Source organism: Sphingomonas adhaesiva, from assembly GCF_036946305.1.
Classification (GTDB): domain Bacteria; phylum Pseudomonadota; class Alphaproteobacteria; order Sphingomonadales; family Sphingomonadaceae; genus Sphingomonas; species Sphingomonas adhaesiva_B.
The window spans coordinates 115,343-155,721 of record NZ_JAQIJJ010000010.1; the positions used below are offsets into that span (position 1 = coordinate 115,343).

44 protein-coding genes and 3 pseudogenes (1 of these 47 cut by a window edge) are annotated in these 40,379 nt (G+C 69.6%); 25 read left to right on the forward strand and 22 right to left on the reverse strand.

Translation table 11 applies throughout. The annotated features are described in order from the left end of the window. Together PGN14_RS15800 and PGN14_RS15805 are read right to left on the reverse strand one after the other, a co-directional pair. Positions 1-224 carry the beginning of a group I truncated hemoglobin gene (locus PGN14_RS15800; protein WP_335300539.1) on the reverse strand. The gene continues 247 nt to the left of window position 1, outside the view, so 224 of the gene's 471 nt are visible here — the first part of the coding sequence; it begins with the start codon at positions 222-224; the stop codon falls past the left edge of the window. Further along, positions 224-1,090: a DUF3034 family protein gene (locus PGN14_RS15805; protein ID WP_335300540.1), complete on the reverse strand. Its 867-nt coding sequence runs from the start codon at positions 1,088-1,090 to the stop codon at positions 224-226. The genes PGN14_RS15800 and PGN14_RS15805 overlap by 1 nt, the downstream gene beginning before the upstream one ends. An 85-nt stretch (positions 1,091-1,175) precedes the next feature. Here PGN14_RS15805 and PGN14_RS15810 point away from each other — a divergent pair, with 85 nt between their 5' ends. Beyond that, positions 1,176-1,766 (forward strand): methylamine utilization protein, encoded by a 591-nt coding sequence (locus PGN14_RS15810; RefSeq protein WP_335300541.1) that lies wholly within the window; start codon positions 1,176-1,178, stop codon positions 1,764-1,766. Positions 1,767-1,774: 8 nt separating this feature from the next. Then, positions 1,775-4,171 (forward strand): putative bifunctional diguanylate cyclase/phosphodiesterase, encoded by a 2,397-nt coding sequence (locus tag PGN14_RS15815; protein WP_335300542.1) that lies wholly within the window; start codon positions 1,775-1,777, stop codon positions 4,169-4,171. 144 nt (positions 4,172-4,315) lie between these two features. Here PGN14_RS15815 and PGN14_RS16885 read toward each other — a convergent pair whose 3' ends face one another. The 4 genes and pseudogenes from PGN14_RS16885 to PGN14_RS15830 all read right to left on the reverse strand — a co-directional run bounded on the left by PGN14_RS16885 (position 4,316) and on the right by PGN14_RS15830 (position 7,425). Then, positions 4,316-4,855: an NAD(P)/FAD-dependent oxidoreductase gene (locus PGN14_RS16885; protein ID WP_443019540.1), complete on the reverse strand. Its 540-nt coding sequence runs from the start codon at positions 4,853-4,855 to the stop codon at positions 4,316-4,318. Beyond that, positions 4,794-5,480, reverse strand: a pseudogene (locus PGN14_RS16890) (aminoacetone oxidase family FAD-binding enzyme); the annotation flags it as partial. The pseudogene PGN14_RS16890 and the gene PGN14_RS16885, both read right to left, overlap by 62 nt. Before the next feature lie 74 nt (positions 5,481-5,554). Next, positions 5,555-5,926, reverse strand: coding sequence for a winged helix-turn-helix domain-containing protein (locus PGN14_RS15825; RefSeq protein WP_335300543.1), 372 nt, complete (start codon positions 5,924-5,926; stop codon positions 5,555-5,557). 38 nt (positions 5,927-5,964) lie between these two features. Further along, entirely contained in the window at positions 5,965-7,425 is a 1,461-nt protein-coding gene (locus PGN14_RS15830) for a flavin-containing monooxygenase (RefSeq protein WP_335300544.1), read from the reverse strand. A 238-nt stretch (positions 7,426-7,663) separates the two neighbouring features. Between PGN14_RS15830 and PGN14_RS15835 the strand changes: the two genes are divergently transcribed. The 4 genes from PGN14_RS15835 (at position 7,664) to PGN14_RS15850 (ending at position 10,307) form a co-directional block, all read left to right on the forward strand. Next, positions 7,664-7,861, forward strand: coding sequence for a hypothetical protein (locus PGN14_RS15835; protein WP_335300545.1), 198 nt, complete (start codon positions 7,664-7,666; stop codon positions 7,859-7,861). Positions 7,862-7,893: 32 nt separating this feature from the next. Continuing rightward, complete coding sequence (locus PGN14_RS15840; RefSeq protein WP_335300546.1) at positions 7,894-8,229, forward strand: phosphoribosyl-ATP diphosphatase; 336 nt, start codon at positions 7,894-7,896, stop codon at positions 8,227-8,229. A gap of 10 nt (positions 8,230-8,239) precedes the next feature. Then, positions 8,240-8,632 carry an HIT domain-containing protein gene (locus tag PGN14_RS15845; protein WP_335300547.1) on the forward strand — a complete coding sequence of 131 codons (393 nt, stop codon included), beginning with the start codon at positions 8,240-8,242 and terminating at the stop codon, positions 8,630-8,632. 109 nt (positions 8,633-8,741) lie between these two features. Continuing rightward, positions 8,742-10,307 carry an amino acid permease gene (locus PGN14_RS15850; protein ID WP_335300548.1) on the forward strand — a complete coding sequence of 522 codons (1,566 nt, stop codon included), beginning with the start codon at positions 8,742-8,744 and terminating at the stop codon, positions 10,305-10,307. Between the two features lie 115 nt (positions 10,308-10,422). Here the strand turns inward: PGN14_RS15850 and PGN14_RS15855 are convergent, their stop codons facing one another. Continuing rightward, positions 10,423-11,382: an IS481 family transposase gene (locus tag PGN14_RS15855; RefSeq protein WP_335300380.1), complete on the reverse strand. Its 960-nt coding sequence runs from the start codon at positions 11,380-11,382 to the stop codon at positions 10,423-10,425. 65 nt (positions 11,383-11,447) lie between these two features. Continuing rightward, on the reverse strand, positions 11,448-11,903 hold the full coding sequence (gene mscL / locus PGN14_RS15860) for a large conductance mechanosensitive channel protein MscL (RefSeq protein ID WP_335300583.1): 456 nt from the start codon (positions 11,901-11,903) through the stop codon (positions 11,448-11,450). A 110-nt stretch (positions 11,904-12,013) separates the two neighbouring features. Here mscL and PGN14_RS15865 point away from each other — a divergent pair, with 110 nt between their 5' ends. The 7 genes from PGN14_RS15865 to PGN14_RS15895 all read left to right on the forward strand — a co-directional run bounded on the left by PGN14_RS15865 (position 12,014) and on the right by PGN14_RS15895 (position 17,017). Further along, positions 12,014-12,589 (forward strand): LemA family protein, encoded by a 576-nt coding sequence (locus tag PGN14_RS15865; RefSeq protein WP_335300549.1) that lies wholly within the window; start codon positions 12,014-12,016, stop codon positions 12,587-12,589. Positions 12,590-12,907: 318 nt separating this feature from the next. Further along, a complete protein-coding gene (locus tag PGN14_RS15870; protein WP_335300584.1) occupies positions 12,908-13,393 on the forward strand; it encodes a TPM domain-containing protein in 486 nt (161 codons plus the stop codon). After that, complete coding sequence (locus PGN14_RS15875) at positions 13,390-14,181, forward strand: TPM domain-containing protein (RefSeq protein ID WP_335300550.1); 792 nt, start codon at positions 13,390-13,392, stop codon at positions 14,179-14,181. The genes PGN14_RS15870 and PGN14_RS15875 overlap by 4 nt, the downstream gene beginning before the upstream one ends. Continuing rightward, complete coding sequence (locus PGN14_RS15880; RefSeq protein ID WP_335300551.1) at positions 14,182-14,847, forward strand: TPM domain-containing protein; 666 nt, start codon at positions 14,182-14,184, stop codon at positions 14,845-14,847. Further along, positions 14,844-15,377: an NUDIX hydrolase gene (locus tag PGN14_RS15885; protein WP_335300552.1), complete on the forward strand. Its 534-nt coding sequence runs from the start codon at positions 14,844-14,846 to the stop codon at positions 15,375-15,377. Before PGN14_RS15880 ends, PGN14_RS15885 begins: the two co-directional genes overlap by 4 nt. A 114-nt stretch (positions 15,378-15,491) precedes the next feature. Further along, entirely contained in the window at positions 15,492-16,289 is a 798-nt protein-coding gene (locus PGN14_RS15890; protein WP_335300553.1) for an NUDIX hydrolase, read from the forward strand. After that, positions 16,289-17,017 (forward strand): extensin-like domain-containing protein, encoded by a 729-nt coding sequence (locus tag PGN14_RS15895; protein WP_443019543.1) that lies wholly within the window; start codon positions 16,289-16,291, stop codon positions 17,015-17,017. The genes PGN14_RS15890 and PGN14_RS15895 overlap by 1 nt, the downstream gene beginning before the upstream one ends. A gap of 15 nt (positions 17,018-17,032) precedes the next feature. On the opposite strand, the gene PGN14_RS15900 is transcribed toward PGN14_RS15895, so the two are convergent. The 4 genes from PGN14_RS15900 to PGN14_RS15915 all read right to left on the reverse strand — a co-directional run bounded on the left by PGN14_RS15900 (position 17,033) and on the right by PGN14_RS15915 (position 19,766). Continuing rightward, positions 17,033-17,584, reverse strand: coding sequence for a hypothetical protein (locus PGN14_RS15900; protein WP_335300554.1), 552 nt, complete (start codon positions 17,582-17,584; stop codon positions 17,033-17,035). Positions 17,585-17,775: 191 nt separating this feature from the next. Further along, complete coding sequence (locus PGN14_RS15905; protein WP_335300555.1) at positions 17,776-18,009, reverse strand: hypothetical protein; 234 nt, start codon at positions 18,007-18,009, stop codon at positions 17,776-17,778. 33 nt (positions 18,010-18,042) lie between these two features. Continuing rightward, a complete protein-coding gene (locus tag PGN14_RS15910; protein ID WP_335300556.1) occupies positions 18,043-18,852 on the reverse strand; it encodes a transglutaminase-like domain-containing protein in 810 nt (269 codons plus the stop codon). A 173-nt stretch (positions 18,853-19,025) separates the two neighbouring features. Next, positions 19,026-19,766 (reverse strand): Bax inhibitor-1/YccA family protein, encoded by a 741-nt coding sequence (locus PGN14_RS15915; RefSeq protein ID WP_335300557.1) that lies wholly within the window; start codon positions 19,764-19,766, stop codon positions 19,026-19,028. 138 nt (positions 19,767-19,904) lie between these two features. Here PGN14_RS15915 and thpR point away from each other — a divergent pair, with 138 nt between their 5' ends. Beyond that, a complete protein-coding gene (gene thpR / locus PGN14_RS15920; protein WP_335300558.1) occupies positions 19,905-20,447 on the forward strand; it encodes an RNA 2',3'-cyclic phosphodiesterase in 543 nt (180 codons plus the stop codon). A 111-nt stretch (positions 20,448-20,558) separates the two neighbouring features. Here thpR and PGN14_RS16895 read toward each other — a convergent pair. Next, positions 20,559-21,439, reverse strand: a pseudogene (locus PGN14_RS16895) (IS30 family transposase). Between the two features lie 140 nt (positions 21,440-21,579). On the opposite strand from PGN14_RS16895, the gene PGN14_RS15930 reads away from it, so the two are divergent. Together PGN14_RS15930 and PGN14_RS15935 are read left to right on the forward strand one after the other, a co-directional pair. Then, positions 21,580-21,918, forward strand: coding sequence for a hypothetical protein (locus PGN14_RS15930; RefSeq protein WP_335300560.1), 339 nt, complete (start codon positions 21,580-21,582; stop codon positions 21,916-21,918). A gap of 59 nt (positions 21,919-21,977) precedes the next feature. Further along, positions 21,978-23,528 carry a spinster family MFS transporter gene (locus PGN14_RS15935; RefSeq protein WP_335300561.1) on the forward strand — a complete coding sequence of 517 codons (1,551 nt, stop codon included), beginning with the start codon at positions 21,978-21,980 and terminating at the stop codon, positions 23,526-23,528. A gap of 123 nt (positions 23,529-23,651) precedes the next feature. On the opposite strand, the gene PGN14_RS15940 is transcribed toward PGN14_RS15935, so the two are convergent. The 3 genes from PGN14_RS15940 to PGN14_RS15950 form a co-directional block, all read right to left on the reverse strand. Further along, positions 23,652-24,191, reverse strand: a complete 540-nt coding sequence (locus tag PGN14_RS15940) for a superoxide dismutase family protein (RefSeq protein WP_335300562.1) — start codon at positions 24,189-24,191, stop codon at positions 23,652-23,654. A 74-nt stretch (positions 24,192-24,265) separates the two neighbouring features. Continuing rightward, positions 24,266-24,721 carry a MaoC family dehydratase gene (locus tag PGN14_RS15945; RefSeq protein ID WP_335300563.1) on the reverse strand — a complete coding sequence of 152 codons (456 nt, stop codon included), beginning with the start codon at positions 24,719-24,721 and terminating at the stop codon, positions 24,266-24,268. Positions 24,722-24,724: 3 nt separating this feature from the next. Beyond that, the gene (locus PGN14_RS15950; RefSeq protein ID WP_335300564.1) at positions 24,725-25,534 is read right to left on the reverse strand and encodes a CDP-alcohol phosphatidyltransferase family protein; all 810 of its coding nucleotides are present in this window, start codon (positions 25,532-25,534) and stop codon (positions 24,725-24,727) included. Between the two features lie 197 nt (positions 25,535-25,731). On the opposite strand from PGN14_RS15950, the gene PGN14_RS15955 reads away from it, so the two are divergent. From PGN14_RS15955 to PGN14_RS15980, 6 genes are all read left to right on the forward strand, one after another. Beyond that, entirely contained in the window at positions 25,732-26,838 is a 1,107-nt protein-coding gene (locus tag PGN14_RS15955) for an inositol-3-phosphate synthase (RefSeq protein ID WP_335300565.1), read from the forward strand. Between the two features lie 6 nt (positions 26,839-26,844). Next, positions 26,845-27,576, forward strand: a complete 732-nt coding sequence (locus PGN14_RS15960; protein WP_335300566.1) for a phosphocholine cytidylyltransferase family protein — start codon at positions 26,845-26,847, stop codon at positions 27,574-27,576. Between the two features lie 91 nt (positions 27,577-27,667). Beyond that, entirely contained in the window at positions 27,668-27,871 is a 204-nt protein-coding gene (locus PGN14_RS15965; RefSeq protein WP_335300567.1) for a hypothetical protein, read from the forward strand. A gap of 266 nt (positions 27,872-28,137) precedes the next feature. Continuing rightward, positions 28,138-29,334 carry an acetyl-CoA C-acyltransferase gene (locus PGN14_RS15970; protein ID WP_335300568.1) on the forward strand — a complete coding sequence of 399 codons (1,197 nt, stop codon included), beginning with the start codon at positions 28,138-28,140 and terminating at the stop codon, positions 29,332-29,334. 35 nt (positions 29,335-29,369) lie between these two features. Beyond that, on the forward strand, positions 29,370-29,699 hold the full coding sequence (locus PGN14_RS15975) for a hypothetical protein (RefSeq protein ID WP_335300569.1): 330 nt from the start codon (positions 29,370-29,372) through the stop codon (positions 29,697-29,699). 60 nt (positions 29,700-29,759) lie between these two features. Beyond that, a complete protein-coding gene (locus PGN14_RS15980) occupies positions 29,760-29,903 on the forward strand; it encodes a lmo0937 family membrane protein (RefSeq protein WP_335300570.1) in 144 nt (47 codons plus the stop codon). Positions 29,904-29,947: 44 nt separating this feature from the next. Here the strand turns inward: PGN14_RS15980 and PGN14_RS15985 are convergent, their stop codons facing one another. The 4 genes from PGN14_RS15985 to PGN14_RS16000 all read right to left on the reverse strand — a co-directional run bounded on the left by PGN14_RS15985 (position 29,948) and on the right by PGN14_RS16000 (position 34,544). After that, entirely contained in the window at positions 29,948-30,760 is an 813-nt protein-coding gene (locus tag PGN14_RS15985) for a SpoIIE family protein phosphatase (RefSeq protein ID WP_335300571.1), read from the reverse strand. A gap of 22 nt (positions 30,761-30,782) precedes the next feature. After that, positions 30,783-32,075 carry a dihydrolipoamide acetyltransferase family protein gene (locus PGN14_RS15990; protein WP_335300572.1) on the reverse strand — a complete coding sequence of 431 codons (1,293 nt, stop codon included), beginning with the start codon at positions 32,073-32,075 and terminating at the stop codon, positions 30,783-30,785. Positions 32,076-32,080: 5 nt separating this feature from the next. Further along, complete coding sequence (locus PGN14_RS15995; protein WP_335300586.1) at positions 32,081-33,085, reverse strand: alpha-ketoacid dehydrogenase subunit beta; 1,005 nt, start codon at positions 33,083-33,085, stop codon at positions 32,081-32,083. A 169-nt stretch (positions 33,086-33,254) separates the two neighbouring features. Then, a complete protein-coding gene (locus PGN14_RS16000) occupies positions 33,255-34,544 on the reverse strand; it encodes a 3-methyl-2-oxobutanoate dehydrogenase (2-methylpropanoyl-transferring) subunit alpha (protein WP_335300573.1) in 1,290 nt (429 codons plus the stop codon). Between the two features lie 439 nt (positions 34,545-34,983). Here PGN14_RS16000 and PGN14_RS16005 point away from each other — a divergent pair, with 439 nt between their 5' ends. Together PGN14_RS16005 and PGN14_RS16010 are read left to right on the forward strand one after the other, a co-directional pair. Further along, on the forward strand, positions 34,984-35,736 hold the full coding sequence (locus PGN14_RS16005) for an ImuA family protein (RefSeq protein ID WP_335300574.1): 753 nt from the start codon (positions 34,984-34,986) through the stop codon (positions 35,734-35,736). Next, entirely contained in the window at positions 35,648-37,702 is a 2,055-nt protein-coding gene (locus tag PGN14_RS16010) for a DNA polymerase Y family protein (protein WP_335300575.1), read from the forward strand. Before PGN14_RS16005 ends, PGN14_RS16010 begins: the two co-directional genes overlap by 89 nt. A 4-nt stretch (positions 37,703-37,706) precedes the next feature. Here the strand turns inward: PGN14_RS16010 and PGN14_RS16015 are convergent, their stop codons facing one another. After that, positions 37,707-38,120, reverse strand: a complete 414-nt coding sequence (locus PGN14_RS16015) for a type II toxin-antitoxin system VapC family toxin (RefSeq protein ID WP_335300576.1) — start codon at positions 38,118-38,120, stop codon at positions 37,707-37,709. Next, positions 38,117-38,425, reverse strand: a complete 309-nt coding sequence (locus PGN14_RS16020) for a type II toxin-antitoxin system Phd/YefM family antitoxin (protein ID WP_335300577.1) — start codon at positions 38,423-38,425, stop codon at positions 38,117-38,119. Before PGN14_RS16020 ends, PGN14_RS16015 begins: the two co-directional genes overlap by 4 nt. A gap of 30 nt (positions 38,426-38,455) precedes the next feature. Between PGN14_RS16020 and PGN14_RS16025 the strand changes: the two are divergent. Beyond that, positions 38,456-40,379, forward strand: a pseudogene (locus tag PGN14_RS16025) (PHP domain-containing protein); the annotation flags it as partial.

Sequence of the window (40,379 nt, forward strand, 5' to 3'; positions counted from 1 at the left end):
CCCTTGAAGATGTCGCTGATGCGCGGATCGGCGACGTTGCGTGCGACCAGCCCCTCGACGATCCGGTCCACCCCCGCGCGCCCGTGGAACGCGCGCCACAGCGCGTCGCCCGCGACCGGCGTCGCGCCGGCATTGGCGTCCTGCTGGACATAGGGCGCCACCGGCTCCTCGCCCGCCGGCACCGCCGCCTGGAGGAGCAGCGCCGCGATCACGATCATCGCCATCAGAATCCTCCCTGCACCTGGACGAACAGCCCGCGCTGTCCGCGCACCGTCGCGATCGACCCCAGGTCGACATAGGCCGCGGTCAGCGTCAGGTTGCGTTGCACCGCCCAGGCCGCGAACACGTCGAACGTATCGTCCTCCCGCGCGAAGCCCAGCCGGTCGGGCTTGCTGCGATATTCCGCCCCCACCACCAGCCGCGGCGACAACAGCTTGCCGACCGATCCCTCGAACTGCGCGCCATAGGCGTTGCCGCGATCCCCGCCATGCCCCAGCAGTCCGAACTGGTTCGCGCGCGTCATCCGCAGCGTCGCGTCCAGCAGCAGTCCCTGCGACAGGATCAGCTTCGTCGCGGAGACATAGACGTCCGTCCCCGCGCTCGCGCGACCGCCGACCGCGGCGATCACCGCGCGCTGGTCCGCGCGCTTGTGCTGCACGCCGATCGCGATCTGCGGCAGCACGCGGTCCTGCGCCCAGACCGCGTCGCCCGCGACGCGCAGCTTCGCGCCGAACACGTCCTGTTTGAAGGTGAAATTGCGCCCCAGCCCCAGTGTCGCGCCGGCCGCGCGCGTGTCGAACGCCTGATGCGCATAGGAGATCTCGACCCGGTCGTAGAAGCCGAGCGATCCGCCCACCGTCTTCAGCGTGAAATCGGGCAGCGCCACCAGCGTCGCCGCCGCGGTGCCGCCGACGCCGCGATCGGTCTCGTTCCCGGCGATCACCGCCCAGGTGGCGAGCCCGCCGCCCGCGCTGCCCTCCACCGTGCCGACGCCATCGGTCAGCACCAGCTTGCCGCCGGAGCGCCCGTCATTGGCCATGGCCGGAGCCGCACCCGCCAGCGCGGCGGCGAAGAGAAACCATCGGATCATCGCCGCCTCCATGCCCGCGGATTCGTTCATTCCGGGTAAAACGGAAATTTACATCTGTGTAAGGAGCTTCGGCTAAGCAGCTGGCATGAAACGCCTCCTCGCGACCGCCGCGGCCTGCTGCCTGTCCGCCACCGCCGCCGCGGCAGCCCCGGTGGCGGTCGACGTGCGCGGGCCGGACGGCCGCCCGCTGGCAGGTGCGGTGGTGACGGTGGAGATGCCCGGCGTCGCCGCCCCCGCCCCGCGCGGCGATTATGCGGTGGAGCAGAAGGACATCCAGTTCCAGCCGCACGTCCTGATCGTGCCCGTCGGCGCGACCGTCGCCTTCCCCAATCGCGACCGCGTGCGCCACCACGTCTATTCCTTCTCCAAGCCGCGCAAGTTCGACCTGAAGCTGTACGGGCGCGAGGAAGCGCGCAGCGTCACCTTCGACAAGCCGGGCGCGGTCACCCTGGGGTGCAACATCCACGATACGATGAACGGCGTCGTCTTCGTCACCGCCACGCCGTTCGCGGCGCAGACCGACGCCGCGGGCCGCGTCTCCTTCGCCGGCGTGCCCGCGGGGCAGGCGACGGTGCGCGTCTGGCATCCCTCGATCCGCGCCGCGGGCAACACGCTGGCGCAACCGCTGGCGGTGACCGCGGCGGGCGCGACCTCGCACCTCGTCATCCGGCGCTGACGCGCACCATGCGGCTCGCTCCGCCACGCTGGCGCTTCGACAGCCTGCGCAGCAGGTGGCGCTTCGACAGCCTGCGTAGCAGGTGGCGCTTCCGCAGCCTGCGCAGCCGGTTGTCGGTGCTGTACGCCGGGCTGTTCGCGGGCGCGCTGATCCTAGTCGCGCTGACCACGCAATGGATCGTGGAGCGCACCGCGCGCGCCTCGGTGGTGGCGGACCTGTCGGCCAGCGCGGCGGTGTACGACCGGCTGTGGCGGCTGCGCGAACAGGCGCTGGCGGACAGCGGCGCGGTGCTGGCGCGCGACTTCGGCTTCCGCAGCGCGGTGGCGTCGAACGACCGCGCGACGATCGCCTCCGCGCTCGACACGCTGCGCGACCGTGCACGGGTGACGCGCGCGATGGTGGTGACGGTCGACGGCACGGTGATCGGTGCCGACGGCGCGCTCGCCGCCAGCGTCGCGCACCTGCCGGAGCCGGGCGCGGGCGCGGTGCGCGACGGCGTGATGCAGGTCGGCGACACCACCTGGCGCGCCGTCGTCGTGCCGATCCTGGCGCCCGACGAGATCGGCTGGCTGGTGTTCGTGATGCGGCTCGACGCGACCGAGATGCGCGCGCTGGCGACGTTGTCGTCGATCCCGCTGGTCGCGACCATCCTACACCGCACGCCCGACCATGGCTGGACCAGCGCGGATGGCGGCCTGACGCTGGGTGCCCCGGTCGAGGCGATGCTGGCGAAGGAGCGCGGGCACGGCCTGACCACGCTGTCGCTGCCGCAGGGCACCGCCTTTGCCACCGTCAAGCCGCTGGCCGGCATGTCGGGCGGGGTCGCGGCGGTGCTGCTGCTGACCTATCCCTACGACCTCGCCTTCGCGCCGTTCCGCCCGCTGCAATGGGGCATCGCGCTGGCGGGCGTGCTGGCGCTGGTGGTGGTGATCGTCGCGACCGGGCGGCTGACGCGGCGCATCGTCCGCCCGATCGCCGCGCTGGACGCCGCCGCCCGCGCGCTGGAGGCGGGCGACCGCACCGAGGTGGCGATCGAGAGCGAGGACGAGATCGGCCGCCTCGCCGACAGCTTCAACCGCATGTCGAGCGGGATCGTCGAGCGCGAGAACCGCATCGCGCACCTCGCCTTCCACGACTCGCTGACCGGGCTGCCCAACCGCGTCTCGCTGCGCCAGATGCTGGAGCAGAAGGTGGAGCGCGCCGCGCGCACCGGCACGCAGGTGGGGGTGATGTGCCTCGACCTCGACGGGTTCAAGGGCGTCAACGACACGCTGGGGCATCCGGTCGGCGATGCGGTGCTGGTCTCCTTCGCGCAGCTGCTGCTGGCGACCGCGTCGGACGCCTTTGTCGCACGGCTGGGCGGGGACGAATTCGCGATCGTCTTCCTCGACGCGCAGGCGGGGGAGCGCGCGCGGTCGTGGTCGCGCGCGCTGATGGAGCGGATGGCGGAGCCGTTCGACGCCGGCGATCATCAGCTGGCGATCGGCACCAGCATCGGCATCGCGCTCTATCCCGGCGACGGCGGCGATGCGGAACAGCTGCTCAAGAACGCCGACCTCGCGCTGTATCGCGCCAAGCAGGAAGGGCGCAGCAACTTCCGCTTCTTCGAACCCGCGCTGGACGAGGCCGCGCGCAAACGCCACGAAATGGAGCTGGACCTGCGCACCGCGCTGAAGACGCGGCAGTTCCGCCTCGTTTTCCAGCCGATCGTCGATCTCAAGAGCGGGCGCGTCGGCTGTTTCGAATCGCTGCTGCGGTGGCATCATCCCGTGCGCGGGCTCGTCTCGCCGGCCGATTTCGTGCCGATCGCCGAGGAAACCGGGCTGATCGTCGCGATCGGCGAATGGGTGATGCACGAGGCCTGCCGCGTCGCCGCGGCGTGGCCCGATCATGTCCGCGTCGCGGTCAACGTCTCGCCGTTGCAGTTCCGCAATCCCGGCTTCCAGGCGATCGTGCTTCAGGCGCTGGCGCGCAGCGGGCTGGCGCCGAAGCGGCTGGAGGTGGAGATCACCGAATCGATCTTCATCGACGGGGAGGAGAATGTGACGTCGGTGCTCCACCGGCTGCGCGCGATGGGCGTGCGCGTCGCGCTCGACGATTTCGGCACCGGCTATTCCTCGCTCAGCTACCTGCGCAGCTTCCCGTTCGACAAGATCAAGATCGACCGTTCGTTCGTGACCGGCATCGCAGGCGACCGCGGCGCGACCGCGATCGTGCGCGCGATCGTCGACCTCGCCAACGCGCTCGACATGGAAACCACCGCGGAAGGGGTGGAGGACGACGCCCAGCTCGCCAGCCTGCGCCGGCAGGGGTGCAGCAGCATCCAGGGCTTCCTCTTCAGCCGCCCGCTGGAGGAAGACGACGCCGCCGCCTACGTCCGCGCCGCCATCGTCCACGCGGCGTGATCGCGCGCCAAGAAAAGCCCCTCCCCTTCAGGGGAGGGGTTGGGGTGGGGCAGTCACAGGCGTCACTCTCTGCGAGGCTCCCCCCACCCCCAACCCCTCCCCTGAAGAGGCGGGGCTTGATCTACTTTATACTACCATCGCTCATCACACCGCCTGCCCCGCGGCCCATCCGCTCGCCCACGCCCACTGGAAATTATACCCGCCCAGCCAGCCGGTGACGTCCACCGCCTCGCCGATCGCATACAGTCCCGGCACCTGCCGCGCCGCCATCGTCTGCGACGACAGCCCTGCGGTCGCGATCCCGCCCACCGTCACCTCCGCCTTGGCGAAGCCCTCGGTGCCGTCGGGGTGGAAGCGCCAGTCGGCCAGCCGCCGCTCCGCCTCCGCCAGCGTGCGGTCGGTCGCGGCGCCCAGCTCGCCCACCCCGATCCGCTCCGCCAGCGCCTCCGCCAGCCGCCCCGGCAGCCCCAGCGCCGCGGCCAGCGTGGCGCGCGGCTTCGCGCGCTTCACCGCCACCAGCCAGCCGGGCGCCGCATCGGGGCGAAAGTCGATCGCCACCGCCTCGCCATGCCGCCAATAGCTCGACGCCTGCAGGATCGCCGGCCCCGACAGCCCGCGATGCGTGAACAGCGCGGCCTCCGCAAACGCCGCCTTCCCCGCGCGCGCCACCACCGGGGTCGCCACCCCCCGACAGCGCGCGGAACAGCGCCTCGTCGACGGGCAGCGTCAGCGGCACCAGCGCGGGGCGCGGCTCCACCACCTTCAGCCCGAACCGCCGCGCCAAGTCATAGGCCAGCCCGGTCGCCCCCACCTTCGGGATCGACGGACCGCCGGTGGCGATCACCAGCGCGGGCGCGGCATAGTCGCGCGCGCCATGCGCGACGACGAACGTGCCATCGGCATGGCGCACCTCGCCCAGCGCATGGCCGAGCCGGATCGCCACCCCGCCCGCCGCCGCCTCGTCCAGCAGCATGTCGACGATCGCGCGCGCGGAGCGGTCGCAGAACAATTGCCCCAGCGTCTTCTCGTGCCAGGTGATGCCATGCTTCTCGACCAGCGCCAGGAAATCCTGCGCGGTATAGCGCCCCAGCGCGGACTTGGCGAAATGCGGATTGGCCGACAGATAGCGGTCGGCGGCGGTATGCAGGTTGGTGAAATTGCACCGGCCGCCGCCCGAGATCAGGATCTTCTTCCCCGGCGCATCGGCATGATCGAGCACCACCACCCGCCGCCCGCGCTGCCCCGCGACCGCCGCGCACATCAACCCGGCCCCGCCGGCGCCGAGCACGATCGCATCGAAATGTTCCATGACGCCGGCGTTACGTCACCCCGCCTGCGCCGTCACCCCCAACCCACCGTCACCCCGGTCATGCGCAGGACGCGTCACTCCATCCGCACCAGCGGCACCGCGCGCAACCGTCCGTCCAGCGCCGCGAACGCCGCGGTCGCGCCCACCGCCTCGTCGATCGCCGCCTCCAGCGCGCGATAGGCCGCCAGCACCTCGCGCCCCGCATCGGTCAGCGTCGCGCCACCGCCGCCGCCGCGCCCGGTCGCCACCAGCCGCTCCTGCCAGCAGCGGTTCATCTCGTCGACCAGCAGCCATGTGCGGCGATAGCTCATCCCCAGCGCGCGTCCCGCCGCCGAGATCGACCCGGCGCGCGCGATCGCCTCCAGCAGGTCGGCCTTGCCCGGCCCCATGGCGATCGCCTCGCCACACAGCAATTGCGCCTTCAGCTTGAGCGGTCCGTGTCGCATCGCGCGATGGTGCCCCCGCGGCACCGTCCGCGCAACCGTCACGCGATCGCCAGCACCTCGCGGTCGACCGTCCCGGTCGCCTCGGCATAATCGGCGCAATTGCCCGACCAATTCTGGTAGATTCGGCCGTTCGCCGCCTTGTACCAGCTGCGGCAATGCGGGTCGGCCCACACCGTACCCGACAATTTCTGCGCCAGCCCCTCCTGGAACCGACGCTGCCCGTCCGCGCTCACCTCCGCTGCCTGCGCGTCGTCCGCCTCCACCGCGGCCAGCGTGCGCAGCATGAACGCCACCTGCTGCTCGATCATGAAGCTGATCGAATTGTGCCCCAGGTTCGTGTTCGGGCCATACAGCATGAACATGTTGGGAAATCCGTGGACCATGATCCCCAGATACGCCTCCGGCCCGTCCTTCCATGCCTCCTTCAGCGATACGCCGCCCTTGCCGACGACCTCCATCGACCAGTTCCATTCGGTCGTCTCGAACCCGGTGGCGAAGATCAGCACGTCGAGGTCGTGGAACCCGTCCGCGGTGCGCACCCCGCCCGCCTCGATCCGCGCGATCCCGGCGGTCTCCAGCGTCACGTTGTCGCGGCACAAGGTAGGATAGAAATCGTCGCAGATCAGGATGCGCTTGCACCCGACCGGATAATCCGGGGTCAGCTTCGCGCGCAATGCGGGGTCGGCAACCTGCGCCGCCAGATGATCCAGCGCGGTGCGGGTGAAGGCGGCGCGCCCCTCCGGGGTCCATTGGAACGCCTGCCAGCTGAACGTGTCGGCCTGATCGAAGATCATCGCGCGCTGCGACGCGCCCAGCTTCATCGCCACGTCGATGTTGGTCGCCATCAGCGCCTTCGCCTCGGGCGTGACCGCCTGGTCGTTGCGCGGTACGACCCAATTGGGGGTGCGCTGGAACACCGTCAGGTGCCCGGCGACCTTGGCCACCTCGGGGATCAGTTGCACCGCGCTTGCCGCCGATCCGACCACGCCGACGCGCTTGCCGGTCAGGTCCAGCCCGTCGGGCCATTGCGCGGCGTGGAACATCGTGCCCGCGAAATCGTCGCGCCCCGCGATCTCGGGCAGTTGCGGCCGCGACAGCTGGCCCAGCGCCGGGACGATCGCATCGAACGCCTCGCGCGCGCCCGTCTCGGTCTCGACCTGCCACTGGCGCGCGCCCTCGTCCCAGGTCGCGCGCGCCACGCCCTCGTTCAGGTGGAGCACCTCGCCCAGCCCGAACTGCTCGACCAGCGACTGCGTATAGGCGTGGATCTCCGGCCCGCGCGCATAATGGTGGCTCCAGTGCGGGTTGGGGGCGAAGCTGAACTGATACAGGATCGCGGGCACGTCGCACGCGATCCCGGGATAGCGGTTCGCGCGCCACGTACCGCCGACCGAGTCGGCATGTTCGTACAAGACCACCTCGTGCCCCGCCTCGCGTGCCTTGATGGCGGCGCACAGCCCGCCCATGCCGGCACCCACCACCGCGATCCGCTTCGCCATCGCCTGCTCTCCTTGGTCGCGGTCGGTCGCCGCGTCATGGGTGCAGGATGCCGCGCCGCGCGAGCGAAGGGAAGCCCCAAACAAGTCGATCGTTTTAGAGCACCCGTCACCCCGGCCTTGAGCCGGGGTCCCGCTTCTTCTGCAGCGCTGGCGAGAAAGCGGGACCCCGGGTCAAGCCCGGGGTGACGAGGCGAGGGGCTTTAACCCCCCGCTAACCCCCTCCCGCTACCCTCGCCCGGTGCGCAGCATCTTCCTCACCCTGCTCCTGATCGGCCCCGCGCTCGCCGATACCGGCCACGACGGCATCGTCCGACCGCGGACCATGCCCGAACTGTCCGACCTCGCGCTCTTCGTCCTGGCGGTGGTCGCGATCTGGCTCACCCGCCGCGCGCTGCGCCGCCGGCTGCCGACGAAGGCCATTCCCGCAAAGGATTGACCTCCCGCCCCGCGCGCGGCACCGCCGCGGGCATGGCCGACGACATCCTTGACCGCCTCGCCGCCACCATCGCCGCGCGCAAGGGCGCCGACGCCGGCAGCTCCTATACCGCCTCGCTGTTCGCGCGCGGGCGCCACCGCATCGCGCAGAAGATCGGCGAGGAAGCGACCGAGACCGTCATCGCCGCGATGGGCGACGACGCGCGCGCGATCGTGCCGGAGGCGGCCGACCTGATCTACCATCTGTTCGTGCTGCTCGCCGATGCCGGCCTCACGCTCGACGACGTCCGCGCCGAACTGGCGCGGCGCGAGGGCACCAGCGGCCACGACGAAAAGGCCGCCCGCCCCCTCTCCTTCCCCCCGCAATGAGGTATCCGCGATGAGCGTCGACGCGACCCTGCCCTATGACGACCAGAACATCTTCGCGAAGCTGTTGCGCGGCGAGATCCCGTCGAAGCGGGTGTACGAGGATGCGCACACCATCGTCTTCCACGACATCGCCCCCTGGGCGCCGACCCACCTGCTCGCGATCCCGCGCGGTCGCTACGTCAGCTGGGACGATTTCTCCGCCAACGCCTCGGACGCGGAGATCGTCAGCTTCACCCGCGCAGTGGGCCAGGCGGCGCGCGACGCGGGGCTGGTCGCGCCGGGCTATCGCCTGATCGCCAACACCGGCACCGACAGCCATCAGGAGGTGCCGCACCTCCACGTCCATATCATCGCCGGCCGCGCGCTGGGGCCGATGCTGGTCGAGAACGACAGCCGGAAGTAACGCTTGATACCGTCACGCCCACGCAACACTATTGCGCGGGCGCGATTTCGCACTAGGCTCGCGCGCTTGTGGCATGGCGGCGCGCCCCGGGGGGCGGCCAAGGAGACTTATGGCGACGCGACCCGCAGGTGGCATTTTCGCGCGCATGATGGCGCGCAAGTCGATCGCGCAGGTACAGCGCGAAACCGAAACCAGTGAACTGAAACGCACACTCGGCAAGTGGAACCTGCTGCTGCTGGGCGTCGGCTGCATCATCGGCGCGGGCATCTTCGTCCGCACCGGCAGCGCCGCGGCGCTCCACGCCGGGCCGGCGGTGCTGCTGTCGTTCGTCGTCGCAGGCATCGTCTGCGCCTTTGCGGGGCTGTGCTATGCGGAGCTGTCGTCGACGCTGCCGGTGTCGGGATCGGCCTATACCTATGGCTATACCACGCTCGGCGAGTTCGTGGCGTGGATCATGGGCGCGCTGCTGCTGCTGGAATACGGCCTCGCCGCCTCGGTCGTGGCGGTCGGCTGGGGCGGCTACGTCGTCAGCCTGCTGGCCGATTTCGGCCTCCATATCCCGCCGCAGCTGACCGGCCCCGCCGGCTATACGCTGATGCGCGAGGGCGTGCCGGTGCTGGTCGACGGGCAGACCGTGACCACCATCTTCAACCTCCCCGCCTTCCTCATCTGCCTAGCGCTCGCGACGTTGCTGGTGGTGGGCGTGTCGGAATCGGCGAAGGTCAACAACGTCATCGTCGCGATCAAGGTCAGCGTGCTGGTCGCCTTCATCGTCGTCGGCGGCCTCATCGTCGTCAGCCATTTCGGCGAGCTGGTGGCGAAGAACTGGACCCCCTTCATCCCGGAGGGTCAGGGCGACGGCAAGTTCGGGGTCGACGGCATCATGCGCGCCGCCTCGATCGTGTTCTTCGCCTATATCGGGTTCGAGGCGGTCTCGACCGCCGGGCAGGAAGCACGCGATCCGAAGCGCGACATGCCCTTCGGCATCATCGGCAGCCTGGTGGTGTGTACCGGCATCTACATGCTGGTCGCGGCGATCATGACGCTGCTGGTCCCCTATAACCAGCTCAACGTGCCCGATCCGGTCGCGGTCGTGGTCGACAATTTCGGCCCGACGTGGAGCTGGCTGGCGAAGATTATCAAGGTGGGCGCGATCGTCGGCCTCACCTCGGTGGTGCTGGTGCTGATGTACGGCCAGACCCGCATCTTCTACACCATGGCGCGCGACGGCCTGCTGCCGCGCGTCTTCGCGACCGTCCATCCGAAGTTCAAGACGCCGTACATCAACACTTTGCTGGTCGGCATCATCACCGCGGTGGCGGCGGGGTTCTTCGACATCAACGTGCTGGGCGACATGACCTCGGTCGGCACGCTGGCGGCGTTCGCGATCGTCTGCCTGTCGGTGATCTACCTGCGTCGCGCCGCACCGGACCTGCCGCGCGGCTTCTCGGTCCCGCTCTATCCGATCACGCCGCTGCTCGGCATCGCGTCGTGCGCCTACCTCATCACGACGGTGCCGTGGCCGGTGCTGAAGTTCTTCCTGTGGTACATGGCCGGCGGCGTGGTGCTGTACTTCCTCTACGGCATCCGCAACTCGAACCTGCAACGCGGCGAAGGTCAGGACGGCGGCCCCGACATGGGCGAATACGTCGCGCCGGTCGGCGAGCAGCCGTAACCTCTTCACCCCTCCCCTTCAGGGGAGGGGCAGGGGGTGGGGCAGTCCGCCGGAGGCAGCCTCATATGCCGCCTTTGACTGCCCCACCCCAACCCCTCCCCTGAAGGGGAGGGGCTTAGGTGTTCAGTCCCGGCATCTGGTGGATCGGATTGACGATGAACCGGTCTGGCTCTGACGTCCAGATCTTGGCGATGTATTCGTAGGGTGTGAGGCCGCTGAGCGTCTTGAGCCGGCGAGCAAAGTTGTAGGCAGCCATGAAGTCGGCGAGGTGCGTCCGGAGCTGGTCGTGGCTCTCGTAGTGGAAGCGTTTGACGGTCGCCTCCTTGATGGTGCGGTTCATCCGCTCGACCTGTCCATTGGTCCAAGGATGGTTCGGTTTGGTGAGCCGGTGCTCGATGTCGTTTGCCTCGCAGATCATGTCGAAGCGCATCTGGCGCGACCAGGCGGTGTTGCGGTTGCGCGGCTGCTCGGCGAACTGAATGCCATTATCGGTCAGGATCGTGTGTATTCGGTACGGCACGGCCTTCAGCAGATGTTCGAGGAACTCCCATGCTGTGCGCCTATCGGCCTTATCGACCAGCTGGGTGACGGCGAACTTGCTGGTGCGGTCTATGCCAACGAACAGATAGAGCTTGCCTTCGGCAGTCTGCACCTCGGCGATATCGATGTGGAAGAAACCAATCGGATAACGCTTGAAGCGCTGACGCTTGGGCTTGTCGCCCTCGACATCCGGTAGCCGTGAGATGCCGTGCCGCTGAAGGCAACGGTGCAGCGCTGACCGGGTCAGGTGCGGTAGCGACGGCTGCAGGGCGTAGAGGCAGTCATCCAGGGGCAGCAATGTGTGGCGCCGGAACGCCACAACCATCGCCTCCTCCGCCTCGGTGAGGGTCGTTGAATGAGGGGCCTTCGGCCCCGTCTTCAGGTCCTCGACCGTCGCCCTCTTGCGCCACTTCGCGACCGTCTTCGGGTTGATCCCCAACTCACGGCTCAGCGTCGCGAGCGAAGCTTGCGATCGCTGTATTGCTGCTCGGACGGCGTGCGTGGTCGTGGCGCACCCATGACGTACCTGTCCCATGCGGCTTCCTTCCATTCCAACGAAAGGATCGCACCATCAAACCGTGGGATCAAACACCTAGAATCTCAAACCTGCGACCGCCCCTTCAGCTCATCCCGGATCTCGCGCAGCAGCACCACCTCGGCCGGTTCCGCCGCGGGTTCCGCCACCCCCTGCACCTTCTCGCGCTCCGCCGCGGCGATGATCCGGTTCACGCTGCGCATCAGCAGGAACACGATGAACGCCAGGATGATGAAGTTGATGACGACGGTGATGAACTCGCCATATCCGAACAGCGGCACCCCCGCCGCCTTCAGCTGCGCATAGCTGTCGAGCGATCCCTTGTACGTCGCCGGCACCGCGCCCAGCCGCACGAAATAGCTGGAAAAGTCGAACCCGCCGAAGATCGCGCCCACCACGGGCATGATGATGTCGTCGGTCAGCGACTTGGTGATCGTGGCGAATGCGCCGCCGATGATGACGCCGACCGCCAGGTCCAGCACGTTGCCGCGCGCGATGAACGCACGGAAATCCTTCAGCATGGCATCGTCCTTCCTCACTGTTGTCAGGTCGAAATAAACCATCGCGACGATCTTCACGACCCCCCGGCAGGTGTCCTATATGGCTGACACAGACAGTGGAGACCGCACCGATGATCCGTCGCTATGCCCCCGTCATGCTGGCGCTGCCGCTGGCCGCCTGCGGGTTGAACAGCGTCCCCACCGCGGAGGAGACCGCCAAGGCGCGCTGGGCCGATGTCCAGAACGAATATCAGCGCCGCGCCGACCTGATCCCCAACCTCGTCTCGACGGTGAAGGGCTATGCCAGGCAGGAGTCGGACGTGCTGACCCGCGTGACCGAGGCGCGCGCCGGCGCCGGCCGCATCCAGCTGTCGGGCGACGACCTGACCGATCCCGCCAAGGTCCAGTCGTTCGAGCGCGCGCAGAACGCGGTCACCTTCTCGCTCCAGCGCCTTCAGGAGGCCTATCCGGACCTGAAGTCGAACCAAAACTTCCTCTCGCTCCAGTCGCAGCTGGAGGGGACCGAGAACCGCATCACCATCGCGCGCCGCGACTACAACCAGGCGGTGCAGGACTATAACACCCGCATCCGCACCTTCCCCGACGCGGTCGGCGCGAAGATCTTCTACGGCGCGAAGCCGCTGGTCCCGTTCCAGGCGACGACCCCCGGCGCCGAAACCGCCCCGACGGTGAACTTCGGCGGCTGAGATGCCCCGCCCTTCCACCCACGATCCGTCACCCTCCCCGTTCCCCGGCGAAGGCCCGGGTCCAGCGGCGCGCGGTACGCGAATGTCACGGGCGCCCCGTAACCCCTCGCCGTGCTCCTGCGCAGGCAGGAGCCCAGGGTTGCTGATCCCGTCAGACGTCGTTCTGCTACACCCTGGGCTCCGGCCTTCGCCGGAGCACGGGGGAGCCTCGATCTACTGGAGGCGTCCATCGCCCGCGCGCGCAGCAATCGGCGGGCATACGGCGCGGCTGATGCCGGAACACGTCGCGCATGAAGGCATAGGCGCGCGCCCGTGACCATGATCTCGCGGTCATTACCTGCCCTGCTGCTGATCGCACTGTGCGCCGCGCCCTCGGCCGCGACGCCCCAACCGTCCATCCCGCTCACCGGCCGCGTCGTCGACACCGCGGGGATCCTGGACACCACGACCGAACGCGACGTCGCCGACCTGTCGGAGCGACTGGAACACCGGACCGGACATCAATTCGTGGTCGCCACCGTCCCGACCCTCGCCGGCCAGCCGATCGAGCGCTACAGCCTGGACCTGTTCAACGGCTGGCACATCGGCCGCCGCTGCTGCAACGATGGCGTCGGCCTGCTGGTGGCACCGCACGAGCACAAGGTGCGGATCGAGGTCGGCACCGGCCTGGAATCCACCCTGACCGACAAAAAGACCAAGGCGATCATCGACAACACCATCCTGCCCGCCTTCCGAAGCGGCAACCTGTCGCTCGGCGTAAGGCGCGGGGCCGCAGCGATCGTCCGGGAGTTGCTACCGTCATGACCATCCTGCGCCGCCTCCTCACCCTCCTCCTCGCCGCGCTCGCGCTCACCCTCGTCACGTCCGCCACCGCGCAGACCTTCCCCAAGCTGACCGGCCGCGTCGTCGATGCCGCCGGTCTGCTGTCGTCCGATCAGGTCCAGCAACTCACCCAATTGTCCGCCGACACCGAAAAGGCTTCGTCGCGCCAGCTGGTCGTCGCCACCATCCCCGACCTGCAGGGCTATGCGGTCGAGGATTACGGCTATCGCCTCGGGCGCGAATGGGGGATCGGCCAGAAGGACGCCAACAACGGCATCATCCTGCTGGTCGCCCCAAAGGAGCGCAAGGTCCGCATCGAGGTCGGCTATGGCCTCGAACCGATCATGACCGACGCCCTCTCCAGCGTCATCATCAACCAGACCATCCTGCCGCGCTTCCGCGACGGCGACATGGCCGGCGGCATCGTCGCGGGCGCGCAGGCGATCGCGGAGCAGATGAAGCTCCCGCTGGAAGCCGCCGAGCAACGCGCACAGGCTGCCGCGACGAAGCGTAGCGCGCGCAAGGACACGGTCGGCGACTGGATGGTCGCGGGCTTCTGGATCATGGTCGTCGTCTTCATCGTCCTGCCGATGCTGTTCGCACGCGGCCGCGGTCGCCGGTATCGCGGCGGGGTCGCCCCCGTGGTGATCTGGGGTCCCGGCTGGGGCGGCGGCGGTGGGGATGGCGGCGGCTGGGGCGGCGGAGGAGGCGGCGGCTTCTCCGGCGGCGGCGGGTCGTTCGGTGGCGGCGGCGCGAGCGGGAGCTGGTAGGTGACGCGACTGGTCCTGACCGCCCCGGAGCGAGAGGCGATCGCCGCCGCGGTGACCGCGGCCGAGGCGACCACCGATGGCGAGATCGTCACCGTCGTCGCGGAGCGATCCGACGCTTATCATGACGTGGCGCTCCATTATGCCGTTCTCGCGGTGCTGGCGATGACCGCGCTGGCTGCGATCTGGCCCGGCATCTTCACGCCGTTCGATCGCGGCTGGGAGGAGGCAGACCTCGCGCGCGACCTGCTCGCGCTGCTGATCGCGCAGACGCTCGCCTTCCTGATCGTGCGCGTCGCGCTGGCATATATGCCGCTGCGCCTCGCGCTCACCCCGCGCGGCACCAAGGCGCGCCGCGTGCGCCGCCGCGCGGTGCAATATTTCCGCATCGGCACCGAAAGCCGCACCGCCGGGCAGGAGGGCGTGCTGCTGTTCCTCTCCGCCGACGAGCATATCGCGGAGATCGTCACCGACGCCGCGGTCCATCGCGTCATCGCACCGGAGCGCTGGGGCGATGCGATGGCGGCGCTGGTCGATGCGGTGCGCGACGGCCGCCCCGGCGACGGCATGGTCGCCGCGGTCACCGCGATCGGCGCGGTGCTGCGCGATCATTTCCCCAAGACCGCCGACAATCCCAACGAGCTTCCCGACCGGGTGATCGAACTATGACCGCCGAGAGCAACGCCAGCGAACCCGCGCAGACGATGTGGGCGGGCCGCTTCATCACCGCGATCAAGCAGGGCAATTGGGAATATGTCGCGCGCCGCGGCGGGATCGAGGCGGCGGTGATCGTCGCCTTCGACGCGCAGGATCGCGTCGTGCTGGTGGAGCAATATCGCGTGCCCCTGGGCCGCCGCTCGCTCGAACTGCCCGCCGGGTTGGTCGGCGACGATCACGCCGGGGAACCCGTCACCGATGCCGCCGGGCGTGAGCTGGAGGAGGAGACCGGCTATCGCGCCGGCCGGATGGAGGAACTCGGCTTCTTCCACGCCTCGCCGGGCATGGTGACGGAGGGGTTCACGCTGGTCCGCGCGCACGACATCGTGAAGGTGGGCGACGGCGGCGGCGCGGGCGACGAGGAGATCGAGGTGCATCTGGTCCCCCGCGCGGAGATTGCCGCCTTCGTCGCCGCGAAACGCGCGCAGGGGGTGGCGATGGACGTCAAGATGCTGCTGCTGCTGGCCGATGCGCTGATCTAGGCCGTCGTTGCGACTTTTCCCCTCTTCGCTTGCCCTTCGTCGCCCGGCACCCGATGATAGGGCAAACGCCGGACGACGCAGCAAAACGTCGCCGCGCATCGACGGAGAGACGCCATGACCGACCGCAGCTTCAACGACAGCCATTTCGCGGAGTCGGACGAGGATCTTCCCGAGGCGATCCCCGCCGCCACCCTGGTCGTGTTCCGCGACGCCGCCGATGGCGCGCCCGAGCTGCTGATGGTGGAGCGCGCCAAGGCGATGGTCTTCGCCGCGGGCGCGATGGTCTTCCCCGGCGGGCGCGTCGATCCCGGCGATCACCTGCTGGCGCAGACGATGGGCGGCGACGAGGAGATGGCCGCGCGCATCGCCGCGGTGCGCGAGACGATCGAGGAAGCGGGCCTTCCCGTCGGGCTCGCCACCCCGCCCTCCGCCGACACGCTCGACGCGATGCGCGCCGCGCTCCACGCCGGGACGCCGTTCGGCGAGGTGCTCGCGCAAGCGGGTGCCGAACTCGATCTCGACCTGCTCGTCCCCTTCGCGCGCTGGCGCCCGGCGCACAAGAACATGCGCATCTTCGACACCCGCTTCTATCTCGCGCGCCTTCCCGCCGACGCGCCGCGCGCGACCGTCGACCAGACCGAGAACGTCCGCCTCGTCTGGGCCAGCGCGCAGAAGGTGCTCGACGAGTCGGACGCGGGCCGGATGGCGATCATCTTTCCGACGCGACGCAACCTGGAGCGGCTGGCGCAGTTTGCCAGCTATGAGGACGCCGCCGCGCACGCGCGCGCGACGCCGCAGCGGGTGGTGACGCCCTGGCCCGAAACGCGTGACGGAGAACAGCACCTCTGCATCCCCGACGATCTCGGCTATCCCGTCACCTCGGAAAGGCTGGCCGCCGCCATGCGCGGCTGATCCGTCGCGCCATCGGCACGGGCGCGACGCTGGCGCTGCTCGCGCTCGCCGCGATCGTGCTATGGGGTGCGCTGCGCGGCAAGCCGCAGGACCTGCCCTGGACCCCGCTCGATCTCGGCGCGCCGGTCGGGGCGGCGACCGGGCGCAAGCTCGCCGCGCTGGGCGACGACGCACCGCGCTGTCGCGCGCTGCTGGTGCAGGCCGGGATACGCTATACCGCGCTGCCCGCGCGCCGCCCCGCCGGCGCGGCGCGATGCGGCTATGACGATGCAGTGCGGCTCACCGCGGGCGGGGCGCGACGCATCGCCTTTGCCCCCGCCACCGTCGGCACGTCCTGCGCGGTCGCCGCGGCACTGGCGATGTGGGAGTGGAACGTCGTCACCCCCGCCGCGCGCCGCCACTTCGGCCAGCCGGTGACGCTCGTCGAGCATTTCGGCAGCTATTCGTGCCGCCGCATGTACGGGCGCGATGCCGGCGCGTGGAGCGAACATGCCACCGCCAACGCGCTCGACATCGCCGCCTTCCGCCTCGCCGACGGCACCCGCGTCAGCGTGGTCGGCGACTGGCAGGACACGGGCGCGAAGGGCCGCTTCCTGCGCGAGGTGCGCGACGGCGCGTGCGACCTGTTCGCCACCGTCTTGTCGCCCGATTACAACGCCGCGCACCGCGACCATTTCCACCTTGATCAGGCGGATCGTGGCGCGATGGCATGGCGCGCGTGCCGCTGACGGCGCGTCACCTCCTCAATTCGGCAGCGCCGCCGGATCCACCTTTTCCACCCAGTAAGGGAAGAACGCCGGCTGGCGCGACGACCAGCCCGACGCGGTCGCCGCCGCCTCGCTGATCGACTGGAGCAGCTTGCGCCGCAGTTCCGGATGCAGATGCGGCAGCGCCGCGCCGGCGCAGAAGGCGCTCGGCAGCCACGGGCGCACTTCCGCCCCGACCAGCCGCTCGTAGAGGAAGCGATAGGCGGAGAAGGACGTTATCCGCCCCTGCCCCAGGTCGAACGCGGTGAGCGTGACCAGCGGCGCCAGCAGCCGCTCCGCGACGTCCAGCCCGCTGTCGTCGGGGACCAGCGCGCGCAGCTCGGGCAAACGACGATAATGCTGCGCCTGTGCGCGGATGCTGGCGGATTCGACGACGTCGCGCGACCAGCGCGCCATCGCATCGTCGCGATCGAGCCCGACGTCCAGGCTGCGCCGGATATAGCGCTGCGTCGACGCCGCGAAGCTCGCGAATTCCTTCATCTCGGCCAGCGTCATCGCACCTTCTGCCGGTCTCGTCCTTCCGCTCATCGTGTACCCCGCCCCACCAGATTGGACCGGAGGCAGAATGCCGCAGCTTGGTTAACACCAGCCTTAACGTCCGTCCCCGACGGACATCAATCGATCATGAAACCATGGTGCGTCGCAATATGGATGCGACGAGCCGAGTGGTTCCTTGCCGAACGATGCGTCGCGACGGGGATGGGTGTGGCGCGCGTGCATCACGCGTCGCGCTGGCGCTCCGCTTCTTCCGCCGCGTCGAACCCGGACGAGGGCGCCGGCTCGCTGCGGCCCGGCTGCGTCACCGCGGGCGGATCGGAGGCGTCCATCGATTCGTCGAGCGCCTCGTCCAGGCTGTCCTCACCCAGCGACGGGTCCTGCCCGGCATCGCCCGCGGCCGGCGCGACCGACAGGCTGTCCAACGCCTTATCGTCGATCGGGCGTTCGGTGGTCATGATCCTGCTCCTGCTTGCGATGGTTACGCGTGCTCAACGTGCCGGATCGTCGCTCCGTTCCTGATCGGGCAGCCGCGTCACCATCACCCGCTGCGCCAGCAGCGTCGCGGTGCCGAAGATGGTCATGAACGCGATATCGGTCGCGTCGCGCCCCACCGCGACACGTACCAGTTCGTCCGCACGCGCCATCCCCGTCGCGTCCATCAGCCGCCACGCCCCGTCCAGCCACAGCTCCGCCACCGCGTGGAAATCGGGCGGGTCCACCCCGGGGGCATAGGCGGAGACGCAGCGCGCCGGTATCTCCACCGCGCGCGCCAGCGCCACCAGCAGGTGCGCATAGTCGCGGCACACGCCGCGCCGCTGCGCGAACGTCTCCAGCGCGCCGGTCCGCCCGCTGGAGTCGGTCCAGCCATAGTCCAGATGCGCCTGCACCCAGTCCAGCAGCGCCACCGCCAGCACCCCGCCCGACAGCCCGGCGAAGCCGCGCTGCGCCCAATGTTCCAGCCGGTCGGACTCGCAATAGCGGCTGGGCAGCAGATAGGGGATCGTCGCCGGCGGCAGCGCCGCAACCGGGGTGGCGGGCAGCGCGGCGATATCCACCGCGGAACGGTCGATCCGCACCACCGCGGCATAATCCGCCACCAGCCGCCGATCGCCGCGCGCCCAGCAGCGCTGGCCGATACCCTCCTCGCCCGCCACCGCGCGGATCGGATGGTCCGACCCGATCGTCAGCGCCTGCGCCTCCAGCCACTGATCGGGCGTCGCCGCCGCCTCGATCTGCAACAGCACGTCCGCCGGCGCGGGAAAGCCATAGTCCAGATGGACCTCGATCGAGAGACGCACGCGGAATCCTTCCGGTCAGGGGAGAAAGGGGAAACGTCGCGCGAACCGCACGGATGCCTGCTACCGTCTCTCGTTCCCTGGCGAAGGCGGGACGTCGGCCGTCGTTCGCGAACACGAAGAGGCCCGGCGGTCACCCGCCGGGCCTCCCGATCCGTTACGTGCCGATCCGTGGATCAGTCGCGGTTGCCGCCGAACAGGCGCAGGATGAACAGGAACATGTTGATGAAATCGAGGTACAGGCTCAGCGCCGACATCACGATCGCCTTGCCCACCATCTCGGGGCCGTAACCCGCGACCTGGAAGTACAGGCTCTTCGTGCGCTGCGTGTCATAGGCGGTCAGCCCCGCGAACAGCAGCACGCCGACCAGCGAGATCACCAGCCCCAGCGGACCCGACTGGACGAACAGGTTGATCAGGCTCGCCACGATCAGCCCGACCAGACCGATGATCAGAAAGGCGCCGAACGCCGAAAGGTCACGCTTGGTGGTGTAGCCGTACAGGCTGAGCGCACCGAAGCCCGCCGCGGTGGCGAAGAACGCCTGCGCGATCGCGATCGGCGAATAGACGAGGAAGATCGTCGACAGCGACAGACCCATCGCCACCGCAAAGCCCCAGAACATCGCCTTCAGCGTGGCGGACGAGAACTTGCCCTGTCCGAAGCTCATCGCGAACACGAAGCCGAGCGGCGCCAGCGTGATGACCCAGCGCAGCGGCGTCTGGAACACGGTCGCCGCGACGCCCGACATGGCGAACAGGAGCGCGACGATGCCGGTCAGCAGCACGCCCGACGCCATATAGTTATAGACCGACAGCATGTAGGACCGCAGGCCCGCGTCATACGCCTCGCTGCGGGTGCCCGAAGCGGCGCCGCCGAATGCGGTGGCGGAGGGCCGGGGATCGGACCAATTGGCCATTGTCTTCTTGCTCCTTCGTCCGGCGCCCTGCACCGAATGGTGACGTGCCGGATGCCACGAATATCGCGCGCCGGGCGTTGCAATTCAAGAAACCTGCGGCTCGTTCCACCCCCAGCAACCGTTCGTTACAGAGATTTCATGCACCGCCTGTTCGCCGCCTTGCGTCCCCCGCCACCGATCCGCGCCGCGCTGGCCGCGGTGATGGAGGGGCTGCCCGGCGCGCGCTGGCAGGACGACGAGCAGCTCCATCTGACGCTGCGCTTCGTCGGCGAGGTGGATCGCCATCAGGCGGAGGATGTCGCCGCCGCGCTCGCGGCCGTCGCCGCCCCTGCGGTGTCGGCACGGGTGGAGGGCGTGGGCACGTTCGACACCCGCGGCCATGTCGATACATTGTGGGCGCGGATCGTCCCCGTCGACGCGCTCGCCGCGCTCCACCGCAAGGTCGACCAGGCGCTCGCCCGTGCCGGCGTCGCACCCGATCCGCGCCGCTATTTGCCCCACGTCACCCTCGCCCGCTTCGGCCGCCGCGCCGCCGATCCGGCGGCGATCGCCCGCTGGGTGGAGGCGCATGCCGCACTGGCGACCGCGCCCTTCGCGCTCGACCATCTGCTGCTGTACGAAAGCCACCTGACGCACGACGGCGCCCGCTACGAGGCGGTGGCGCGGTGGCCGCTGGGGTAGGGCGGCAATCATCAAAGGCGCCGGCAAACCCTGCCCCCCACGCCCCGCCGTGGGAGTCGGCAAACCTTGCCCCGCACTCCCCGTCATCCCCGCGGAGGAGGGGATGTGGATTCACGTTTGAAGTGCACCGGTTGAGGCTTGGAGAAATGCCTCGGCGGGGGTTTGGAAGTCGAGGCATTTTCTGGGCGTGTCGTTGAGCCGCTGGGCATAGGCACGCAATTGTGCGGGCGAGAGGTTGTCGAGGTTGGCCTTGCGGGGCAGGAAGCGTCGCAAGCGACCGATGGTGTTCTCGATGCCGCCTTTCTGCCAGGGGCTGCGCACGTCGCAGAAGAAGGTCTGCAGGCCGAGGTGATGCAGGCGCTGATGCTCGGCAAACTCTGTTCCGTTGTCGAAGCTGATGGTGCGGCGGAGCACCTGTGGAACGTCGCGGAGTTGGCGTTCGATGCGCTGTGCGGTGATCGCTGCTGGCGCGTCGTCGCCTCGGCCGGGCGCTCGGTGAGGGGGCGGCGCTGGCGGATGAAGCTGGCCGGGCTGCCGCCCTGCATGCGGTACCGACCGCGCCGGGACTTGGCGCGGGGCAGCAGGCGGTGCCAGTAATCCTTCTGGCCTGAGCGATGATAGACGAAGCGGTAGATTGACTCGTGGCTGATGACGGTGCGACCCGTCTCGCGCGCCAGCCGGCCGGCGATCTGCTCGGGCGAATGTCCCATCGCAAGGCTTTGCCTCACCTGGTCCCGCAGGTCCGGTTGGCGCACCAGCTTGAAGCGGCAGTCCCATCGTCGTCGCCGCTGCGCCAGTTCGTGCGCGCGCGCTGGCGCATAGCCGCCAGGCCAGGCCCTGGTCGCACGGCTGTTGCGACTTACCTCTCGGCTGACCGTCGTGTGGCAGCGCCCGATCGCCGCGCCGATCCGCCGCGATGACCAGCCCGCCTCCCGAAGCCGCGCAATCTCCATCCGCTCGTCAAGGCCGAGCTGCCTGTAGCTGTGTCCCATCGCGCCACCACCCTATCGGTGGTGCACTTCTTTCGTGAGTCCGGGGGATCCATTGACGCTGAGGGTCGCGGATCGAGCCGCGCGGCCTGCGTATATGGATTCCCGCCTTCGCGGGAATGACGATTAGGGGAGCGCGACAATTGGCCACACGTACCATCTTCCGCTTACTCGCCGTCCTCCTCGCCAGCCTGCTCTACTGGACCCTCGTGTCCCATGTCGCGAACGTCGCCGAGCCGTGGGACGCCCCCGCCTATTGGCGCGGCTGGTATCCCGGCGCGCTGCTGCTGTCCGCGGTCGGCGGCCGCCTCATCGGCTGGTCCGCCGGCGCGATCGTCATCGCCGCGCAGGCGCCGGTCATGGCGATCAACGGCGCACTCGCCGCCGACGGCTGGCCGATCGCGCTGCCGTTCCTGCTCGCGCTCGCCGTCCCCGCGGTCGCCGTCGCCGCGCTGGCGAGGATAAGCCGCCGCTCGCTTTAACCCCTTCCCTCGCGCCCGCCCTCTGTTACGCTTGCTCCCGAAACGACGAGGAGAGGCGAATGACGAGCGAGAGCGAGACCCGCGCGAGCGGCTATGCCTGGTACGTGCTGGGGATCCTGTTCCTCGTCTATATCCTGAACTTCATCGACCGGCAGGTGATCTCGATCCTGGCGGAGGACATCAAGCGCGACCTGGGGTTGAAGGACGAGGATCTCGGTTTCCTCTACGGCACCGCGTTCGGCGTGTTCTACTCGCTGTTCGGCATCCCGCTCGGGCGGCTGGCGGACAGCTGGCACCGCGTGCGGCTGATGACGGTCGGGCTGGGGCTGTGGTCGACGATGACCGCGCTGTCGGGCCTGTCGTCGACCGGCGCGCACCTCGCCGCCGCGCGGATCGGCGTCGGCGTGGGCGAGGCGACCGCCTCGCCGTCGGCCTATTCGCTGATCTCCGACTATTTCCCGAAGAAGCTGCGCGCCACCGCGCTGTCGATCTATTCCGCCGGGCTGTACGTCGGCGGCGGCTGCTCGCTGTTCATCGGCGGGCTGATCGTGGAGGGGTGGAACCGCACCTATCCGCAGGGCGGGCCGTTCGGGCTGGCCGGGTGGCAGGCGGCGTTCCTCGCGGTGGGCATTCCGGGCCTGATCCTCGCGCTGGTCGTGGCGACGCTGCGCGAGCCGATCCGCGGGCTGGTGGAGGGGCTGCCCGAGCCGGAGAAGCACCCCGCCCCGTTCCGCGCCTTCCTCGACGAAATGGTGACGATCCTGCCGCCGTTCACGCTGATCGGCGCGGCGCGGCTGGGTCGCCGCGCGCTGATGATCAACCTCGCCGGGCTGGCGGTGACGGTGACGCTGGTCGCGCTGCTGCTGGCGGCGGGCGAGCCGCTGCCGCAATGGCTGGCGATCGGCGTCGGCGTCTATGCCGTCTTCTCCTGGGCGTGCGCGCTGCGCCACCGCGATCCGCCGACCTTCCGCCTGATCGTCGGCACGCCGGCGTTCCTGTGTACCGTCGTCGCTTATGGCCTCAACGCCTTCCTCAGCTATGCCGCGGGCTTCTGGGCCGCGCCCTATGCGATGCGCGACCTGGGCGTGTCCGCATCGGAGGCGGGGCTGATCCTGGGCGCACAGGGTGCGGTGTCGGGTTTCCTGGGGGTGACCGTGGGCGGGATGATCGCCGACCGCCTGCGCCGCCGCAATCCGGCCGGGCGGCTGGTGATGGTGCTGCTCGGCGCGACGCTGCCGGTGCCGTTCATGGCGCTGGCCTTCACCACCGCGACCCCGATGGTGCTCTACGTCTGCCTGTTCGTGGCACAGTTCTTCGCCAGCTGGGGGCTGGGCGCCGCCGCCGCGACGACGCAGGATCTGGTCCTGCCGCGGATGCGCGGCACCGCGACCGCCACCTTCTTCATCGGCACGACGCTGCTCGGGCTGGCGCTGGGGCCATATCTGGCCGGGCGCGTCTCGACGCTGACCGGCAGCCTGTCGACGGGCATGCTGTCACTGCTGCTAACGGTGCCGATCACGGTCGCGGCCGGCGTGGGCGCGTACCGGCTGGTCCCCGCCGCGGAGCGCACGCGCGAGGAACGCGCGCGGGAAGCGGGCGAGCCGATCTAAAAAAAAGCCCCTCCCCTTCAGGGGAGGGTTGGGGTGGGGCAGTAAAGAGCCGCGAGCGCCAGTCTCGGTGAGACCTCCCCCACCCCCAACCCCTCCCCTGAAGGGGAGGGGCTAGAAGCTGATTCACCCCGCCTGGAACACCCCGCACGCGATCCGCCCGCCCGAATTGCCGCTCGGGTCGGTCTTCAGATCGTCGGCCTGCGCATGGACCACCATCGCCGCGCCATCGGCGTCCATCAGCCCGGCCATCGTCGCGCCCGGGATCGTCGCCGCGATCGTGCCGCGGCCGTCGTTGCCGATCACGAGGTTGGGCAGGTCGCCCTGGTGCGGCCCCTGCGGGTTCATCGTGCCGTGCTTCATCGCGGTCGGGTTCCAGTGGCCACCCGCGCTCGCGAAGTCGGGCGCGTCGCAGCGGCCGACCATATGGACGTGCGCGCCATGCGTCCCCGGCGGCATGCCGCTGGCGTCGATCGTGAAGCGCACCCCGCCCGCCACCTCGGTCGCGGTGGCGCGGCCGACCGCAGCGCCGGTCGCGGTCATCAGCGACGCGGTCGCGCTCGGCGCCCCCGCCACCGGCGCGCCGGTCGCCATCTTGCCCTCGTCGTTGCAGGCCGCCAGCGACAGCGCCGCCACCCCGATCCCCGCCAACATCATGCGTCGCATCGTACCGTCTCCCTACACTGTTGCGTGACCCGGCAACCCGCGGCCGGAACCCGCGGTTCCGCTCACCCCCTCGCTCAGGCGGCAGGCTTCGCCATCATCAGCGCCGCGCGCAGCGTCCGGCACACCGTCTCGCCACGCTGGTTCAGCCCGACATGCTCGAACGTCACCACCCCCTGCCCCGGGCGAGATGCGGAGGGGCGCAGCGCCGTCACCGCCGTCTCGACCCGGATCGTATCGCCCGCGAAGACCGGCTTGGGGAAGCTGGTCTCGCTCATCCCCAGATTGGCGACGGTGGTGCCGAACGTCGTGTCCTGCACCGACAGCCCGATCACCAGCCCCAGCGTGAACAGCGAGTTGACCAGCGGCCGCCCGAACTCGGTCGTCGCGGCATAATCGTGGTCGATATGGATCGCCGCCGGATTGTACGTCAGCGCGGAGAACAGGATGTTGTCCGCATCGGTGACCGTGCGCCGCACCTCGTGGACGAAGCGCTGCCCGACCGCGAATTCCTCGAACCACAAACCCGCCATCGCCTATTCCTCCCGATTGCCGTGCGCGATCTGCGCCGCGATCCGCCGCCCGATCGCGGCCGCCTGCAGGATCGCGAACACCAGTACGATGTTGAACGCCACCGTCTCGATCAGGAAGAACCACAGCGGCGAGCCCGCGATCATGCTGAACCCCAACAGGATCGTGCGCGGGTTGGCGCCGATGATCGCCACCGTGGGCAGGATCGCGCGCGCCGTCCGGCGCGCGATCTGCGCGATCCGCGCGCGCTCGGCCGGGTCGTGTTCGGCGCTGACCACCAGCGCGTTCACCGCCTCCGTCGGCCCCGCCATCTTGTGCCACGCCCATAGATAGAGGCGCGAGAGCTTCACCCCGATGCCGTCGCCCTGGGCCTTCGTATTCTGCAACCACGGAACGTTATAGGCCCACCATTGATAGGTGCGCCGCTGGCTTTCCGCGAACACCGACTGGAACGCGCGGCTGACGCCCGCCGCCAGCGCCAGCGCCCAGGCCCCCGCCCCCAGCGTATCGTCCAGCGTCGCGGCGAACAGGACATAGAGCACGCCATGCCCGGCATAGTCGCACAGCCCGTCGACGATCTCGCCCGAGGGGGAGGCGCGCCCCGACATCCGCGCCAGCGCCCCGTCCGCGCCGTCGACGACATGCCACGACAGGTGCAGCACGAACGCCAGCGCGATCGCCCAGGGCGTCGCCACCAACGTGTACAGCACGCCCGCGACCATCACGATCACCGCGCCCGCGATCGACACCATGTTGGGCGTCACCGGCGTGGGCACCAGCGCGCGCGCCAGCCGATGGGCCAGCGGATGATACACGGTGCGGTTCAGGAACCCTTGCAGTTCCCGTGGCTTCCCTGCATCACTTGGTAAAGATTCGTTCACGCGTCCCTCGCCCCCACCCTCGCTGGCCACGCCTATACAGGGCAATGCGTCGCTTGACAGATGCCACGTATCTGTCACCTAGCGGCAACGTATTTGTCTCGGAGGCCGGCGCGCCCGGCAGGTGGGGAAGAATGAAGACGATCAAGGTCGCGGTCATCGGCGTCGGCAACTGCGCCAGCAGCCTCGTTCAGGGTAAGTATCACTACGCCGGCAGCAACACCGCGGCCGGGCTGATCCACGAGGAGATCGGCGGCTACAAGGTCAGCGACATCGAATTCGTCGCCGCCTTTGACGTCGATTCGCGCAAGGTCGGGCTGGACCTGGGCGAGGCGATCTTCGCGAAGCCGAACTGCACCAAGGTGTTCCACGCCGACGTGCCGAAGACCGGCACGATCGTGAAGATGGGCGCCAAGCTGGACGGCGTCGCCCCGCACATGCTGACCGCCGCCAACGACCGCGGGTTCGAGATCGACGACACGCGCGACGCGTCGAAGGCCGAGATCATCGCCGAGCTGAAGGCGTCGGGCGCGGAGATCCTGGTCAACTTCCTGCCGGTCGGTAGCCAGGACGCGACCGAATTCTACATGGAATGCGCGCTGGAGGCGGGGCTGGGCGTCGTCAACTGCATGCCCGTGTTCATCGCCTCGCGTCCGGAGTGGGAGAAGAAGTTCGCCGACGCCGGCCTGCCGATCGTCGGCGACGACGTGAAGGCGCAGGTGGGGGCGACGATCGTCCACCGCGTGCTCAGCAACCTGTTCGGCCAGCGCGGCGTGACGATCGATCACACCTATCAGCTGAACACCGGCGGCAACACCGACTTCATGAACATGCTCGACCGCAACCGGCTGGCGAGCAAGAAGGAGTCGAAGACCGAGGCGGTGCAGGCGGTGATCGCCGAGCGTCTGGCGGATGAGAACATCCACGTCGGCCCGTCGGACTATATCCCCTGGCTGGGCGACAACAAGCTGTGCTTCCTCCGTCTGGAGGGCGACCTGTTCGGCGGCGTGCCGATGAACCTGGAGCTGCGCCTGTCGGTCGAGGATTCGCCGAACTCCGCCGCCGTCGTGGTCGATGCGATCCGCTGCGTGAAGCTGGGTCTGGAGCGCGGCGTCGCCGGCGCGCTCGACGGTCCGTCGGCGTTCTTCTGCAAGCATCCGCCGCGTCAGGTGACCGACGACATCGCGGCGCAGATGACCGACGAGTTCATCCACGGCGACACCCGCCTGGCCGCTGAGTAACCTCTCTTGCACGCGCTTATCGTCGCGGCCGGCTATGGCAGCCGGCTGCGCGCGGTCTCGCCGTCGAAGCCGCTCACCCCGGTCCACGGCGTACCCCTGATCGAGCGCGTGATCCGCGCCGCGCACGACGGTGGGGCCACCGCCTTCACCGTCGTGACCGGGCACGAGGCGCCCGCGCTGGAGCGTCACCTCGCCCTCGCCGCGCGACAGCTGGCGCTGCCGATCGACTGCGTGCGCACCCCCGACTGGTCGCTGCCCAACGGCCATTCGGTACTGACCGGCGCGGCGCGGATCGGCGCGCAGCGTCATCTGCTGCTGATGTCGGACCATCTGGTCGATCCCGCGCTGATCGCCACTGTCGTCCGCTCCGCGCCCGCGCCGCTGGTGCTGGGGGTCGATCGCCGGCTCGACAACCCGCTGGTCGATCTGGACGACGTCACGCGCGTGCGCACGGCGGGCGACCGCATCGTCGCGATCGGCAAGCACCTGCCCGACTACGACTGTTACGACACCGGCGTGTTCGCGGTCGACGACCGCTTCCACGCCGCGCTGCGCGCCTCGATCGCCGCGGGCGGGTCCGGCTCGATCTCCGCGGGCGTCGAGGCGCTGGCGGCGGAGGGCGGTGCGCTGGTCGCCGACACGGGCGACCATTGGTGGCTCGACGTCGACGATCCCCGCGCGCTCGACCAGGCCGAGGCGGCGCTGGCCGCGAACGACCGCTACGCCCGCGCCGCCTGACGCCGGCAAGAAAATGTAACCTGGGTGAAGCGGAACGGCGCCGCCGTCCCGTCATTATCCGCGACGAGGCTCATCGTTGCAGGAAACGACCATGTCCGACCTACCCACCCGTCGTCGCACCCGGCTCTACAACGGCCTGCCCGCGCTGGTCGTCATCGCGCTGCTGATCGTCGGCGCGCTGTTCCTCACCTATGCGCGCGAGGACGCCCGGTTGAAGCCCGCCACCGGCTCCGCCCGCGCGATGGCGCTGGCGGCGGAAAGCAGCGCCCCATCGACCGCCACGCCGCGAAGCTGACGCCCTTCGTCACGCCGGCGAAAGCTGGGATGACGATAAGGCCGGAATGAAGGTCCAGCCCCACCCCCGTCACCCCGGCCTTGAGCCGGGGTCCCGCTCCCTCACCAACGCCGGAGAGAAGCGGGACCCCGGGTCAAGCCCGGGGTGACGTGCAACGGAACGGATCGCCCGCACCTCCCCACCCCCCCACCCCCACCTCAAACCCCGTTGCCCTCTGCCCCCGCCCCGCCTACCCCTCGCTCCAAACCCTTGGAGAGAGGCCTGACATGCGCGAAGCCGCCATCGTATCCACCGCCCGCACCGCCATCGGCCGCGCCTATCGCGGCGCGTTCAACGCCACCGAGGCGCCCGTCCTCGCCGGCCATGTCATGAACGCCGCGGTCGAGCGCGCCGGGATCGACGCGGCGCGGATCGACGACGTCTTCTGGGGCATCGGCAACCAATGGGGCACGCAGGGCGGCAACGCCGGGCGCATGGCGATCTTCGCCGGTCAGCTGCCGCAGTCGGTGCCGGCCTTCACGCTCGACCGCAAGTGCGGCTCCGGCCTGACCGCGGTCGCGCTCGCCGCGCGCTCGATCATCGCCGGCGACATCGACGTGGCGCTTGCGGGCGGCATGGAGTCGATCAGCTACACCGTGACCAAGGACGCACCGCGCTACGTCAACAAGAGCGTCACCGCGCACGTCCCCGCCGCCTATATCCCGATGATCGAGACCGCGGAGATCGTCGCCGACCGCTACGGCATCTCGCGCGAGGCGCAGGACGAGTACGGCGCGCAAAGCCAGCAGCGCGCCGCCGCCGGCCTCGCCAACGGCGCCTTCGCGGAGGAGATCGTGCCGATCACCGTGGAGAAGGCGCTGTTCGACAAGGAAGGCAACCGCACCGGCAGCGAGACGGTGACGATCGCGCAGGACGAGGGCATCCGCGCCGGCACGACCGTGGAGGCGCTGCGCGGGCTCAAGACCGTCTGGGCCGGCGGCGAATTCACCGGCCCCGGCAGCAACGTCACCGCGGGCAACGCCAGCCAGCTGTCGGACGGTGCCGCGGCGCAGATCGTGATGGACCGCGCCACCGCCGAGGCCGAGGGCAAGGAGATACTGGGCCTCTACCGCGGCTTCCAGGCCGCCGGCTGCGCGCCCGACGAAATGGGAATCGGCCCCGTCTTCGCGATCCCCAAGCTGCTGGAGCGCGCCGGTCTGTCGGTCGCCGACATCGGGCTGTGGGAACTGAACGAGGCGTTCGCCTCGCAATGCCTGTATTGCCGCGACCATCTCGGCATCGATCCGGAAAAATACAACGTCAACGGCGGCGCGATCGCGGTCGGGCATCCGTTCGGCATGACCGGGTCGCGGCTGGTCGGCCATGCGCTGATCGAGGGGCGCAAGCGCGGCGTGCGCTATGTCGTCGTGTCGATGTGTACCGCGGGCGGCATGGGCGCGGCGGGGCTGTTCGAGATCGTCTGACGGATCGCGCGCTGGCGGCGAGGCGTTGAGGCGGCATGACCGACCGAGACATCCCGCATCGCCGCCAGCCCGCGTTCGACAAGGACGACGATCACTCCGGGCAGAACTATCATTTGGACGAGGAGCGCAAGCTGGGCGAGCAGATGCCCGCCGGCAGCGTCGCTCCCCGGCCCTCGCACCTGATCGACAACGACCCCGCGCTGCCGCCCGACAACGGCCGGCGCGCGTCGTTCGACCCCGCCACCGGGGAGGTACGCGGCAGCGGCGCCGGGGCGGGCGGCGGCAACCCGGGCGAGGATTTCGAGGCCGATCGCGCCGGCGGCAACGGCCAGCCGCTCACCGGCCGAACGACCCGTCGCGACTGATCGAGGGAACCACGATCGGCACGGATGCGTAATGCTCGCGGTAATGTGAGGATTATCATCATGTTGTGGACGATTGCGGCAATTCTGCTGATCCTGTGGCTGCTCGGCTTCGGCTTCCATGTCGCGGGCGGGCTGATCCATATCCTGCTGATCCTGGCGCTGATCGTCGGGCTGGTGCAGCTCTTCACCGGCCGCAGGGTCTAGGCCACAAAATCCCCCTCTCCTTCAGGGGAGGGGGCGATCGTGGCTCACCCCACCCGCACCCATAGCGCGGTGGCGTCGTCGCTCGTCTTGAACCGCGGGAACCGCGCGCACGCGGCATCCTCCCGTTCGATCGCGCGCAGCTCCACCGCCAGCGCCGCGAGCCCCTTCGTCGCGACCGCCGCGAACAGCGCCGCCGCGTCATACGCCCCATAAGCGTCGACCAGCGCCGAAAACCCGTCGCTCATCAGCAGCAGCGCATCGCCCGGCGCCACCGCGACCCGCGCGGTGCTGACCACCGCCGCCGACGCCGCCGCATCCACCCCCAGCACGCGGCGCCCCGCCCGCTCGCGCGCGCGGCGGCGATCCGCGAGCACCGCAGGCGTGCGGACCACCCCCGCACCCAGTGCCGCCGCGTCGGCACTCTCCCGCGCACGGTTCGGCACCGGCGTGACCCATTGCACCGCGCCATCGGCGGACCGGTGCAGCAACGCGCAATCCGCCGCCCAGGCCACCTCCAGCGCGCCGTCGACCAGCTGCGCCGCGACGAACGCCGCGCTCGGCAGCTCCCACGCCCCTAGCAGCTCGCGCCGCCGCTCCGCCGCGAAGCGCGCCGCCACGCGCGCGAACACCTCGCCGCACGTCGCCGCCAGATCCGCCGCACCGCTCGCCCCGAACGCCGCATCGGCCGCCGCCGCCAGCCACGCCGCCCCGCCCTGATCGCCGAGCAGCCCCGGCGGCCCCAGGTCGGTCGCGCCGTCGATCACCCAGGCGCGCGTCGCGGTCGCGCCCGCGCGATCGTCATTGGGGGTGGCAGGGTCGCCGCACAGGCTGAGCGTCTGGATCAGGTCGAGGTGCATCGCCGCACCTCATGCACGCACGTCAGTCGGCGAACAACAGCACCGGCGTCTCCAGCAGCTTCCTGAGCGCCTGGACATAGCTCGCCGCGTCCCAGCCATCGACCACGCGATGGTCGCAGCTGATCGACAGGTTCATCAGCTTCGCGCGCACGATCTCGTCGCCCGAAAACACCGGCCGCTCGACGATCTTGTTCGGCCCGATGATCGCCACCTCCGGCCGGTTGATGACCGGCGTCGTCGCGATGCCGCCCAGCGGCCCTAGCGAGGTGACCGTGATCGTCCCCCCGCCCAGTTCCTGCGGCGTCAGCCTGTTGGCGCGCGCCGCGTCGGCCAGCTGCGCGATCTCGGTCGCCAGCTGCCACACGTTGCGGTCCTGCGCGTCGCGGATGACGGGCACGGTCAGCCCGGCATCGGTCTGCGTCGCCATGCCGAGATGCACCCGCCCCGACCGCGTCACCACGCCTGCCTCGTCATCGTACCGCGCATTGAGCATCGGGAAGTCGGGCAAGGTGCGACAGATCGCGACGATCAGCAGCGGCAGCATCGTCAGCTTCGGCCGGTCCCCGCGGTTCGCGTTCAGGTCGGCGCGCACGCGCTCCAGCTCGGTGACGTCGATCTCGTCGACATAGGTGAAATGCGGGATATGGCGCTTCGACGCGGCCATGTTCTCCGCGATGCGCCGCCGCATCCCGATGACGCGCACCTGCTCGTCATCGCGCGCCGCGCTGGCATGGGGGCGCTGATAACCCTGCCCGGCATTGTAGCGCAGATAGGCGTCGAGGTCCGAGTGACGGATGCGATCGCCCTCGGCGATGCGGACCTGCGAGAGGTCGACGCCCAAGTCCTTGGCGCGGGCACGCACCGTAGGGGAGGCGAGAATTTTCTGCTCCCTCTCCCCTCCGGGGAGAGGGCTGGGGAGAGGGGCCGAGGCGACGGGTTCGACAACGGCAGGCGCTTCCGCCCGGGGCCGCCCCTCACCCAAACCCTCTCCCCGCAGGGGAGAGGGCTTTACGTCGGCGACTTCCTCCACCCCGGGGTTTTCCGCCTCGACGGTTTCGGAAACCTCCCCCTCCCCCTCGACCTCGATCACCACCAGCGCCGCGCCGATCGACACCTGGTCGCCGATCTCGCCCGCCAGCTCCACCACGACCCCCGCGACCGGCGATTCCATCTCCACCGTCGCCTTGTCGGTCATCATGTCGGCGAGGCTCTGGTCCTCCTCCACACGATCCCCGACCGCGACGTGCCACGCCACGATCTCCGCCTCGGAAATGCCCTCGCCGATATCGGGCAGCTTGAAGGTGAAACGCGCCATCTGCCTTAGTCCTTCAGAATCTTCTTGAGCGCCTGCCCGATCCGCACCGGGCCGGGGAAATAGGCCCATTCCAGGCTGTGCGGATAGGGCGTGTCGAACCCGGTGACGCGCTCCACCGGCGCCTCCAGGTGATAGAAGCACCGCTCCTGCACCAGCGCCGCCAGCTCCGCGCCGAACCCGCCGGTGCGCGTCGCCTCGTGGACGATCATGCAACGCCCGGTCTTCCTCACGCTCTCCTCGATCGCCTCGATATCGAGCGGCACCAGCGTGCGCAGGTCGATGATCTCCGCATCGACGCCCGTGTCCGCGACCACCTGCGCACAGACATGGACCATCGTGCCATAGGCCAGCATCGTCACGGCCTCGCCGCGGCGCACCACGTTCGCCTTGCCCAGCGGGATCTTGTAATAGCCGGTCGGCACCTCGCCCGCGGGATGCTTCGACCAATTCTCCGCCGGGCGATCCCAATGGCCGTTGAACGGCCCGTTGTAGATGCGCTTCGGCTCGAAGAAGATCGTCGGGTCATTGTCCTCGATCGCCGAGATCAACAGCCCCTTGGCGTCATAGGGCGTCGAGGGGATCACCGTCTTCAGCCCCGAGACATGGGTGAAGATCCCCTCCGGCGACTGCGAATGCGTCTGCCCGCCGAAGATGCCGCCGCCGAACGGCGAGCGCACCGTGATCGGCGAGATGAACTCCCCCGCCGAACGATAGCGCAACCGCGCCGCCTCGCTCACCAATTGGTCGAGCGCGGGATAGATGTAATCGGCGAACTGGATCTCCGGCACCGGGCGCAGGCCATAGGCGCCCATCCCGATCGACACGCCGATGATCCCGATCTCGGTGATCGGCGTATCGAACACGCGCGTCTTGCCGTATTTCTTCTGCAACCCCGCGGTCGCGCGGAAGACGCCGCCGAAATAGCCGACATCCTCCCCCATCACGACGACGCCCGCGTCGCGCTCCATCATCACGTCCATGGCGGAATTGATCGCCTGGATCATGTTCATGCGGGTGGTGTCGGTCATAGTGTCGCTCAATGTCCCTCTCCCATTGGGAGAGGGAGGGAGGCGCAAAGCGCCGGAAGGGTGAGGGCGAGGCGCGTGGTGAGGTCGCCCTCACCCTCCCACTCGGCTCCGCCGAGCGGGCCCCTCCCTCTCCCGCTGGGAGAGGGAAAAACTACTTCCGCGCCCATGGCCGCCCGCTCGCTTCTTCCTCGGCCATCATCTGCGCCTGCTGCTCGCGCAAATGCCACGGCATCTCCTCGAACACGCCGTCGAACAGCGAGTCGAGCGGCTGGTGCAGCCCGTGCCCCAGGATGCCGTTCTTCTCCGCCGCCTTCTGCGCCGCCTTCACCTCGTCGGCGATCTCGCGGTCCATCGCCTCCTGCCGCGCCTCGTCCCATTCGCCCAGCGCGATCAGGTGATCCTTCAGCCGTCGGATCGGATCGCCCAGCGGCCACGCCGTCGGCTCGCCCGCGGAGCGATATTGCGTCGGATCGTCCGAGGTCGAATGCCCCTCGGTCCGGTACGTGAAATGCTCGATCAGCGTCGGCCCGGCATTGGTCCGCGCGCGCTCCGCGGCCCAGGCGGTCGCGGCATAGACCGCCAGCGCGTCATTGCCGTCCACCCGCAACCCCGCGATCCCATAGCCGATCGCGCGCGCCGCAAAGGTCGTCGCCTCCGCGCCCGCGAAGCCCGAGAAGCTGGAGATCGCCCATTGGTTGTTGACCACGTTGAAGATCACCGGCGCGCGATAGACGGTGGCGAAGGTCAGCGCGGAATGGAAATCCCCCTCCGCGGTCGATCCCTCGCCGCACCAGGTCGCGGCGATCCGCGTATCGCCCTTCGACGCGCTGGCCATCGCCCAGCCGACCGCCTGCGGATATTGCGTCGTCAGATTGCCGGAGATCGAGAAGAAGCCGAAGCGCTTCTCCGAATACATGATCGGCAGCTGCTTGCCCTGCAACTTGTCGCCGGTGTTCGAATAGATCTGGTTCATCATGTCGACCAGCGGGCAGCCGCGCGCGATCAACAGCCCCTGCTGACGATACGAGGGGAAGCACATGTCCTCGTCGTCCAGCGCGTGCGCGGCGGACACCGCCACCGCCTCCTCGCCCAGCGACTTCATGTAGAAGCTGGTCTTGCCCTGCCGCTGCGCGCGGAACATCCGCTCGTCGAACGCGCGCACCATCGCCATGTGGCGCAGCATCCGGCGCATCTTGTCGGGCGACAGTTGCGGGTTCCACGGCCCGACCGCCTGCCCCTCCTCGTCCAGCACCCGCACCATCGTATAGGCGAGGTCGGTGAAGTCGTGCGCGGTCGCGGCGGTATCCGGCCGCCGCACCGATCCCGCCGCGGGCACGTCGACCGCGGCGAAGTCGACCGCGTCGCCGGGGCGGAACTTCGGCTCCGGGACGTGAAGCGACAAGGGCTTCAGGTTGCTCAAACGATCAGGGGCGTCGCCCACGTCACTCTCCTCACGCGTATCCCGTGGAACGCTTGGCCGGAGTGTACGGCCCACGTAATAATATTTCAACGGCTGCCGACCGCCCCATCCGCGCAGCACAACGCCCGATCCGCCCGGCAAATCCGCAAGATTGTTGCCGCAGGTGGCGAATCATCCCCGTCACCCCGGGCCTGACCCGGGGTCCCGCTTCGTCTGGTCGTCCTCACCACTCCGGCCCCGAAACCCGCCCCACAAGACTCGTCACCCCGGCCTTGTGCCGGGGTCCAGGGTTCCAAGCACCTCACCACAGACGGGGCGCGCCGCCTGGATGCCGGGACGAGCCCGGCATGACGAAGGGAGCGGCCGGGGTCACGAACACCCCGAAATCAACGGATTGACTCGACTCGATCCAACAGAACAAACTAGGAACGAAAGCTCTTCCTCAGGAGTCGTACCGTCCGTGTCCCCATCGAGCGTCCTCCAGTCCCTGCGCGACACGCTCCGCGCGATCGAGGGCGATGGCCATCGCCGTCGCGCGACGCTGCCGTTCGGCACGCCCGCGGTCGATACCCGGCTGGCCGACGGGGGCCTGCGGCTGGATGCGCTGCACGAGGTCGCCGCCGCCACCGCCTCGATGGGCGACGATGCGTCCGCCACGCTCTTCCTCGCCGGGATCGCGGCGCGCGCCTGGGGGCCGGTGCTGTGGGTGGTGCGCCGCCGCGACCTGTTCGCGCCCGGCCTCTACCAGTCCGGCCTCTCCCCCGAACGCGTCCTCTATGCCGAGGCGGCGGACGATGCGGAGGTGCTGGCGCTGATGGAGGAAGGGCTGCGCCACCGCGCGCTGGGCGCGGTGATCGGCGAGACGCGACGCGCCGCCATGGCCTCCACCCGCCGGCTGCAACTCGCGGCGGAGGGCGGGCGCACCATCGCGCTGCTGATGAAACGCCATGCGCGCGAGGAGGCGGACCCGTTCGCGGTGCCCTCCGCCGCGGTCACGCGGTGGCGCGTCGCCTCCGCCCCTTCCGCCCCGCTGCCGGTCGCCGGCATCGGCCGGTCGCGCTGGGACGTGCACTGCACCCGCCAGCGCAACGGCGAACCATTCCAACTACTTGTGGAGGCCTGCGATGAAACGGGTCGCATCGCTCTACCTGCCCGACTGGTCGATCGACCGGCTGCGGCGGGCGGAGCCGACGCTCGCACCGCCGTCGCCTGACCGGGTGGCACTCGACCTCGTGGCGATCAAGGCGGCGAGCGATGCGGAACAGGGCGGCAAGAATTGCGACGCCCCGCGCAACACCGGCTGGCGCCCCGGCGCCCGATGGGCGCGCGAGGATGTCGCACGCCATATCGCCACGCTGCCTGCGCACCAGCGCCCGCCGATGCGCGAGATGGGGCGCCGCAGCGAGGCGGCGGAACATCCCTACAAGCGCCTCCCCGGCGACGACGGGGGGGCAGCGACCGGCTGGCCGGCGTCGGGCATCGTCTCCGTGCGCTACCCCGGCGACGGCCCGCACCCCGACAAGATCGCCGCGAAGGAGCGCCGCCCCGGCTCCAACGATCCCGGCGCCGCGGTGAAGGAGGTTGCCGCCTTCTTCGATACCGCGCGCAGCACATCCGCCACGGTTTCGCGTGTCTGTCCGCCAACAACGGCATGTCCTTCGCCAACATCCGGCGACGGTGCGCCGCCGCTGGTGACGGTCCACAAGGTCGGCAGCCGGGTCGAGGTCGCCGCCGCCTCCCCCGCCGCCCGCGCGCTGGGGATCGCGCCCGGCCTGGCGCTCACCCAGGTTCGCGCCGCGGTCCCCGGCGTCGTGGTCCGCGACGCCGATGCCGAGGGCGATCTGCGCGACCTTCGCAAACTTAGCGTGGCGCTCGCCCGCCGCTGGACCCCGATCGTCGCGATTGCCGACCCGCAGTCGCTCTTCCTCGACCTCACCGGCGTCAGCCACCTCCACGGCGGCGAGGAGGCGATGGCGCGCCGCCTCGTCCGCCTGCTCTCGCGCCTCGGCTACACCGCACGCATCGCGGTCGCCGACACCGCGGGCGCCGCCTGGGCCTGCGCGCATTTCGCCCCTTCTTCCATCACCTTGCTGCCGCCCGGCGACCCCCTTCCCGCGCTCGCCGCCCTTCCCGTGGCGGCGCTGCGCGTCGAGGAACCCGCGCAGGAACTGCTCCGCCGCCTCGGCGTGGAGACGGTAGGTCAACTCGCCGCCCTCCCGCGCGCGCCGCTGGTGCGCCGCTTCGGCCGCACCCTGGCGCTGCGCCTCGACCAGGCCGCCGGCCGCGCCTCCGAACCGCTCGACGCCATCGTCCCCCCGGTCGCGATCATGGTGGAGCAACGCTTCGCCGAGCCGCTGCTGACCGCCGAGCCGATCGCTTACTGGATCGCGCAACTGGTCGCCCGCCTCGCCACCGATCTGGCACAGGCGGGGCGCGGCGCGCGCGCGGTCGTGCTCGCGGCGACCCGCATCGACCGCGCGGTCCAGACGATCCGCCTCGGCTTCGCGCGCCCCACCCGCGCGCCCGACCATATGCTGCGGCTGCTGGTGCGGCAGGTCGAGCGCCTCGATCCCGGCTTCGGGATCGAGGCGCTGGCGCTCCATGTCCAGCGCGCCGATCCGCTCGGCGCGGAGGCGCTCGACGGCGATCTGGCGGAGGGCGAGCGCCCCGACCTCGCCCCGTTGGTCGACGCCCTCGTCAACCGCATCGGCCAGCGCCGGCTGTGGCGCCTGCGCGCACTGGAAAGCGATGTGCCCGAACGCGGCGTGGTGCGCACCGCGCCGCTCGACCCCGCCGCCGATACCGCCCCCCGGCTGCGCCGCGACGACGTGCGCCACCTCGACACCCGCGCGCCCGCGCACCCCTGGCACCCGCGCTGGCCGCGCCCGGCGCGGCTGCTGCGCCGGCCCGAGCTGCTCGACCATGTCATGGCCGAACTGCCCGATTATCCCCCGGCGCGCTTCACCTGGCGCGGCGTCACGCATCGCATCGTGCGCGGCGACGGGCCGGAGCGGATCACCGGCGAATGGTGGCGCCGCCATGACGAGGCCAATGCGATACGCGACTATTTCCGCGTGGAGGACGAGGCCGGCGCCCGCTTCTGGCTGTTCCGCCGCGGCGACGGGCTGCGCGCGGAGACGGGCGACCTCAGCTGGTACATGCATGGCACGTTCGGCTGACCCGTCAGCGGCTGGCGTCGATCACGGCAACATGACCATCGTCGGCGTACTCCAATATCCTGCGATCCGCCGTCAGCAGCGGCAATCGCAGATGGCGCGCGGTGGCGATGACCATCCGGTCGGCGGGATCGCCATGGATGTCGCCCGGCAACATGCCGGCGTCGATCGCCATCCCGCATTCCAGCGGCGCCATACCGAAACCACGGCTTGCCAGCACGCGATCAAACCATTCCCGGACCGGCAAGCCCAATGCCAGACGGCCCTTGTCGACCAGCATCGACACTTCCCATGGGACGATCGACGGGATCAGGATCGCGCCTGCCGCCTGCGACTGCGCCACGATCCTGCGCGCTTCCGCGCCCAGGCGCGTATCGCCCTGGATCAGCCACACCAGGGCATGCGTGTCGATAACGATCATCGCGCGCGATACAATTCTTCCGGATTGTTGGCGTCCCATTCGGCGGGATCGGCCGCTGGACTGAACGGATCGTCGAACCGATATTGCGGATGGCGCAGCATCCCGAATGCCGACGATGGCGCCTGCTCGGCCATCAGGGGCGTCTCCCCCCCCTTCGCCGTCAACGTCAGCGACGGCTTCCCGCGCCGCGTGATCGTCAGCGGTTCCCCGCTGCGTTCCATCTCGTGGAGCAAGGCGATGCACTTCGCCTTGAACTCGGTGATCCCCACCGTCCTGCCCATCGCCGCGCCTTTCCAACCGACCATGTCATATGGTCGTTTCAACGGTGCGCGGCAATGACCTACAGCGAGCTTCAGGTCACCACCCACTTCTCCTTCCTGCGCGGTGCGTCCTCGCCGGAGGAGCTGGTCGTCACTGCCACCGAAATGGGGATGCCCGCGATCGGCGTCACCGACCGCAACTCGGTCGCGGGCGTGGTGCGGATGCTCTACGCGCAGGAACAGGTCGCAGGCCAGCATCCCCATCCGCCGAAGCTGGTGGTTGGCTGCCGGCTCGACCTCGTCTCGGGCACGTCGCTGCTGGTCTGGCCGGAGGATCGCGCCGCCTGGTCGCGGCTCACCCGCCTGCTGACGCTCGGCAAGTCGCGCGCCGACGCGCAGAAGGGGGAAAAAGGCCGTTGCTTCCTCCATTGGGACGATGTCGCCGCGCACGCCGCCGGGCTGGTCGCCGCGCTGGTGCCCGATGTCGCTGGGATCGACGAAGCCGACCTGCGCTGGATGGCGGACCTGTTCCCGGGCGGGCAGGAAGCGCGCGGCCATATCTGCCTCACCCACTGGCGCCGCCCCGGCGAGGCGCTGCGGCTGCACCGGACCGCGCAGGCCGCGGCACGCTACGGCCTCGCCCCGCTCGCCACCGGCGACGTCCTGTACCACCATCCCGATCGCCAGCCGTTGCAGGACGTCGTCACCGCGATCCGCGAGAAATGCACGATCGACGATCTGGGCTTCCGCCGCGAGCGCCACGCCGGCCGCCACCTGATGCCGCCGGACCAGATGGCACGCCAGTTCCGCCACCACCCGGACGCGCTCGCCGCGGTGGACGCGGTGGTGGAACGCTGCACCTTCTCGCTGCGCGATCTCGACTATCAATATCCGCAGGAAGAGGTGATTCCCGGCAAGACGCCGCAGCAGGCGCTGGCCGCGCTGGCCTGGAACGGCCTGCGCCACCGGTTCGGCGCCACCCCCGCCACAGCCCTATGTCGACCTGCTCGCGCGCGAACTGGGGCTAGTCGAGCGGATGGATTATGCCCCCTATTTCCTGACCGTGAACTCGATCGTCCAATATGCGCGAAGCCAGGAGATATTGTGTCAGGGGCGCGGATCGGCCGCCAATTCGGTGATCTGCTTCGTGCTGGGCATCACCTCGATCGACCCGATCAAGCACCAGTTGCTGTTCGAACGCTTCGTGTCGGAGGAGCGGCGCGAGCCTCCCGATATCGACGTCGATTTCGAACACGAACGGCGCGAGGAGGTGATCCAGTGGATCTACGACAGCTACGGCCGCGAGCATGCCGCGCTGACCGCCGTCGTCAGCCGCTTCCGCACCCGCGGGGCGATCCGCGAAGTGGGCAAGGCACTGGGGCTGCCGGAGGACATGACCGGCGCGCTCGCCAGCCAGGTCTGGGGCTGGTCGAACGAGGGCGTGCCGACCGAACATGTCGCCGCCCTGAACCTCGACGCCGGCGAGCCGCGCCTCGCGCTGGCGCTGAAGCTGGCGCGCGAGCTGATCGGCACGCCGCGTCACCTGTCGCAGCACCCCGGCGGCTTCGTCCTGACGCGCGACCCGCTCCACGATTTGGCCCCGATCGAGCCCGCGGCGATGGCCGACCGCCACGTCATCGAGTGGGAGAAGACCGATATCGAGCTGCTCGGTTTCATGAAGGTCGACATCCTCGGCCTCGGCATGCTCGGCTGCATGCGTCGCGCGTTCGACCTGCTGGCCGCGCACAAAAGCGTGCAGATGACGCTGGCCAGCCCGGTGATACAGGAAGACGATCCCGCCACCTTCGCGATGATGCAGAAGGCGGACACGCTGGGCGTGTTCCAGATCGAGAGCCGCGCGCAGATGAGCATGCTGCCGCGGATGAAGCCAAAGGAATTCTACGACATCGCGATCCAGGTCGCGATCGTCCGCCCCGGCCCGATCCAGGGCAACATGGTCCACCCCTATCTGAAGCGACGCGAGGGGCTGGAGACGGTT

Coding starts and splice junctions, on each gene's coding strand:
- PGN14_RS15805 (WP_335300540.1), bottom strand. CDS start 1,090: ATGATCCGATGGTTTCTCTTCGCCGCCGCGCTGGCGGGTGCGGCTCCG.
- PGN14_RS15810 (WP_335300541.1), top strand. CDS start 1,176: ATGAAACGCCTCCTCGCGACCGCCGCGGCCTGCTGCCTGTCCGCCACC.
- PGN14_RS15815 (WP_335300542.1), top strand. CDS start 1,775: ATGCGGCTCGCTCCGCCACGCTGGCGCTTCGACAGCCTGCGCAGCAGG.
- PGN14_RS15825 (WP_335300543.1), bottom strand. CDS start 5,926: ATGCGACACGGACCGCTCAAGCTGAAGGCGCAATTGCTGTGTGGCGAG.
- PGN14_RS15830 (WP_335300544.1), bottom strand. CDS start 7,425: ATGGCGAAGCGGATCGCGGTGGTGGGTGCCGGCATGGGCGGGCTGTGC.
- PGN14_RS15840 (WP_335300546.1), top strand. CDS start 7,894: ATGGCCGACGACATCCTTGACCGCCTCGCCGCCACCATCGCCGCGCGC.
- PGN14_RS15845 (WP_335300547.1), top strand. CDS start 8,240: ATGAGCGTCGACGCGACCCTGCCCTATGACGACCAGAACATCTTCGCG.
- PGN14_RS15850 (WP_335300548.1), top strand. CDS start 8,742: ATGGCGACGCGACCCGCAGGTGGCATTTTCGCGCGCATGATGGCGCGC.
- PGN14_RS15855 (WP_335300380.1), bottom strand. CDS start 11,382: ATGGGACAGGTACGTCATGGGTGCGCCACGACCACGCACGCCGTCCGA.
- mscL (WP_335300583.1), bottom strand. CDS start 11,903: ATGCTGAAGGATTTCCGTGCGTTCATCGCGCGCGGCAACGTGCTGGAC.
- PGN14_RS15865 (WP_335300549.1), top strand. CDS start 12,014: ATGATCCGTCGCTATGCCCCCGTCATGCTGGCGCTGCCGCTGGCCGCC.
- PGN14_RS15870 (WP_335300584.1), top strand. CDS start 12,908: ATGATCTCGCGGTCATTACCTGCCCTGCTGCTGATCGCACTGTGCGCC.
- PGN14_RS15875 (WP_335300550.1), top strand. CDS start 13,390: ATGACCATCCTGCGCCGCCTCCTCACCCTCCTCCTCGCCGCGCTCGCG.
- PGN14_RS15885 (WP_335300552.1), top strand. CDS start 14,844: ATGACCGCCGAGAGCAACGCCAGCGAACCCGCGCAGACGATGTGGGCG.
- PGN14_RS15890 (WP_335300553.1), top strand. CDS start 15,492: ATGACCGACCGCAGCTTCAACGACAGCCATTTCGCGGAGTCGGACGAG.
- PGN14_RS15900 (WP_335300554.1), bottom strand. CDS start 17,584: ATGAGCGGAAGGACGAGACCGGCAGAAGGTGCGATGACGCTGGCCGAG.
- PGN14_RS15905 (WP_335300555.1), bottom strand. CDS start 18,009: ATGACCACCGAACGCCCGATCGACGATAAGGCGTTGGACAGCCTGTCG.
- PGN14_RS15915 (WP_335300557.1), bottom strand. CDS start 19,766: ATGGCCAATTGGTCCGATCCCCGGCCCTCCGCCACCGCATTCGGCGGC.
- thpR (WP_335300558.1), top strand. CDS start 19,905: ATGCACCGCCTGTTCGCCGCCTTGCGTCCCCCGCCACCGATCCGCGCC.
- PGN14_RS15935 (WP_335300561.1), top strand. CDS start 21,978: ATGACGAGCGAGAGCGAGACCCGCGCGAGCGGCTATGCCTGGTACGTG.
- PGN14_RS15940 (WP_335300562.1), bottom strand. CDS start 24,191: ATGCGACGCATGATGTTGGCGGGGATCGGGGTGGCGGCGCTGTCGCTG.
- PGN14_RS15945 (WP_335300563.1), bottom strand. CDS start 24,721: ATGGCGGGTTTGTGGTTCGAGGAATTCGCGGTCGGGCAGCGCTTCGTC.
- PGN14_RS15955 (WP_335300565.1), top strand. CDS start 25,732: ATGAAGACGATCAAGGTCGCGGTCATCGGCGTCGGCAACTGCGCCAGC.
- PGN14_RS15965 (WP_335300567.1), top strand. CDS start 27,668: ATGTCCGACCTACCCACCCGTCGTCGCACCCGGCTCTACAACGGCCTG.
- PGN14_RS15970 (WP_335300568.1), top strand. CDS start 28,138: ATGCGCGAAGCCGCCATCGTATCCACCGCCCGCACCGCCATCGGCCGC.
- PGN14_RS15975 (WP_335300569.1), top strand. CDS start 29,370: ATGACCGACCGAGACATCCCGCATCGCCGCCAGCCCGCGTTCGACAAG.
- PGN14_RS15980 (WP_335300570.1), top strand. CDS start 29,760: ATGTTGTGGACGATTGCGGCAATTCTGCTGATCCTGTGGCTGCTCGGC.
- PGN14_RS15985 (WP_335300571.1), bottom strand. CDS start 30,760: ATGCACCTCGACCTGATCCAGACGCTCAGCCTGTGCGGCGACCCTGCC.
- PGN14_RS15990 (WP_335300572.1), bottom strand. CDS start 32,075: ATGGCGCGTTTCACCTTCAAGCTGCCCGATATCGGCGAGGGCATTTCC.
- PGN14_RS15995 (WP_335300586.1), bottom strand. CDS start 33,085: ATGAACATGATCCAGGCGATCAATTCCGCCATGGACGTGATGATGGAG.
- PGN14_RS16010 (WP_335300575.1), top strand. CDS start 35,648: ATGAAACGGGTCGCATCGCTCTACCTGCCCGACTGGTCGATCGACCGG.
- PGN14_RS16015 (WP_335300576.1), bottom strand. CDS start 38,120: ATGATCGTTATCGACACGCATGCCCTGGTGTGGCTGATCCAGGGCGAT.
- PGN14_RS16020 (WP_335300577.1), bottom strand. CDS start 38,425: ATGGTCGGTTGGAAAGGCGCGGCGATGGGCAGGACGGTGGGGATCACC.